Here is a 56,268-nt window from a genome sequence, read left to right on the forward strand (position 1 = left end):
GGAGTGAAGTAATGTTGCGATTTTTGAAGACGTTCATCCACGACACGCGTGGGGCCGTGACCGTCGATTGGGTGTTTCTCAGTGCATGTGTTGTAGGTTTGGCAGTAGCAGCCGTCGTCGCGTTGAATGACGGGACAACCGACGTGGCATCCGACACCGGCGACTATGTCGCTGAAATGTCTCCGACAACCTTCTGAACCACATCCCCATCTGCGGTATAGCGCGTTCATCCGTGATGGATCGACACGCCGACCAATCTCGGCGCGGGGTTTGTCATTGTGGGTCGCGCAGGCCCTCGGGCAAAGTGCCACCACACCCGAAGACCCGGGCACCTGCAAGGGTATCGGCAACACAAATCGTTTCGGATTGATCCCCGCCACGACAACGCGTCCTATGATGTATGACACGGCGCGGCGGCGTCAGGATTTATTGCGTCCTCGCAGCAGCCTGGCCAATCGCAAGTTTTCTGGAAGGGAATGGTGCGGTCGGCGAGACTCGAACTCGCACGAGTGTTACCTCACAGCGACCTCAACGCTGCGCGTCTACCAATTCCGCCACGACCGCACTGTCTTGACTTAGGTGATGGCCCTATAGCGAAGCGCCCCGGCGATGTGAAGAGGGAATCATGGGCCTCGCTGCGATTTCTTTCGCCCCGCTCGGGCCGGTTATTTCAACTCGACCTCGACAAAGCTCATCGCCATGTCGCCCGCGTTGGTCACGTTATGCTCGACACCTTCGTCGCGGGCATAGGATGTCCCGGCTGGAACCACCACCTCACGCACCGCGCCGCCGGGTTCTTCCAGCCGCATGTGACAGTCGGTAATCGCCACGATCACGTAATCCATCCCGTGACGATGCCAGCCGGTTTCGGCCCCCGGGGCAAAATCGAACCGCGTCACCCGGGTTCGATCATCGTCGATCATCTGCGTTGCCTCAGCCTGCGTCATACGCCCTCCCGATCCTCAAAACACACACGCGTGACTGCGCCGCCCTTGCCAGAAACCGCCACACCCCCCACCATAGAAGCCATGAACACCCCTGTCACCGACATACCCGCCCCGCTGCGCATCGACATCGTCTCGGACGTGGTCTGCCCCTGGTGCATCATCGGCTACAGCCAGCTGGCCCGCGCCATCGACCAGACCGACGCATCGGTGCAAATCCTCTGGCACCCGTTCGAACTGAACCCGCAGATGCCACCCCAGGGCCAGAACCTGCGCGAACACCTAGCCGAGAAATACGGCACCACTGTCGAGGACAGCATCAAGGCCCGGGCCCAGCTGACGGAACTGGGGGCATCGCACGGGTTTACTTTCAACTTCTCCGACGACAGCCGCATGGTGAACACCTTCCATGCCCATCAACTGATCGAATTGGCCGAGACGCAGGGGCGGCAGACAGACATGAAACTGGCCCTGTTCAAGGCACATTTCAGCGATGGGCGCGATGTGTCGGATATCGCCACCCTCGCCGCCATAGCAGGCGAGCTCGGCCTCGATGCCTCGGATGCGCAATCAGCGCTGACCGAAAACCGCTTCGCGGGCGAGGTTCGCACGATGCAGAAATTCTGGATCGACAAGGGCGTTCGCGGGGTGCCGGCGATGGTGTTCGACCTGAAACACCTGGTCACCGGCGCACAGGGGGTCGATACCTATGCCCAGCTGCTGAAACGGTTTTCTCCGGCACCGGCCTGACGCCACCGGCCCGAAACCTGGCTTTTCCTCTTGCCAGAAATATCCCCGCCGGAGGCTCCGACGGCGCCGGCATCCATGCCCCTTTCGGCTCTTGCCCGGCATTGCCGCCCGAGCGCGTCGGGGCGGGCGGGGGACGCGTGAGGGTGGCAATTCCCGAAACCTTGCCATCCTCGCCCACAATGTTATCCCCTTCCCATGATCGAATGGAAAATCTCTGACGGGCTTACCGATTACTCCGATGCCCTGCATTTCATGGAGGACCGCGCCAATGCCATCGCGGCGGGCGAGGCCGAGGAATGCATCTGGCTACTAGAGCACCCACCGCTTTACACCGCAGGCACCAGTGCCAAGCGCGAAGACCTGACCGACCCCGACCGCTTCCCGGTCTACGAGGCCCGGCGCGGCGGGCAATACACCTATCATGGCCCCGGACAGCGGGTGGTCTATGTCATGCTCGACGTCGGTAAACGCGGTCATGACGTGCGCCGCTTCGTCGCGCAACTCGAGGAATGGGTCATCGCCACCCTGGCCGAGTTCAACATCCAGGGTGAAATCCGCGAGGGTCGCGTCGGTGTCTGGGTCACGCGGCCCGAAAAGCCCGCTAACCCCGACGGCACCCCGCGCGAAGACAAGGTCGCCGCCATCGGCATCCGCCTGCGCAAATGGGTTAGCTTCCACGGCATCTCGATCAATGTTGAACCAGATCTGTCTCATTTCGACGGTATTGTGCCCTGCGGCATCACCGAACACGGCGTCACCAGCCTGGTCGACCTCGGTCTTCCGGTCGTCATGGGCGATGTCGACATCGCTTTAAAATCTACCTTTGAAGCGGTGTTCACTTCTTCGGCATAAAGCCGCCAAACCCCTGAAACAAAGTATGTCTGCGACAAATCATCCAAACGAATGGCTTGTCACCACACCACCCCCGGCTATATCAATGCGCGAAACCAAACTGCCATTAGGAATCGAGGTTACTATGAAGAACGTTTTGACCACTGCCGCCACTCTGTTGGCTCTCGCCGCCCCGGCGCTTGCAGAAGGCGACGCTGCAAAAGGCGAAAAAACTTTCAAGAAGTGCAAGTCATGCCACAAGATCGAAACCCCTGATGGCGAGATGATCATGAAGGGCGGCAAGACCGGCCCGAACCTCTATGGCATCATCGGTGCCACCGCTGGCGGCGCCGAAGGTTTCAAATATGGCAATGGCCTGAAAGACGCCGCCGAAGCCGGCTTTGTCTGGACCGAAGCCGCCCTGGCCGAATATGTCGTCGACCCCAAGAAATGGCTCGATGCTCAGGGCTTCGCCAAGAAATCGAAAATGTCGTTCAAACTCAAGAAGGGCGGGGAAGACGTAGCGGCTTATCTGGCGACCCATTCGCCCGCGCCTGAAGGCGGTGAAGACGCGGCCGCATCGGATTGATCCGAGCCTTCCGCAATTCGCGGTAATTTTGACAGAATCACCTAACGGGGGCTTCACAGCCTCCGTTTTTGTTGCATCGCAAATACCTGTTAAATTGGGTATTTTTGCCCGTTTTCCACCTAGGTGCGACAAAATAATTTGATCCAGATCAAATTCAGCCGTTGCCCCGTCCCAGCCCGCAATTTAAAACCGGAGCTGGACAGGTGCGCGGATTCCCCGCAATCCGCGCCAATATGAATGCAACAGGAGGCACCGCATGGCAGACGCAGCCATTCACGGGCACGACCATGAAGACAACCGTGGGTTCTTTACCCGCTGGTTCATGTCGACCAACCACAAAGACATCGGGATTCTCTACCTGATCGTATCGGCCGTCGTCGGCCTGATCGCCGTTCTTCTCACCGTATTCATGCGGATCGAACTGATGCAGCCGGGCGTACAACACATGTGCCTCGAAGGGTTCCGCCTGTTCGGCGGTGCCACAGCGGATTGTACCCCGAACGGTCACCTCTGGAACGTGATGATCACCTATCACGGCGTCCTGATGATGTTCTTCGTGGTCATTCCCGCCCTGTTCGGAGGTTTCGGCAACTATTTCATGCCGTTGCAGATCGGTGCACCGGACATGGCCTTCCCGCGGATGAACAACTTGTCGTTCTGGATGTATGTCGCCGGCACCTCGCTCGGTGTCGCCTCGCTGTTCAGTCCCGGTGGCAATGATCAGCTCGGCTCCGGCGTGGGCTGGGTGCTCTACCCGCCGCTCTCCACGCTCGAAGGTGGCATGTCCATGGACCTTGCCATCTTTGCCGTGCACGTCTCGGGCGCATCCTCGATCCTGGGTGCGATCAACATGATCACCACCTTCCTGAACATGCGCGCGCCGGGCATGACGCTGTTCAAGGTGCCGCTGTTCTCGTGGTCGATCTTTGTCACCGCATGGCTGATCCTTCTGTCGCTGCCGGTTCTGGCAGGCGCTATCACCATGCTGCTGACCGACCGGAACTTCGGCACGACCTTCTTTGACCCAAGCGGTGGTGGTGACCCGATCCTGTATCAGCACATCCTGTGGTTCTTCGGTCACCCGGAAGTCTACATCGTGATCCTGCCCGGGTTCGGCCTGATCTCCCACGTGTTTGCCACCTTCTCGCGCAAGCCCGTCTTCGGCTACCTTCCAATGGTCTGGGCGATCATCGCGATCGGTGCCGTGGGCTTCGTCGTCTGGGCGCACCACATGTACACCGTCGGCATGTCGCTCAGCCAGCAGTCCTACTTCATGCTGGCGACCATGGTCATCGCGGTCCCGACAGGGGTGAAGATCTTCTCTTGGATTGCCACCATGTGGGGCGGTTCGGTCGAGTTCAAGACGCCGATGCTGTTTGCCTTCGGCTTCCTGATCCTCTTCACCATGGGTGGTGTGACCGGTATCGTGCTCAGCCAAGCTGGCGTCGACCGGGCCTATCACGACACCTACTATGTCGTGGCGCACTTCCACTACACCATGTCGATGGGCGCAGCCTTCACCATCTTCGCCGGGGTCTACTTCTACATCGGCAAGATGTCGGGCCGCCAATACCCGGAATTCTGGGGCAAGGTGCACTTCTGGATGTTCTTCATCGGCGTGAACCTGACCTTCTTCCCGCAGCACTTCCTGGGTCGTCAGGGCATGCCGCGTCGCTACATCGACTACCCCGAGGCATTTGCATATTGGAACTATGTCTCCAGCTGGGGTGCTCTGCTCAGCTTCGCCTCCTTCGTTCTGTTCTTCGGCATCATTTTCTACACGCTGACCCGTGGCGCACGTGTGACCGAGAACAACTACTGGAACGAATATGCTGACACGCTCGAGTGGACGCTGCCGTCGCCGCCGCCCGAGCACACGTTCGAGATCCTTCCCAAGCGGGAAGACTGGGACAAGCAACACAGCCATTAAGGGGCTCTGAAAAACGCGCGAACGGGGCTCCGGGTAATTCCGGAGCCCTTTTCTTTTCCGACAACAAACATTGCCCGTCATGGTTCAGCGACCACCCAAATCAATATTGATATGCACAACGCCGCGATCTGGCAGCACACTGCTGTGCTCGCTGCTGTTGTCATCGGGCGTCGCGGGAAATCCTGAATCGTGGTTCCGCCACGAAGACAGGGCCGCATATGCGGAGGAATGGAAGGTTGACAGAAACGACTTCCCCGCCTTTCTTGCCGCCGCCATTCGGCAGGGACGGGGCGCAAACCAGACCTTTGCCTGTCGCCTCATGTACGACACACAGCAGGAGTTGCTGAAGGAATTGCAATCTGCATTCGGGCCGCATACCGATCCCGAGCTTTTGGCGCATGCTTTTGGTCAGGCCGACTTTGTCTTTCTTGAGCGCAGCAACAAGGTAGCTCAGGCCATTTCCTACTATCGGGCTGCGTCAGGCGGCCTGTGGCATCGCAATGCCGATGGTTCGATCCTCGAAGCAACGAGCGCTTTGAATTCCGAACCACCTGAATATGACTACGATGCCATCAACACTTATCTCAACATTGTCAAAACCGACGCTAGATTGTGGCGCGACTGGTTCACGCTTCACGACATAGCACCGATCAAGATCAACTACGAAGACCTCTCCCAAAACCCCGAAGGAGCGGCGACTGATCTCTTGACGCGCCTGGAGCGGTCTCCGACTGCACCAATCCGCATTGGCACCGCCCGGCTTGCGGATGAGCTTAATCTCGCCTGGGAAACACGCTTCAAAGACGATCAAAGCCTCAAACAGAATTCCGATGCCTCATAAGTGGTCCAACACCCCCTCCAGACATCAGGCAACCCTCTGGCCCCACCGTTCCCTGCCTCGGCGCGGCTTTGCAGCGATCATTCTTCTGGCTTTCACCCTGATCACCATCCCCCTCTACGGGCTCTTGGGCACGGTATTCCTCTGGGGCCTCCTGCCCTTCCTCATGGCCGCCGTGGCCGGGCTCTGGTGGGCGCTGGAGCATACTTACAAAACGGCGGAGGTGCTCGAGGTGCTGGCCATCACGCCCCAAACCACCACGCTGATCCACCAGCCCCGCAAAGGCGAGATCCTGATCTGGGACTGCAACACCTACTGGGTCCGGGTCGAAATTCACTCTTCCGGCGGCCCGGTACCGCATTACATCACCCTCACCGGCAACAATCGCACGGTCGAAATCGGCTCTTTCCTCTCGGAAGAGGAGCGCTGTCGCCTGATCCTCGAGATCGAGAAATCCCTGGGCGAAATGAAGACACCGTAGGGTGCGTGCTCGCACGCACCTTCCCTCACCACAAGAACCGAAACGCCCGCTTCAACTCGTCCACCCCGCCATTCTCATACCAGCGCCCATGCGCCAGAATGATCCGTTCCGGCCCCCAGCCGATCATTCGTTCAACAGCGTCACGCAACGCCGCACGATCTCGAAACGTCGCCCGCATGTCCCGTGGCATCTGCCCATCCGGGTCGCGAATCCCGCCCAGCCGCGTGGCAATCCTCATCCACCACGACAGGTTCTTGGCCTCAAAGTTTTCGATTAGGTCGGTCAGGATCAATGTCTTCGACGCGCGATGAAAGAACACCGCCTCACGGTGTACCGAAGACCCTTCCACGATAATCTGTTCGATCTCCCCGGCCCAGGTCGCTGCGGCCTCGCCACCAAGATCATGATCGAAACGCAGCTCCCTCCCCGCCTTCGCCGCCCGCTCCGCTACCCCCGGTGCAGCCCAGGCCACGGCCTCGGGAAACGCCGCCTGCCATTCCCCGACATAAGCGTAGTGAATCCAATTCGGCGCAACCAGATGCGCCACCGGCCCCAGCTTCGCCACCTCGTCCCGCAAGCCGTCTGTCAGAAGGGTTGGCGAATGCACCCATAAATCGCCACCCTCCAACCGCACCAACGTGGCACGGGTGGAGAATGGCATCCCGTAAAACCGGATCGCCGGACCATCCACGATCCAGATTCCCGGCCCCGCCGGTTTCAGTGTGTTAAGCGGTTCATAGCCGGTCGCCATACCCCTAGGGTGCGCTTCAGCGCACCGCGGGTCAAACCAAATCGCCCGCCAGCGCCTTGGCGATCAGCGCCCGGGTTTCTTCCACCCCGTAAAGCGCGGCGAACCCGCCGAAACGCGGCCCCTGCGACGCTCCAAGGCAGACCTCGTAGATCGCCTTGAACCAATCACGCAGCGGCTCGAACCCATGCAGCTTGCCGATGGCAAAGACCACCGATTGCAGGAACTCCTCGTCTGCAAAATCCGCCTTGGGCAGCTCGTCCTCGCGCCCCATCGCTGCGTTCTTGCGCGTAATCGCATCCAGCGCCTTGTCTGCATCGCCGAAACACGCCGCCAGCTCTTCCAGCGCCACACGTTCCTGATCGGTCGGCGCGCGATACACCTTCGCTGGCTTCACGAAGTCGTTGAAGTAACGCACAGCAAAGCCCGCCGCCGCATCCATACCGGGATGGCTCTCAGGCGTGGCTTCTGGGGCGTACTTCGCGATGAAGCCCCATAGAACGTCCTTGTCCTCGGCGCTCGACGCGCTAGCCAGGTTCAAGAGCATCGAGAACGGCACCATCATGTCCGAAGCAGGCACATTGTGCCCGTGAATATGGTACACCGGGTTGGCCAGCTTCTGCTTGTCATCCTGCCCCGGATAGGCACGCAACTGCTGGTGATACTCGTCCACCGCCTTGGGGATCACGTCGAAATACAGCCGCTTGGCTGTCTTCGGCTTGAGGAACATAAAGTACTGCAGGCTTTCCGGCGCGGCATAGGTCAACCACTCTTCCATCGACAGACCATTGCCTTTCGACTTCGAAATCTTCTGCCCCTCTTCGTCGTTGAACAACTCGTAGGACAGGCATTCCGGTGGCCGTTGACCCAACGCCCGGCAGATCTTGCTGGCTTGTGTGACAGAGTCGATCAGGTCCTTGCCCGACATCTCGTAATCCACGCCCAGCGCGGCCCAGCGCATTGCCCAGTCAGGTTTCCACTGCATTTTCACATTGCCGCCGGTCACAGGCAACTCGACCCGCTCGCCGTCGGGTTCTTCGTAAACGATCGTGCCCTTCTCGACATTGCGCTCAAGCGTCGGCACCTGCAGCACATGGCCGGTCTTGGGGCTGACGGGCAGGAATGGCGAATAGGTCGCCTGCCGCTCGGCGCCCAACGTCGGCAGCATGATTTCCATGATCTTGTCGAACCGCTCCAGCGCCAGCAGCAGCATTTCGTCGAACCGGCCCGATTTGTAATACTCGGTCGAGCTGGCGAATTCATATTCGAAGCCAAAGCTATCGAGAAATGCGTTCAGACGCGCGTTATTGTGCGCGCCGAAACTATCATGGGTGCCGAACGGGTCGCGCACCACGGTCAGCGGCAGGTTCAGGTCCTCGGCCATCTGTTCCTGGTTCGGCACATTACCCGGCACCTTGCGCAGACCATCCATATCATCCGAAAAGCAGATCAGCTTGGTTGGAATGTCGCTGATCATTTCAAACGCCCGGCGCACCATCGTAGTGCGGGCCACCTCGCCGAACGTCCCGATATGCGGCAAACCCGATGGGCCGTACCCGGTCTGGAACAGCACATACCCCTTTTCCGGCGCGCCCTTGGCATAGCGTTTCAGCACCCGGCGGGCCTCTTCAAAGGGCCAGGCTTTGCTGTTCATCGCCTCATCGCGCATATCCGACATTGGGGTATCTCCGAATCCTGCCATGCGGCCTCTCCGCACGAACCTCGGTTTCCTAAAGCGTTTCGAGATCAAGTTGAAGTCCAACTTGGTCTCGAAACGCACACAGCAAACAAAGCTCGCGCACGTTTCGACATTTTGTTTACATTTTACAAAAAATGACGAAACGCATTATTGTTCCCACGGCCAGAGGTCAATATTTACAAGTGTATGACCCGCGCCAAAGGAGGCCCAACATGTCCGATCCCATCCCGCACCCGCTATCGCCACAGGATTGCCTTGTCACGGTGATGATCGCGGTTTCGGCCTCGGACGAGGATATCCGCACCTCCGAGCTGATGAAAATCCAGTCGGCGGTCAACAACCTGCCGGTCTTCGCAGGTTATGACATCGATCGGATGCGGATCATGGCCCAGACCGTGTTCGACCTGTTCGATCAGGAAGACGGCCTCGATGCTCTCTTCGGTCTGGTGCGTGATAACCTGCCCGACGAACTGTATGAAACCGCCTATGCGCTGGCCTGCGACGTAGCAGCTGCCGACGGGTCCATCGGCGAGGAAGAATTGCGCCTCCTGGAAGAAATCCGTTACGAGCTTGATATCGACAGGCTACACGCCGCTGCCATCGAACGCGGGGCGCGGGCGCGCCACATGACGCTCTGAATGTTCCGGCTGGCTGCATTTCTCCTTGGCCTCCTGGCCCTCCCAACCCTCACCGCAGCAGGTGAGATCGGCGTTCATATCGATCTGTCAGACCAAGAAATGATCATCGCGCTTGATGGTCACGAGTATTATCGCTGGCCGGTTTCGACCGCGCGCCGGGGCAAGTTCACCCCGGTCGGCACCTACCGCGTGCAATCCATGAAGCGGCGGCATTACTCGACGCTCTACAACAACGCGCCAATGCCCTGGTCGATCTTCTTTCACGGCAATTTTGCCATCCATGGAACCAACCAGACCAGCCGCCTGGGAACCCCCGCCTCGGCCGGCTGCGTGCGCCTCCACCCGGATGACGCCGAAACGCTTTTCAAGATGGTGCTCGAACACGGGCGCGCCAATACGTGGATAAAAATCCGCAAATAGCCAAGAGCCCAACTGATATACCGGGGAGAGGGTTCCAGGACTAGGTAGATCATCCCGGCGCTGCCACGCTTGATGCAGGCCATTTTTCAGCATCAGAAAGGCGTTTTTTGTGACACGCCTTTTCACTTTTCTAGCAAGCCCTCCCTGATTGGCACATCCGCAATGGCAAGGGCGCCTACCGCTGGCTGGTCTCGACTGCACGTAAGGGCAAATGGACGCTGCGCGGCACCTTTCACGGCCAGTCACTGTCGCGGTGTCACCGCTCGTCGCTCGACAACAACGCACCGATGCCCTAATCGATCTTCTTCCACGGCGACTATGCCATCCACGGCACCAATCACATCAAGCGGCTTAGCCGGCCCGCCTCTGCCGGTTGCGTCCGGCTGCACCCGGATCACGCCGCTTTTCTGTTCTCACTAATCCGCAAGATCGCGATGAAAAATCTAAAGGTCGTAATCAAGAACTGACCCCGTAGGCTGAGGGTTCACCCCGCCACCGCTCAGGTTCCGTACAGCGTACCCCAGCGTTCGATCAGCTTTTGCTGCAACTTCTTGGCCCGCTTGTTCCAACCGCGCGCGCCCTGTGGTTTCTCGCGATCACCGCGCTTGATTTGCGCCCGTTTGCCGGCGTCGGCTGCAAATATGGTAAAGGCCATTTCGGTCCCATCCGCTGCCACCAGGTACCCGGCAAGGGCACTGACAAAATTCAGCGTCCCGGTCTTGGCAAACACCTTGATCGGGTGGCCCTTGTTGACCTTGCCATTGCTGTGGCGCATCGCGATCTTCTTCAGGATGGGCCGCAGCGCCCCCTGTTTGCGCACCTTGACCAGCGCCACGGTCATGTCCTTGGCCGTCAGGCGCGAGTCACTTCCCAAGCCAGAATGATCGACCAGTTTGGCCTTGCTCATCCCCAGCGAGGCATTGGCCCAGCGGCTCATCTCGCTGGCACTGGCCTTCAGGCTGTTGACTTTGCCCTTGCGTTTGGTCGTGGCCGCCAATCCCACCATCTCGGCGGTCAGGTTGTTGGAGTATTTCAACATACCACGCAGGATCACCGACAACTCCGGGCTGGCATGGCTGACGATCGCCGTGCCCCCGGGCCTCGAGCGCGCAACTTTCGGCGCCCCCAGCTTGATTCCCTGCGCCCTGGCCAGCGCCCGGAACACTTCGCCAGCATAGGTCTCGGGCTGGCGCACCGGCAACCAGCGCGATCCGCCCTTGCCCAACGCCTTGCTGGCCACGGTCCAATGATCCTGACCGTTAGTCTCGGTATAGGTATAAACCGGCAGGCTGCGGTTCACCACGCGCATCCTGGCCATACTCACCGCTGGACGGTACTTGTCCGAGCGCGCATCCATGACTGTGCTCCAGCCGTTCGAACCGCGCTTCCACTCGAAATGCACCCGGTTGTAATTCAGGCTGATTCCCGAAAGCGCCGGGTTGTACCCCACGTGATCGGGTTGGGACTTGTCGATCTGTCGGATGCTCGGAAGGGCCCCGCCCCAGACCTTGAATTGCCCGCTGACCCTCTGCACACCCGCCGCCTTCAGCTTGGCCGCCAGACCCGCCATCACGTTGGTGTCCAGCGTCGGATCGCCCCCGCCCATCAACACCAGATCACCTTTCAGCACCCCGCCTTGCACCGGCCCGTTCGCCATAAGGCGAGTCACAAACCGATGCCCCGGCCCCAACGCATCCAACGCGTAAAGTGCCGTAACCGCCTTGGTCACGCTCGCCGGCGGCTGCGCTTGGTCGCCCTCGCGACTCTCCAGCATCAAACCCGATTTCGCATCGGCCACCGCAAAGGCCACCCGGCCGCCAAGATTGGCCTCCTTGATAAGCGCCGCCGCACTGGCCGCCTTGGGCGTCGCCGCCGCCTTGGTAATCTTGGCCGCCCCGCCGCTTGGCCGCAATACTGGCCGCAGCGATCTCTTGGGCGCATCCGCCCAGGCTGGCAGCCCCAATCCGGCCAGGCCCGCCCCTACAAAAAACCGTCTCGAAATACGTTTGGTCATGCCAGAGACTTAACCCAAAGCTTTCCGAATTCACAACTACGCAATCGCCGCAACTGCGGGTTTCACCCCCACCCGCCGCGGGCTCGGATCGCGGTCGATGATATGTCCAGCATCGGTACATTTACGAAACACCAGCGCGGCGCCTCACCCTGCGCCAGAACCTGCGCCTCACGTCCGCGCAGCCGGGCAAAGCGGTAGATGTCAGCCGCCTTGGCATGACGCGCTGCAATCCTCTGCCCAGGTCTTGCCAACACGCCCACCGGTACATTCTCGATGATCCACTGCCAATCCTGCCACTGGTCGAACTGTTGCAGGTTGTCCGCCCCCATCAGCCAGACAAACCGCACCCCAGGCGCGGCCTGCATCAACGCTTGCAGGGTCTCTGCCGTATAGTGCGTCCCCACTTGCGCCTCGAAATCACTGATCTTCACCCGTGGGTGATCCATCACCGCCCGCGCCCGCGCCATCCGTTGCTCCAAAGGCGCCGGCCCCCGCTCTTTCAGTGGGTTTCCCGGCGAAACAAGCCACCACAACTGATCCAACCCGAACCGCTTCAGCGCCTCACGGCTGATATGCGCATGCCCCTCATGCGCCGGGTCAAACGACCCGCCCAGCAGGCCCACAACCTGACCCGCGCGCACATATGGAAGCCCGTGTTTCATCCGGTGTTTTGTCGCCCTGCGCTACGCCTGCTGTCAACGCGAAATGCGACTGGCCACCCCGCCGCTTCAACTGCATTGTGATCGCCCTCAAACGCCCTTAGGCTATTCAGGATTCAGTGGATATTTTGGGCCTCGGTCATGAGCTTCGAATTGTATGTTATTTCCCGCACCAACGATCTTACCAAGGCCAAGTCTGACTTGATGGCGTTCTTCAAGCGTCGCCGCGGCTACAAAAAATACCGCTTTCAATACGGGTTTTCTGCGGGAAGGCACAACGAGGAATTCCTGATCGGGTTTCCCGACCCGGATTCCGACCAGGAAATCGAAGCGGAAGTCGAAGACCCTGCAAACACAATCGCATGGATTTCCATAAACTTCTTTCGCTCTGCAGCCCACTACCGCGCTGCAGCAAATGAACTGCAAGCACTTTTGGATACTGGAAAGTTCACGCTCTACGATCCTCAAGAAGATGAGCATTTCGCAAGCAGCTTTCCACGCGCTGACTTCGTTGCATGGATGTCCGGAATCGAATTGAACGATCTGGAAAACGCAAATCTGATACCACCTGAACGCTAATCTCTTTCCAAGCCAGTCAGATCGCTTTGAAGGCGGTTTTGCCCCGCATGCGCCCCTGCATCTGACCAGAAATATCCCGGGGGTGCGGGGGCTGGCCCCCACGTCTGCCCTCGCCACAAGCCCGACAATCCCCCAATTGCCACGCCCGCGCCAAACCGCTATCAACGCCGCCAACCCAACTTTCCTCAAGGCGCGAGTTACCCCGATGTCGAACAACAAATTCGTCTACTTCATGCAAGGTGTGTCCAAGACCTACCCGGGCGGCAAGAAATGCTTCGAGAACATCCATCTCAGCTTCCTGCCCGGCGTGAAGATCGGCGTCGTGGGCGTCAACGGCTCGGGTAAATCGACCCTGATGAAGATCATGGCCGGCCTCGATACCGAGTTCCAGGGCGAGGCCTGGGCCGCCCAGGGCGTCAACGTTGGCTACCTGCCGCAAGAACCCGAACTTGATCCCAGCCTCAACGTGCGCGGCAATGTCATGCTGGGCGTGGCCGACAAGAAAGCCATTCTCGACCGCTACAACGATCTGGCGATGAACTACTCGGACGAGACCGCCGAGGAAATGGCCCAGTTGCAAGACGAGATCGATAGCCAGAACCTTTGGGATCTCGACGCCCAGATCGACGTCTCGATGGAGGCCCTGCGCTGCCCCCCCGACGACGCCGAAGTTTCCACCCTTTCCGGCGGTGAGAAACGCCGCGTCGCACTCTGCAAGCTGCTCCTCGAACAGCCCGACATGTTGCTCTTGGACGAACCCACCAACCACCTTGATGCGGAAACCATCGCCTGGCTGCAACAGCACCTGATCGACTACAAGGGCACCTGCCTGATCGTCACCCACGACCGCTATTTCCTCGATGACATCACCGGTTGGATTCTCGAATTGGATCGCGGTCGCGGTATCCCATACGAAGGCAACTACTCGGCCTGGCTCGAACAAAAGTCCAAACGGCTCGAGCAGGAAGCGCGCGAAGACAAGTCCAAGCAAAAGACGCTGGAACGCGAACTGGAATGGATGCGCCAGGGCCAGAAAGCCCGCCAGGCCAAGCAGAAAGCACGGATCAACGCCTATAACGATCTTGCCAACCAATCCGAACGCGAGAAGCTTTCGCGTGCTCAGATCATCATCCCCAACGGCCCCCGCCTTGGCTCCAAGGTGATCGAAGTCAACGGCATCTCGAAGCACATGGGCGACAAGCAGCTGATCGAGAACCTGTCCTTCTCGCTGCCCCCCGGCGGCATTGTCGGTGTGATCGGCCCCAACGGCGCCGGTAAGACAACGCTGTTCCGCATGCTGACCGGGCAGGAACAACCCGACAGCGGCACGGTGGAATATGGTGACACGGTGAAACTTTCCTATGTCGATCAGACCCGCGATGCCTTGCCCGATGACAAGACCGTCTGGGAAGTCATCGGCGACGGGCTCGACATCATCCAGTTGGGCGATGCCGAGGTGAACTCCCGCGCCTATTGCTCGGCCTTTAACTTCAAGGGCGGCGATCAGCAGAAAAAGGTCAACCTGCTCTCGGGCGGTGAACGCAACCGTGTCCACATGGCGAAACTGCTGAAATCCGGCGGCAACGTGCTGCTGCTCGACGAACCGACCAACGATCTCGACGTCGAAACCCTGCGCGCCCTGGAAGACGCCCTGGTCGATTTCGCCGGCTGCGCCGTGGTGATCTCGCACGACCGTTTCTTCCTCGACCGCATCTGCACCCACATGCTCGCCTTCGAAGGCGAAGCCCATGTCGAATGGTTCGAAGGCAACTTCGAGGATTACGAAGAAGACAAGAAACGCCGTCTGGGCGCCGATGCTCTGGAGCCGAAACGGTTGAAGCATAAGAAGTTTACGCGGTGAGTTTTCGGCGCAAACCAGACGAATTGGACAGATGGCGTCGGGCCAATGCCAATCGGCTCGCAGAACTGGGGTTTCCGACTGAGGTGGTCGATGATCACAATCGATTCCTGCTTGCGGTACAGAATGCAGAAGACTGGGAAACCGGCTGGAACAGCGGATGGATCGTTGACAACGATGCTGCGCCTTTGTTGTCGCTATTGACCGAACGGTTCGAACCGGGGGAGGACCTCGTTGACAACCTCCACCGCCGCATCGATCCGGATTGGAGACGGATCCCCAACCCGTAAGGCGGGTTTTCCAACCACCACCATGCATCGCAAGTGTTCTCTACGCCGCCTCCCAGCTCCCCAACTGCCTCTCGCGATGTACCGAAGAATAAAGCCAGTCCTCGGGCCGCTCAACAAACCCGTGTTTCACTGGGTTGAAATGGCAATAGCGCACGCAATCCGCAAACTCCTGAGGCCCGCGGATGTGATGCTCCCAGAACCGGCGTTGCCAGATACCCGCATCGCCTTTGGCCACCTTGCTTGCCGATCTGCGTAGGGTGGGGTTCCACCCCACCGCTTGTCCCATTCGTTTCGCATGGGTGGGGTGAAACCCCACCCTACACCGATCACGCAACGATCTCGTAAACCGCGCTTTGATCGCGCCCCACCGGACCGAGAAATCCGCGTCCCCTTCAGGCATAGTCCACACCGCGTGCAAATGATCCGGCATCACCACCCACGCTCCAATGTCAAACGGACGCTCGGCCCGCGTTTTGCGCACAGCCCGCCGCAACGCCCCAATCTCGCGGATCAACAAATCAGAGCCACGCGCGGCAAGATTAACCGTATAGAACACCGATGCGCCGGGGACATGTGGGCGGATGTAACATGACATGCCCCACCCTGCCGCACACATGGTTAACATGGGCTTAACTCCGCCCATCCAGCACAACACGCGGTTTTCTCTTGCTATTCAAACCAGCACCCCCCATATGCCCCTTGCAGACGTTATTCTATTTCGACCCACTGTCTCCCTTCAAACGGCGTTCAGTCTTTCGATCCAGACCGACCACGCCGGGCTGTCGCACCAACGCGGGCAGCATCAATCATGGAGACTACGGATATGGCCAATGGCACCGTAAAATGGTTCAACACAACTAAAGGCTTCGGCTTCATCGCACCGGAAACCGGTGGCAAGGACGTTTTCGTCCACATCAGCGCCGTCGAGCGTTCGGGCCTTACCGGCCTGGCCGATGATCAGAAGGTGACTTTCGACATCGAACCCGGCCGTGATGGCCGCGAAGCCGCGATCAACATCGCGCTGGCATAATTCGCCGGACCCGATCCTTCGGGAGTAGTTGAAAGGGCGCGTTTCACGACGCGCCCTTTTTCCTGTCTTCGAGCGGCATCGCACGCTCAGTTAATCTTTTCGCGCATCACCCTGGCCGCCTGAAACGCCCGACGGATACCCGACAGATAGCAGACGGAAGCCAGCTCCGAATAAATCGCCCTTCAATCGTTATTAACGATTTCGTGCGCTCCATTGAGGAAAAAGCAATTTTCAGCTATCGATTCCCCAGACACCGTTAGAATTTCCGTAGGGAGCACCCATGTTTTCACGCCGTACATTCCTCACCGCCACCGCCGCATCGCTTGCCGCACCGCATGTGGCTCGTTCCTTCGAACTCAACCCGATCTTCAACCCCCAGCTGGTCAAGGTCGGTCCGACCTATGCCCCGGGCGAGCTCTTGATCCTGCCCCGTGCGCATTTCCTCTACTTCGTCACCGCTCCGCGCCAGGCCATGCGCTATGGCGTCGGCGTTGGTAAGGCAGGGCTTGAATTCACCGGCACCGCCACCATCGACGTCAAGAAAGAATGGCCGACCTGGCGCCCGACAAACGAGATGATCGAGCGGGAACCCAATACCTATGCTAAGTTCAAGGACAACGACTATGTCCAACCCGGTGGCCCCGGTAACCCGCTAGGCGCGCGCGCGCTTTACCTGTTCCAGAACGGCCGCGATACGTATTTCCGCATCCATGGCACAACCTCGCCCGGATCGATCGGGCGCTCGGTGTCAAACGGCTGTATCCGCATGATCAACGACCACGTAATCGATCTTTATCAACGTGTTCCCAAAGGTACCGTCGTCACCGTTCTCTGATCCTGAAAGGCCGCACAAATGTCCTACACGCTCGACCGCCTCATCTCTGACGCCAGCTTCGACGAAGTCGACACCCGCACCCGCAAGGCCCTTATGGACAAAGGCTTTGGTGTGCTGACCGAGATCGACGTCAAGGCGACAATGAAAACGAAAATCGACAAGGACATGGATGATTATCGCATCCTTGGCGCGTGCAACCCGAACATGGCGTGGCAGGCGATCGGGCTGGAAGCCCGGCTCGGTGCCATGCTGCCCTGCAACGTCATCCTGCGCAGCGTCGATGGCGGTGTCGAAGTCTCGGCGATTGATCCGGTGGCTTCGATGGCCGCAATTGAAAACGATGAGTTGCACGCTGTCGCCGGTCAGGTCCGTGACATGTTGCAAGAGGCGGTCGACGCGATCTGATCTTGCGTAGGGTGGGTTTTCAACCCACCTTCTCTATCCCTTCACAGGCCTTGGCCTGCCGTCCGCATCGATGGCAACATAGGTAAACACCCCTTCGGTAACCTTCTCGCGCTCGCCGGTAATCTGACGCAGCGCCCAGGCTTCCAACCCGATCGCGATCGACGTGTTGCCCAAGCGTTCGACCGACGTATAGACGCACAGCACGTCGCCCACCTTGACCGGGCGCACAAAGGTCATCTCGTTGACCGATACGGTGGTCACACGCCCGCTGGCCTCTTCTATAGCGTGAATACCTCCGGCGATGTCCATCTGGCTCAACACCCAGCCGCCGAAAATGTCCCCGTTCACGTTCACATCCGCTGGCATCGCCACGGTGCGCAAGGTCAGAGTGCCATTGGGTGCGTTGTCTTGAGACATGGGCCATCCTCTCTGCGGCTGCCTGATTAACCTTTCTTCAAGGATATGCCCCTAACCTTCGGGACAGGCCAGTAATTTTGTCCCGAACGCGCTCGTTAATCGTTACAACCGCCACTCGAAATCCCCAAGCCTGCCTTATTTCCGGCACATTTGCGGTGGAAAAGGGGTGGCAACGGGGCACAAAACGGATTGGAAAGGGGCAAACATGGCTGTTGTCGCTGTGGGACTATCGACCGTGCTGGGCATGCTCGTATCGCTTGTCGCACTCATCGGCTTCGGGACCAGCCTTTCCTATGCCCTCGGTCTTTATCTTGTCTCCTCCATCGTCCCTGCTGCGCTCGTCATGGCCGGATACTACCTGCATATGCAGCTTACCGGCTCCATGACAGCGCACAAGGAACAGGCGCAGCCGCACCATATCCACTGAGTTTTCGACAGGTACCGCTTAAGGCTCGCGGAAGGCTTCGCGCGACTTGTAAAGTGGTTTGAGCAGGTATTGCAGCACTGTTTTCGACCCCGTGTGCAATTCGACTTCGGCCTGCATGCCCGGGCGCATGGCAATCTGCATCTGCCGCTCGGTCATGTTCTCGCGGTCCACTCGCAGCGTTACCTTGTAATGCGCGCTGGCCTCGGGATCACGGGCGCGCTCGTCCTTGAACGTGTCGGCCGAGATCACGTCGACCATGCCCTTGAGAGACCCATAAATCGTGTAATCATAGGCACTTAACTTGATTGTCGCGTCCTGCCCTCGGCGCACTCCGGCGATGTTTTCCGGTTTCACCCGTGCCTCGACAAACAGTTCTTCATCAAGCGGGATGATCTGCAAAATCTCTTCGCCGGGCCGCACCACTCCGCCAATCGTGGTCACTGCCAACCCGTTGACAATGCCCCGCATCGGACTGCTCAACACTGTCCGGGTCAGTTGGTCCTGGCTCGCCTTGAGGTTCTGTTTCAGCGTCGCCAATTCCCGCAGCGTATCGGAATACTCCTGCGCCCGGTCCAATTCGGTCTGGGTGACAACCTCGTCATAGCGAATGCGCGCATCGGCCTCGGCCTTGCGCGCGCGGGTGACCTCGATCAGCGCCACGATTTTGCGGCTCAGCAGGTCCTCCATCATCGCCTTTTCCTTGGCCGCCTGATCAAGCACCCGCTTGGCACCTTCGCGACGGGACGAGAAATCACTCTGCCGCGCCAACAAGAGCGCCCGTTCCGACGCCACAATTTCGGGGCTGCGATTGGCCAACTGTGCCGGCACAGCAAAACCCCGCTCGCCGGCTAGTTCCGCCTCCAGTCTGGCCCGTTTGATATCCAGCGCCACGATCTGATCCAAGAGGTCATCAACCGAGCTCTGGAACTGTGTCGGGCGCAGCCGTGCCAGCGTGTCGCCCTTGTTCACCACCTGGCCTTCCTTGACCATCAGTTCAGCCAGGATACCACCTTCGAGGTTTTGAATGATCTGCGGCCGGGACGAGGAAATCATCTCGCCCTCGGCCCTCACGATCTCGTCCACCCATGCGAAGGCCGCCCACAGGATGAAGACCCAGACCGTCACCGCACATAGCCAGATCGTCAGGCTCGGGCCCCGCATCCGCTTGTTCAACTGCCCCGCAAGATTGGTCGCCGTCACAGCCATTACGCCGCCCCTCCGGAACTGCGCAGATGCGCCAGCACTTGGTCACGCGGCCCGTCCACGGCCATGCGGCCCTGTTGCAGGATCAGCGTCCGGTCGGTCAGCTGCAGGATCGGCACCCGATGCGTCGCAATCACTGCCGTACGCCCCTCAAGCCAGGTTTGCAGCCGATCAACCAACGTGTTTTCCAGTGTCTGGTCCAACGCCGCCGTCGGCTCATCCAGCAGGCAAATCTTGGGGTCCTGCAACCACAGCCGGGCCCAGCCGATGGATTGGCGCTGCCCGATGCTAAGTCCCCGACCACCATCCATGATTTCCAGATCCAACCCCTTATGGTGGTTCTTTACGAACGGCCCCAACCCGGCAAAATCCAGCGCCTGCATCAGGCGGTTATCATCACGTTCAAGCAGGGTCAGGTTCAGGTTCTCGCGCAATGTACCGGTGAACAGCCGCACATCCTGCCCCAGATACCCGATCGCCCGGCGCAAGTCGCGCGGCTCGATCTGCCCCATGTCGGTTCCGTCCAGCAGAACCCGGCCCTCACTCGGCGCATACAGCCCGCTCAGAACCTTGAGCAGGGTCGACTTACCCGACCCGTTGGCACCCAGAATGGCAATCTTTTGCCCCGGTTGGATCGCCAGCCCGCTGATTTCCAGCGTCGGCGCGCCGTCTTCCTCGTAGCGGAACCGGAAATCGCGAATTTCATACTCGCCGTTCAGATGCTCGCGCCGCAGATAAGTCCGGCACTCTTCGCGATCCTGGCTGGCCGCTGCAATCGCGTCCAACCCATCCAGCGCAGTTTTCACATTACCCCAACGCGCCATGGTTCCCGCCAGCTGTGTCAACGGTCCCAAGGTGCGCCCGGTCAGGATGCCCACCGCGATAATTGCCCCTACCGACATTTCTCCGGCAAACACCAGATAGGTCCCGGTAATCACCGCCGCCACATAGGTTGCCTGCTGCACCCCCTGGCTCCAGAAGGTCAGGACCGAGGCCAGCATCCGCTGATCCCCGGTTTTTGACGCCGACAGCGCGTTCAACTCGGCCCACAAACGCCGCACGCGATCTTCCGAGCGTTGCGATTTCACCGTGTCGAGCTCAAACACCGTCTCATGCAAGAGCCGACTCGCCTTGGCACTGGCCCCTTGGGTTTCCTGGGTCAGGCAGATCATGCGTTTTTGCAGCAGGAACCCCGGCACCACCATCAGGATACCGCCCGCGATCAACACCCAGACCACGTTCCCGGCAATCGATGACACCAACAGCAGGAAAACAAAGATGAACGGAATATCCGCCAGCGCCCCGATGGTCGAGGCGGTAAAGAACTCGCGCACCGAGCCGAATTCGCGCATCGACGAAAACAGCTGCGACGGCGATTTGCCCGCCGTCTCGCTGCGCATCCCCAGAAGGCGGTTCATCAGCAGGGCCTGCACCCCCATCTCGATCTGCCGCCCGGAGCCATCCATAAGGCTCGCCCGCGCCACTTTTAACGCCGCCTCCATCAGCAGCGCCAGCGCGGCACCCGCAGCCAGTACCCACAAAGTAGCCTCGCTCTGATGCGGGATCACGCGGTCATAAACCTGCAAGGAAAACAACGCGACGGAAACGGCCAGCAGGTTGGCCACGAAAGACCCCAAGGCGATCTCGGCAAACTGACGGCGATAGGCGCGAAACTGGCCCCAGAACCAATGCGGCTCGGTCCGTTTCGGGGCATGGGTTTTGCTGAGTTTCTTCAGCGGCGCCTCGGCCCGCACCAGCATGCCGGTGAAATAGGGTTCAAACTCGGCGAGCGGCACATGGGCGCGGTTGTCGGTGCAGGTGGTGTCGTAGAGCACAAGGTCGTCATTCTCGACGCCCAGAACCAAAATGAACTGCCCGCTGGTCATCTGCGCCAGCGCAGGCCATGCGGCCATGGATGTATGACTTACGGTCTCCACGTGGGCAATCAGCCCGACAGATTTTAAACCTTCGGCCAGCGTCCCGGGTTGCACCCCGTCTCTATCTTCAGCCCGCGTCTGGATCACATCAAGGATATCACGCGCGACCACCTGAACTCCTAGCAGTCCGGCATAAGTCGCCGCCAGATCGGCGCGCGACCGGGCGCGCTCATCAACGCTGGGCGGCGGTGCAGGTTTTGGGGCGGGTGTGGCAACGGCCCTCGGCGGCGCGTCCGAATTCGACACCGCCTTCAGCCGGGCCCGCCCACCCGCTGCAATCGTCAGTGCCACGGGCCGCTTGGTCAAATGTCGCTCCCGTCCGCCAGAAGCCCCTGTTCACGAGCGATCTCGATCCGTGCCAGCGCCATTTCGTACTTCAACCCGACACGGGTTTCTTCCTGGCTGACCCAGGTTTCATAGACGCCGACAACATCCATCACCTGGCGCTGTCCGGCCTCGTATTGTTGTTGGAACAGGTCGAGGTTGGACTTGGCTTGGTTCGCCAACGTACTGGCCTCGCCCACCTGACGGCTCAACGCCGCAAGCCGTGCCTCGTGCTTGGCAAGACGGCGGTTGGCTTCTTCCGTGGCTTGGCTCACCCGGCGACCGGCAGCCTCTTCTGCGGCCTTGATTGCTTTCAAATTGGCAGCTGTCCCCAGCCCGATCCCATTCTCGGGAGCCAGTTCCAGCCCGCCGCTGGTACCCGTCTTGGTCACGGTTGCACTAGCTTTCAATCCCGGCAGGAATCCAGCGCGGTCAATCTTGGCCCCGGCCACTGTGCGGGTCTTCTCGGCCTCGGCCAGCATCACGGTCAGCGGCTGCGCGTCATGACGGCCAACACTAAAGTCGGACAGCCCCGTGACCCCACCCAGTTTCTTGATCGACATCGCGTTCAACTCGGCCACGGCAGCGCTGGCCGCCTCGACCGAGGCCGCATGACTGGCCTGTACCTTGGCCAGCTTGTGACGAATTACGCTCAGATCCGAGAGATCCGAGACCCCGCCCTTGACCCGCTCGTTCATCACGTATTCGAAGTGTTTCATGTCCTTGACGGCACGCTCGTAAAGGCCGGCCTTCTCGCGGGCTTCCTGACCCTTGACGTAAAGCCCCAGCGCGGTGTTCACCCGGTCGTTGGTGTCGATGGCCAGGCTCACGGCGGCCACTTCCACATCGGCGCGGGCAAACTCGCGTTCCGCCTTCTTCTTGCCGTTGTCAAAGATCACCGCGTCGATAACCAGGCTGGTCAGAACCTCGCCCAGCGACGACAGGGAAATGCTTGGCCCGATGGTCGGCAGCCAGTTCTTGGACTGCGCCTCGGCCCGCAGACGGGCGACGCGCAGCTCGCTTTCGGCGGCGCGTGAATTGGCCGACAGGACCGGCCCTGACACCAAATCAAAAGAGCTGCCCTGGGGCAGCACGCTCTTGCGCTCCTGAAGGTCGCTGACGATGATGCTTTCGCTGGCCTGCGCCTTGGTATCCTTGGCCGGTTTCTTGTCAAACACCCCCATGCGCATGCGGCTGACCTCGCCGTCACCCACATTCGGGCCCGGCGACATGCACGCGCTCAAGGCCAACACGGCCGCCACAGACAAACTTGTCCTTACCATTTTACTCTGCCCCATACCTTCGCCCCATTTTTTCGGTGCTTATTCTTGGTTTGGGTCCGGGCGGTTGAACCTTGCTCCGCCCGGGCCAATCGTTTTGGGTCGCGATTTAAATCACCACGTTGATGTCGTCGTCGATGATCAGCGTCGCGCTGTCACCCAGCATATAAACCGCGTGGGTCTCGCCATTCACGTCCACTGTCTGGCCGGTGTTCACGGCACCGGTTGCAGTTACGGTATCGTCGACACCGCCATGGATCACCACGGTGTCCGAATTGTCCGACAACGCCACGATCTGCGCTTCGGTGACGGTCAGTTGGCTGTCCTCGGCAAATTGCAGGTCGATCGCCTCAATCTGCAAATCACCCAGGTTCGGGTTGGACAGGTCCACCACGCTGGTCGAGCTTTCATCGAGCACCAGATAGGTCGCGCTCATGTTGCCGGCATCATCCGACGACGTCACCACCAGATGCGAACCATCGGGAATGGTCGGGGTGAAACCATAAGCGGTCTCGCCCAGGACCGGGATATCAACGCCGCTGGCCCCCAGATCAGTGATCGACCCGTCATCATGGACCTGGTTGATCGCGACCGTATTGTCGGTCATCTCGGTCGAGATGGCGCGGATACCGGTTTGATCGCGAGTGTAGGACGCGATCTCGGGTGCGCCTGGCAAGGTGGTGTCAATTTCGATATCGCGAGTGATGCTGTCGGTATTGCCCGCTGCATCTGTCGCGTTGATCACCGCCTGTGCCGTGTATTCTCCCGGCGCGATCGCACTGGCCGGAATATCGACACTCCAGTTGCCCGCGGCGTCCACCGTCGCGGCGTAATTCTGGCCACCAAATTGAACCACCACGGACGAACCCGGTTCCACGGTACCTGTCAGGGTAAACCCGTCCTGCGCTTCGGACGCGTTGACAACATTGTCGCCCTCGACTGCTGTCGCAGCGTTTTGCAGTTCGTTGACAAGTGTATCGACGCGCACCGACTGGCTGATGCTGTCCGTGTTGCCATGCGGATCTGTCACTTCTACCTGGACAATGGCGTCATATTCGCCTTCGGCCACGGCCCCGGCTGGCATGACCGCTGTCCAGTTGCCATTGGCATCCACGGTTGCAGGCACCGTCATGCCGCCCATGGTGACCAACACGATTGATCCGGGTTCTACCGTGCCGGAAATCTCGACCCCGTCGCCACGCTCTGCGGCGTTGACCACACCGTCGGTCTCGATCGGTGTGCCGGCAAAGCCCAGGTTGTCGACCACGGTGTCCACTTCAACCGAACCAGACACGGTGCTGACATTGCCCGCGGGGTCGGTCGCCGTTGCCGTGACCTGCAGGTTGTGATTGCCCGCCGGGATGTCACCCGGGGCAAATGACACAGTCCAGTTGCCATTGGCATCCACTGCCGCCGGTCGCGTCACGCCTCCCAAGTCGACCATCACGGTCGAACCCGGTTCCACTGTTCCGGTCAGGGTTACACCACCTGCCGCCTCGGCTGCGTTTACAACGCCGTCGATGCCACCCGGTGTCCCGGTCGTATCAAAGTCGCGCACGATCGTGTCGATCTCGACATCTCCGGTCGTGGTCGCCACGTTGCCTGCCGCATCTGTCGAGGTGACCGTCACCGGCAGGGTCACTTCACCCTCGGGTAGTTCCGAGGCCGCGAAATCTGCACTCCAGTTGCCGTTGGCATCCGCGGTCACCGTACGGGTCACGCCGTTCATTTCAACGGTCACGGTTGCGCCCGGCTGGGTCGTACCCTCAAGGGTGACGCCGTCACCGCGCTCGGCGGCATTGACCACACCCTCGCCTTCGATGGTGGCATCATTGAAGCCAACCTGGTTGACCGTATCGATATGCACCGAACCGGTGGTCGTGGCGGTGTTGCCCGCCGCATCGGTCGAGGTCACGTGAATCGGCAGGTCCAGTTCGCCCACGGGCAACTCACCCGGTGCGAAATCGACACTCCAGTTGCCGTTGCTGTCGACCGTCGCCGGACGGCTCACGCCATTAACTTCAACCATAACCGTCGAGCCCGGCTGGGTGGTACCGGTTAAGGTCACACCGTCACTGCGTTCGCCCGCGTTGATCGTGCCGTCGCCCTCGATGCTGCCATCGTCCACGGTCACCGAGTTGACCGTATCGATACGCACCGTCCCGCTTGTGGTGGTGACATTGCCCGCCGCGTCGGTGGAGGTGACGTTGACCGGCAAGTCCAGTTCGCCCACGGGCAACTCACCCGGTGCGAAATCAACGCTCCAGTTGCCATTGCCGTCGGCGATCGTCGTGTGGGCCACGCCGTTCACTTCAACAGTCACGGTCGAGCCCGGTTGCGTGGTGCCGGAAAAGGTCACGCCATCGGCGTGCTCCGTAGCCGAGATCACCCCGTCGCCTTCGACGGTGGCGGCGTTGAACCCAACCTCGTTGATCGTGTCGACCTGCAGTGTGCTCTCGGTGGTGGAGACGTTGCCTGCCACGTCGGTTGCCACTGCGCTCACTGTCACTTCGGTCTCACCGGTGGGCAGTTCGCTGGTGGCAAAATCCACGCTCCAGGTGCCATCGGCACCGGTGGTCGTGGTGTGGGTCACGCCGTTCACCGTCACCTCGACGGTCGATCCCGGCTCGGCGGTCCCGGTCAGAGTTACGCCCGTGGCCTGTTCGGACCCGTTGATCAGGTTGTCACCGCCAACCTGGCCACCACCGATCTCGACCCCGATCACCGTATCGATCACACCCGTGTCGGTCACCGTGGTCGAATTGCCATGGCCATCGGTCGACACGACAGTGACTTCGGTCTCGTATTCGCCACCGGGCAGTTCGTTGGGGGTAAAGACCACACCCCAGGTGCCGTCTTCGCCAACCGTCGTGGTGTGGGTCACACCGTTGATCGTGACTTCAATCGTCGCACCGGCCTCGCCGGTTCCACCGATTTCCACACCGTCAGTGTGATCGCCCGAATTGGTCATGTCGCCAACCGACGCGACTCCATCGTCAAAGCCGATATCCGGCGGCGTCAGGTCGATCACCACCTCAGGACCATCCAGATCGGTTACAGTGCCATCGTCTTCGGTCACGGTCACATCAACGTCGAATTCGCCATCACCGGGGAAGTTGTCACCGGTGAAGTCCACTTCCCAGGTGCCCTGATCGGTTGCCGTCGTGGTCACCGTCCGGTCACCGATCGTGACCTCCACTTCGGATCCCGGCTCAGCGGTACCGCTGATGACCACCGTTTCCTCGTCCTCGGCCACATCGTCACCGGCAATTGTGATGACACCTTCCTGATCGACCGTCGGGTCAATACGCGGAGCGGCTCCGCCACCACCACCGCCGCCACCGACCAGTCCAACACCGGCAACCGCCGCGCCAACGCCCAACAGGCCCGCACCGCCGCCCAGGCCGCCGAGCAACCCGGCCCCCAGCATCGAAACATCATCGCCCGCTGGCACCGCGGCCACGACTTCGTTGCTCTCGAGATAGGTCAGATCATCCGAAGGGCTCCATTTGCCCCACTGCTCGGTGACGCCATAAGTGGCGTAGACCTCGCCATTGGCGCCTTCGACAAGGTTGACCTCATTGAGGTACCCGTCCGCCGAGATGAACAGCCGGGCACTGTCACCCGACGCGTTGAAAAAACCTTCGAGCACGATAACGCGCCCGTCCACCAATGCGATCATCAGGTCACTGCCATCCCGATGATAGCCCTGGATATCGCCTTGTCGAAGATTGAGTGAAATTTCCTGCCCGAGACCCGCCGACACCGACGAAACTGCACTATCACCAGACAACTCACTACGCTGAACCGCGCCCGCGCTATCGCGGACGGTAAAACCGATCGGTCTCATTACACCACCTATATGCCTCAACACGCGGTGTCATTTTACGCGCACCGCTTTTCTAATGCTCAGCGATACACAGTTCCGAATCACTTCGCTAGTGTGTTTTTTTAAAACCACCCCAAAATCATGTGGTTGGAGCGACAAGTTGTGGTGGCTTTACAACGGAAACCCGCATTGCGTGCGCGGGTTCCCCATTGACGCGGCAGCGCGAAAAACCCAGCGTGCGTCCAGAAAATCAAACCGATCGGGGTTAAAAACATGCGCATTTCCTCTGTCATCACCGCCGTCGATGCCCATGCTGAGGGTGAGCCAGGCCGTGTCATCACCGCCGGTCTGCCGCATATCCCTGGCGCCTCGGTCTACGAGAAAATGCGCTGGCTGGAAGAGCACCGTGACGACATTCGCCTGGCCATGCTGCGCGAACCACGCGGCTATCCGGCGCTGTGCTGTAACGCCATCGTGCCGCCCTGCGACCCGCAAGCCGATGCCGGGTTCATCATCATGGAACAGACCGAATACCCTCCGATGTCCGGCTCAAACACGATTTGCACGGTAACTGTCCTGCTCGAAACGGGTCTGGTTCCGATGGTGGAACCGGTAACCGAGTTGACCCTCGAAACCCCGGCCGGGCTGATCCGCGTGCGGGCCGAGTGCCGGAATGGTAAGGTCAACCGCGTAAAGTTCCGCAACGTGCCGGGCTTTGCCGTGCGTCTCGATACCCCGCTTGAAGTCCCGGGATACGGCACAGCAAAGGTCGACATCGCCTGGGGCGGAATGTTCTTTGTCATTGCCGAGGCGGCGCAATTCGGGATCGCGATTGAGCCAGATACAGGCGGCGACATGGTGCGCCTATCCGAAGCCCTGCGCCATGCCGCAGTCGAGCAACTGCCGGTCATCCATCCCGAAAACCCCGGTATCACCGGCCCAACCATCGCGCAACTGACCGGCCCGGCCACGCGCACAGATGCCCATGGTAAATCCGCCGTCACCGTGTCGTCGGGCGTGTTCGACCCGGCCAAACCCCACGCCCTGACCGGTGTGCTCGACCGCTCGCCCTGCGGCACCGGTACCTGCGCCAAGATGGCCTGTTTGCACGCGCGCGGCTTGCTTGCACCCGGTGTCGACTATGTCAATGAAGGCCCGATGGGTACCACCTTTACCGGACGTATCGAAGGCACCACCCAGGTCGGCCCCTACCAGGCCATCCTTCCCACGCTTTCAGGACAGGGTTGGATCACCGGCATGGCCAACTACATGATCGACCCCAGCGATCCGTTCGCCCAAGGCTTCACCGTCTCGGACCTTTGGGGATAGGAGGGCTCCCGCTTTTCCTCGTGCCCCGCTGACGCGGGACACGCGTCACATTTGGGCCCGGCCTCGCTTCGCTCGGAAGCCGGATGACGTGGTATCGAACCATGTGTGGGGTCTGCTCTCTGTTGCACAAATACTCAATCCGACGGCGTCCCTCACGCGGTCATCTGCAACAGACCCGCCGGAGGCTGGCTCTATTTTAGGAAAACGTCACTCTTCATGGTATCAGGAATCTCCACCCCCAACCGCGAAAGGATCGTCGGTGCCAGTTGCAGTTGGCTGATCTCGGTATCACGTGCGGGTCCTTGCCCTGATCCGAAATAGTAGAGCGCCGTCAGTTGTTGCATGTCACCCCGCCCGCCATGATGACCGCGCTCATCCTGACCATGGTCAGCCGTCACGATCACCTCGTATCCTGCTGCACGCCATTGCGGGATGAAGGGCGCCAGCATTTCGTCCATCACCGCGCAGGCATAGTCCATCTCGGAACAGTCATGATAAAAGCGGTGCCCCATGCTGTCGAGCGTGCAGGTATGAAGCATGCCATAGTTCAGGCCAAAGCGATGGCACAGGTTCGTTAGGGTCCCAAACAAGTCCACATCTGACGGCGTCATCTGGTTGGAGTGGCCATACCCGGTCATCGAGTGGAACCGGCCATGGTTGATCGTGGTACTGTTGGGTTCATCATATTCGATGTCGCGGACAAAATCGAACGGATGGCGATTGAAGAACTGGGACCAGAAAGAGTGTGCCACCGCCCCGGTAACACCGCCGGCCTTGCGCACTTCGCTGAACACATCGGGCTCTTTCAGGCGGAACACGTTGCCATTGCCGGTACAACCATGCACCTGCGGGCTGACCCCGGTGTGGATCGAGGCATAGCAGCTTGCGGAAATCGAAGGCAGTACCGCGCGATGCACAAAACGCTGTGCCTCGCCGCTGTCGACCCAGCCCTCGAGATTGCCGAACAGGCGGGTGAAGTTTCTGAGTGGCACGCCGTCCAGAATGATCAACAGCAGTTTTCCGTCCATGACGCGTCTCCTTTTTGGCCAATGCCATTGAACCAAGTGAAACGCGTTTTGCAATGATGGATTGGGGGCCAGCGGCGGCTCTTGCGCACCCTTGGTGCGACCAGCCCACGGAATATTTCCAGCGAACAGAAGAGGCGGGCGTTACCCGATCATCGCGTCGATGTGGGCAACCACGCTGCGGGCCAGGGCAGCGGGTTCATAGCCGCCTTCTAGCATCGAAACAATCCGACCATTCGCGTGGGTCTTGGCAAGTTTGACCAGTTCCTCGGTCACCCAGCGATAATCGGGATCTGTCAGCGACAGGTGGGACATATCGTCGGCGACATGGGCGTCGAACCCGGCTGAAATGAACACCATCTCGGGCCGGAACGCATCGATTGCCGGAAACCAATGCTCGGACACGCCTGCACGGAACTCGGCACTTCCCGCACCTGCCGACAAGGGGACATCGACAAGATTTGCCGTGTCGCTTTCGTGGCCTGTAAACGGGTAGAACGGGTGCTGGAAGGTTGAGCAGAAAAGGACACGAGGCTCGGCGGCAAAGATATCCTCGGTGCCGTTGCCGTGGTGCACATCGAAATCAACGATAACAACGCGGTTCAGATCATGGGCTTCAAGCGCGTGGGCCGCCGCCACCGCGATATTGTCAAACAGGCAGAACCCCATCGCCTTGTCCCGCTCGGCGTGGTGCCCCGGTGGGCGGATGGCGCAAAATGCCGAATGGGCCGCCCCCGCCATCACCAGGTCGACCGCCTGGACCCCGGCCCCGGCCGCGCGTTCGGCCGCGCGCAAGGTTCCAGGCGACATCACCGTGTCGCCATCGATGGCAACCGGGCCATCGGACGGGTCGATCGCATAGACCCGGTCAAGGTAGTCGGCATCATGCACCCGCTCCAGCGCTTCGCGGGTGACCAGATCGGCATCGTACTGGCGCAGAACGAATTCAAGGCCGCTCGTGATCAGCTGGTTGTCGATGGCGCTCAGGCGCTCTGCCTGATCGGGGTGCAGCGAACCAGTGTCGTGCAGGTGGCAATCGGCATGGGTGATATAGGCCAGCATGCGCGTTTCCCCTTACAGATCACGTTCGACGATGACGACTTCCCGGTCATCCGGTGAGGTCGAGATCGAAAAGCCCAGTTCTTCCATCAAATGCAGCATCGCATCGTTTTCGCGCAGCACTGTGCCTTCAATCACGGCCAACCCGTGATCGCGGGCAGCCTCCATCAGTGCCTTCATCAGCTTGGTACCGATACCCTGATGCTGCACAGCGTCCGACACCACGATGGCAAATTCGCAACTGCGCCGGTCAGGATTGATCGCATAGCGCGTCACACCGATCTGGGTCTGCTTACCATCCTGTTCGACCATCGCGACCAGCGCCATTTCGGTGCGGTAATCGATTTGGGTAAACCGCGCCAACATCTGCGGCGACAGTTCGGAAATCGTGCCCATGAAGCGGAAGCGCTTGGCCCGAGGCGACAGCTCGCGCACGAAACTCCGTTCCTCCTCGGCATCCTCGGGGCGGATCGGCCGGATGGTCAGGATACGACCGTCGGACATATGGCTTTTGCGAACCAGATGGCGGGGATAGGGGTGGATCGCCATGTGGTCATAGGCCCCGTCCTTGGACGGCGGGCGCTTGATTGCAATCCGCGCATCCACGGCAATCACCCCCTCAGGGCCTGCAAAAATCGGGTTCAGATCAAGCTCTTCAATCTCGGGCAATTCACAGACCATGTCCGACACACGCAACAACACGTCGACCACCGCCTCGCGCTTGACTGCATGGCGGTCGCGAAAGGCCTCCAACAGGCGCGAAACCCGCGTGCGATCAATTAGCCGCGTCGCCAGTACCGCGTTTAACGGCGGCAGGGCAACGGCGCTGTCCTGCAGGATCTCCACCATGGTGCCACCGGCACCAAACATGATCACCGGGCCAAAGACCGGATCGCGGCTGGCCCCAACAACCAACTCGCGCGCATCATTGACCTGCGCCATGCGTTCAACGGTGACTCCGCGAATTTCCGCATCGGGCCTCATTTCGGCGGCCGTTTCCGTGATTTCACGGAAGGCCGACATCACGTCAGCAGGGTTCATCAAGCCCAGTTTCACCCCGTCCACATCCGACTTGTGGGAAATCTGCGGGCTGAGGATTTTCATCGCCACCGGGAACCCCACAGTTTCGGCAGCCACCAGCGCTTCGGCGGCGCTTTCAGCTTCGATAGTCATGTTCGTCGGGATGTGGAATGTCCGTAGGATCGCCTTGCTTTCGATGTCATTGAGCATGCTGCGCCCATCCCGCAGCGCCCCGTCAATGATCATCCGCGCGCCTGTCAGGTCCGGCGGGGAAACATCACCCAACGGCCCCGGCACTTCCAGTGCCAGCCGCTGATGGCGATGGTGCTGTGCAAGATAGGAAAATGCCTCGACTGCGCGTTCCGGTGTACCGAAATCGGGGATGCCCGCCGCGCTAAGTAGCTTGCGCCCCTCGGCAACCGAAGTCTCGCCCATCCAGCAGGCCAGCACCGGCTTCTTGTTGCGCGCCGGCACGACATCAACCACCGCCTGTGCCGCCGCCTTGGCATCGGTCATCGCCTGCGGGGTCAGCATCACCAGCACCCCGTCCAACGACTTATCCGCCAGGCACGCCTTGACCGCCGCGCCATAGGTTTTTGCGCTCGCATCGCCCAGGATGTCCACCGGGTTCGCCCGGCTCCAATACAGCGGCAGGATTGCGTCCAGCGACTTGATCGTCGCCTCAGACGGCTCGGGGATTTGTAGCCCGAAATCTCCGGCCCGGTCTGCGGCCAGAACCCCGGCTCCCCCGCCATTGGTGACGATGCCCAGCCGCTTGCCGGTGGTGCGTTTGTGCGCCGACAGGATTTCCGCGGCGGCAAACAACTGGCCAAAGGTGTTGGCGCGCACAGCACCCGAGCGTGACAGCGCTGCATCGAACACCGAATCCGATCCGATCATCGCCCCCGTGTGGGTATTGGCCGCCTTCGAGCTGGCGACATGGCGCCCGGATTTCAGCACGATCACCGGTTTCGAACGCGCGGCAATTCGCAGCGCACTCAGGAAGCCCGGCGCGTTGCTGATGCCTTCAACGTATAGCAGGATCGCGTCAGTCTTTGGGTCGGTCGCCAGGAAATGCAACGCCTCGCCAAAGTTCACATCACTCGCATTGCCCAGCGACGCGATGGTCGAAAACCCAAGGTGATGCGGTGCGGCATAATCGACAATCGCCGAACACAGCGCGCCCGATTGCGAAACCAGCGCCAAACGCCCCTCGGGGGCCGAGGAATTGAGAAAGGTCGCGTTCATCCCCAGCCAGGGTCGCACCAGCCCGACACAGTTCGGCCCCATGAAGCGTACGCCCGCCTTGCGCGCCGCCTTGGCCAATTTCTTCTCCAGCCGCTGGCCCTCTTCCCCAGCCTCGCGGAACCCCGCCGAAAGCACGATGGCACTGCCAACCCCGACCTCACCCAAATCGTGGATGATGCCCGGAATGGTCCGCGCCGGGGTGGCGATCACCGCAAGGTCGATCTTGTCCGGCACATCGATAACGCTGGCGTAACAGGCCTGACCGCGCACTTTCTTGTGCTTTGGATTGATCGGCACGATCGGCCCCTTGAACCCGCCAGCCAACAGGTTTGCATGGACTTTCGAGCCCACGCTCGTGGTGGATTCGCTGGCACCAAACACGGCAATGCCAGTGGGGTTGAAAAGCGTCTCAAGCGGGCTTTGAAACATGGCGCGGCCTTTCCCGAACAATTCATGCTGCAATGCAACATTATCATGCTGCGCGTGCGAAATACACCAGAAACCGGCGCTGACTTGACGGCAAGCAACCGGGGTTTTCATCAATATTGCAACGGCTTGCCCGCCATGCATCGTCGGAATGGCGGGCATCCGAAATCAAATCATCGATTCTGGCCCTCCGCGGGCATCGCCCGGCGCACCATTTGGAGCAACAAGACGAACAGCACCGCTGCCGTCACAAAGAAGAACAGTGCGGCCGCGATGCCGAGGCTGGCATAGACGGTCCATTCCAACGCCGCCTTGGCGCGTTTCAGGAACGGGATAAAGCGTTCCACCGGCGGGCGCACCTCACTCAGGGTTAGCTTGATAGTGACGAACTCGAACTCGCTGTCGAACTCGCCAACCGACACGCCCAGCGACTGGATCTGGTTTTCCAGATCGAGGATACGACTTTCCAACGCGATGAGATCATCCAGCTCCGCATCCCGAACCTTCAACTCCAGCAAGTTGTCACGCGATTTCCGCAGGCTCTCCTGCTGCGCCAGAAGCGCGCGATACTCGTTGGTCTTGTCGGTCTTGTTGACCTGGAAACTGACCGGCTCACCGATTTCGCGAATCTGGATGATCACGTCATCAAACGCGGCCGGGGGCACACCAAGGGCCAGTTGCAATTGCCGCCGCCCCTTCAGACCAAAGGCCTGCTCGTGCTGGACCAGGGCTTGGGCCGCCTTTGCAACGCTGCGCACCTTGGCCTCATCCTCATCAAAGGCGTCGCTCGACTGGCCCAGGGTCGCAACCTTTTCGTAGCGCTGATCAACCGAGGCCGGACCGGTCCCTCCACCAACGGATTGCTTCTGCCCGGCATAGTTTTTACGGCTGAGTTCGAAATCATAGCCCAAGCTCTGGTCAACAAACCCCCGCTGAATGACCTCGCCATTGGGCTGATCGACATAACCATAGCCCAATCGCAACAGAAACAGCCCGAAAAAACCAAGGCAGAAAATAACCGCGCTCCGCGCAACAATCGCTTTCATGTCCAATCACCCACCACTGTTGAATGGCTCAAATCCTGCGGCTCCTCAGAGGAAAACGCAATCTTACCATGCCCGCACCGGCAGCAATCCGCGCGCAGCAAGCGCCTTCAAAGGCGCTTGCTCCAAGCCTTTTCGAAAAGGCTTGTTCCATCTGCGTCAGTTGCCGGCGCTTTCCATCTTGCGGTTGGCGATGACCTCTTCCAGCCAGCCAAGCCTCATCTCAGGAACGGAACTCAGCAGCAGGTCGGTGTAATCATCAAACGGCGGCGCCAGCACCTCTGATTTGGTGCCATAGCGTACCACCTCGCCCTGATACATCACCGCAATCGAATCCGCGATGGCCTTCACCGTTGCCAGGTCGTGGGTGATGAACAGATAGGCCACATCCTCGATCTTCTGCAGGTCCAACAGCAACTTGAGAATGCCATCCGCCACCAGCGGGTCGAGCGCACTTGTCACCTCATCACAAATGATCATCTTGGGTTTGGCCGCCAGCGATCGGGCAATGCAGACCCGTTGCTTCTGACCACCGGACAGCTCCGCCGGATAGCGATCAATGAACTCAACCCCCATCTCGATCTCGTCCAGCAGCTCCAGCACCCGCTTGCGCTTCTCTGCGCCACGCAGCCCGAAATAAAACTCCAAGGGCCGTCCAATGATCGTGCCCACCGTCTGGCGCGGGTTCATCGCCACATCCGCCATCTGATAGATCATCTGCAATTCGCGCAGGTCTTCCTTCGACCTGCTAGGAAGGTCAGAGGAAAGAGTTCGTCCAGCAAAGTGGATATCGCCCTCGCTCGGCGGTAACAGTCCGGTGATCACCCTCGCAAGCGTCGACTTGCCCGAACCGGATTCGCCCACCACGGCCAGCGTCTGCCCCGGATGCAGCTCAACATTGATGTCCTTCAACACATCGAAATGGGTGCCCTTGTAGCGCGCTGTGATGTTCTCGACCCGCAGCACCGGTTCCGGCGTCGGATCCTTTTCCTTGTGGTCGATCGAACGAACCGAGACCAGCGCCCTCGTATACTCTTCCTTGGGCGTATTGATGATCTGATCGGTGGTGCCATATTCCACCATATCGCCCATTTTGAGCACCATGATATGGTCGCTCACCTGAGCCACCACGGCCAGATCGTGGGTGATATAGAGCGCCGCCACACCGGTGTCGCGAATGGCTTCCTTGATTGCCATCAGCACATCGATCTGGGTGGTCACATCCAGCGCCGTGGTAGGTTCATCAAACACCACCATGTCCGGTTCAGGACACAACGCCAGCGCGGTCATGCAGCGTTGCAGCTGCCCACCCGACACCTGGTGCGGATAACGAGACCCGATGTTTTCCGGGTCCGGCAGACCCAGCTTGCGAAACAGCTCCACCGCCCGTGCCTCGGCCTCACGCTTGGAAAACTTGTTTGCTTCCACCGCTGCTTCGACCACCTGGTCCATGATCTTCTTGGCCGGGTTGAAGCTGGCCGCCGCTGACTGGCTGACATAGGTCACTTCCAGCCCGCGCAGCTTGCGTACATCGCGCACCCCGGTTTTCAGGATATCGCGCCCGTTGACCCAGACCTCGCCGCCGGTGATCTTCACGCCGCCACGACCATAGGCCATGGTCGCCAACCCGATGGTCGACTTGCCCGCGCCAGATTCGCCGATCAGGCCCAGAACCTTGCCCGCCTCCAGATCGAAATCAACGCCATGCACAATCTCGATGTCGTGCGGGCGTTCGCCCGGCGGATAGACCGTCGCACCAATTTTCAAGCCACGGACTTTGACCAGTTTGTCGTCGCTCATCCCCGACCCCCTTTCAGGCTGGTGGTGCGGTTCAGAATCCAGTCTGCCACCAGATTGACGCTGATCGCCAGTGTGGCGATTGCCACCGCCGGCCACAGTGCTGCGCCGATGCCATAGACGATCCCGTCCTTGTTCTCTTTCACGATGCCACCCCAGTCAGCCATCGGCGGTTGCACGCCAAGGCCAAGGAACGACAGCGTCGAAATGAACAGAACCATGAAGATAAAACGAAGCCCCATCTCGGCCACAAGCGGGCTCAGCGCATTGGGCAGGATTTCCCGAAAGATGATCCAGGCCCGCCCCTCGCCACGCAGCTTGGCGGCTTCGACATAGTCCATCACGTTGATATCCACGGCCACGGCCCGGGCCAGCCGGAACACACGGGTGGCATCCAGCAGCCCCATCACCACAATCAGAACCGGCACCGTCACTGGCGTGACCGACAGGATCACCAGCGCCAGGATCAAAGAGGGGATCGACATTACCAGATCAACAAAGCGCGACAGCGCCTGATCGGCCCAGCCCCCAAGCACTGCCGCCAAGAAGCCCAGCACCGACCCGGTGGTGAAACTCAGGATGGTTGCGGCGGTGGCGATGAAGATCGTGGTCTGCCCGCCATAGATCATCCGGGTCAGCAAGTCGCGCCCGATATTGTCGGTGCCCAGCCAGTGCTTGGCGCTTGCAGGCTCCCACACGTCGCCGACCACCTCGGCCATACCATAGGGCGCAATCCAGGACGCGAAGATCGCGACAAAGAAATAAAGCGCGGTGAAAAACAGCCCAACGACTGCCGCGAATGGAATGTTCTTCATCATTTCGGGTGCCTCAATCTCGGGTTCGACAGGATCGAGATAATGTCGGCCATCATGTTCAGCCCGATATACACGGCAGCAAAGATCAGGCCACAGGCCTGCACCACCGGCAGGTCACGCTTGCTCACGTGGTCAACCAGGTATTGGCCCATACCGGGATAGGTGAACACCACCTCCACCACGACAACGCCCACCACCAGGTAAGCCAGGTTCAGCATCACAACGTTGACGATCGGCGCGATCGAATTCGGGAAGGCATGGCGCCAGATGATCTTGAACATCGTGAGGCCCTTCAGCTCGGCCGTCTCGATATAGGCCGATTGCATCACATTCAGGATCGCCGCACGCGTCATCCGCATCATATGCGCGAGCACCACAAGGGTCAGCACCGCAACGGGTAGCGCGATGGCATTGAGCTTTTCACCCAGAGACATCGAGTCATAGATGGTCGAAACGGTGGGCGCCCAGCCCAGCTTCACGCCCACGAAATACATCAGCACGTAACCGATCAGGAATTCCGGGATCGAAATCGTGCTCAGCGTTACCGCTGAAATCAACTTGTCCGGCCAACGCTCGCGATAGCGCACCGCCAGAAGGCCCAGGAAGATCGCCAGCGGGACCGAGATCACCGCCGCCCAGAACGCCAGGAACAGCGTGTTTTTCAACCGTTTTCCCAGGCTCGACGCGATATCCTGACCGTTGGTCAGCGCGGTACCCAAATCACCGGTCATCACCCCGCCCAGCCAGTCGAAATAGCGCGTCAGCGGCGGATCGTTCAGACCCAGCTCTTCGCGCAGGTTGGCCAGTGCCTCGGGGGTTGCGGATTGTCCAAGGATCGATTGCGCGACATCTCCGGGCAAGATCAAGGTGCCCACGAAGATCAGGATCGAAACGAGGAAAAGAAGGATGAGGCCCAGCGCAAGGCGCTGGACCACAAGTTTTAAAGCCGGCCCCATATCAGGCGGCAACCCACATCTTGATCGGGGCGTAGTAGTTCATCAGGCCAAAGCCAGCCGACTCACCCCAGCCGGCGATCCGGTCGGTCGTGGCATCGAGGAAGTCGTTGAACATCGGGCAAATCAACCCGCCCTCGTTGTGCAGGATCATGCCCATGTCGGCATACATCTGCTTGCGTTTGCCTTCGTCCAGCTCGGCACGTGCGGCAACCAGCAATTGGTCGAATTGCTCATTGTTGAAGCGTGTGTCGTTCCAGTCTGCCGTCGACAGATAGGCCGTCGAATACATCTGGTCCTGAACCGGCCGGCCGCTCCAATAGCTGGTGCAGAACGGTTGCTTGTTCCAAACTTCCGACCAGTAGCCATCATTTGGTTCACGCTTGACCTCAAGCGGGATACCTGCAGCCGAAAGCGATTGCTGGAACAGCGCTGCAGCATCCGGCGCATTCGGGAACGAGTTGTCCGAAGTGCGCAGCAGCACGGGGTCGGTGCGGCCCGATTTTTTCCAGTGATGCGCCGCTTTTTCGGGATCGTATTCCCGCTGCGGCATTTCCGTAAACAGCGGATAGGACGCATTGATCGGCGTGTCGTTACCGACTGAGCCGTAACCAAAGAGGATCTTGTCGACCATCTCCTGGCGGTTCATACCCCATTTCAGAGCCAGCATCACGTCGTTGTTGTCGAACGGATCGGTGTTCTTATGCGCGATGAATACATAGTGGCCTGGGCCCGAAGCCTTTTGCACTGTGATGTTCGGCGCGCGATCGACCAGGCCCGCCGTACGCGGCGGCACGCGGTTGATCATGTCGACCTGACCCGACTGAAGCGCAGCAACACGGGCCGTGTCATCGTTGATGACGATAAGCTCAATGGTGCCTGCGTTGCCACCCTCACGCCAGTAGTTGGCGTTCTTCTCGAACACAAAGCGCACACCCGGCTCTGCCGATTTCAGCACATAAGGCCCGGTACCGATGGCCCCCGTCGGATCGTCGTTGCCGCCATTGGGTTGGATCAGCAGGTGATAGTCTGCCATCAGATAAGGCAGGTCGGCATTGGCGGTTTCAAGCTCGATGATGAAGTCCATGCCTTCCGCGCGCATCGCCTTGATGCCGCGCATGATACCCAGCGCGCCCGACTTCGTTTCGTCACCAGAATGACGCTCCATCGTGGCGAGAACGTCTTCCGCCGTCATCGATTTTCCGTTCGAGAACATGACTCCCGAACGAATCTTGAAGGTCCAGACCTTCGCATCGGGTGAGGACGAGTAGCTCTCGGCCAAAACCGGTTCAATTGCGTTGCCAACGGCAAGTTCCACCAACGGCTCGCCCCACATGCGCGTCACAAGGGTCTGGCCCTGGTTTGCCGACAATGCAGGATCAAGGCTGTCTGCCGAGCCGCTCCCGTTCACACCCACTTTGATGGTGCCGCCCTTCTGCGGACCTGCGGCCTGAACCGCGTCAGCCAACAGCGTGTTCGCCATCGCGGCCGTCAAGCCAAGCGCTGCCGCTTTGCCCATGAATTCACGCCGCGTGATATGGCCCAAGGCCGCGCGCACTTTGAGATAGTCCAGCTGGTCTTTCATCTTCAACTCCCTGTTAAATTCATCCCCCGGGGCCCGTGTTGCCGGGCCGGAATTTTTTTTCTTCTCGGCAAGCAAAGCCGATCCGACCCCATGCTTCAAGGTTTTTCTCCAAGAAAATCCGACCCCTGCCCCTAGAGTCCCTTACGCCGTATGCGATCTTTGAACTCTTTATCGAAGACTTTAATGTCATTTTCATATGCCTCGAGACGGGCAGAGAAGTGGAAATGCGTCAAATCCGAGGTCATTTCCGCAAAAGTCTCGGTTCGCAAGCATATGCCGTCACGCTCTACTTCCTCGGTCCAATGGGTTTCGCCCTTCGCGCTCAGCGGATCGTCAGGGTGAATGCTCCACCGCTCCCGCGCCATTCCACCGGACACCAGTCCATGACCCTTGTCATACCGCTTGCCGAAATCATCCTCGATGATCAGGTGGACCTCTCCGCTGCCCATATTGCGCTCGATCTTGCGGCTGTTGTTCGCCGGTCGCAGTTCCTCAATCTGCCAGGGCTCGTCGGTCTCCGGCGGCAGGAATGTCCGCCCGCCCATGCCATCTGCTTGCGTTGGCAGGGTCAGTTGCCCGCCAGTGACGGTCAATGCACCCGCCTCCGGTGCGGGCCAGATCAGTGGCCAATAGGCATTCGACACCGCCACGCGAATGCGATGCCCTTTGGGCACGACATAAGCAATGTGGTCCAACGCGACGCGGATTTCGACCCCTTGGTTCAAGGGCAAGTCCACTGGCGTTTCGTGCCCGCCTCGATGGGTCAGATTCAGCATCCCATAGGTGATCCGCGTGCTGGCCCCGTCCGGATGCACGTGATTGAGCCGGACCGCCACTTGGCCTTGTGCTTTCTCGGACCGCAGCCGCAACGTCATCTCCGGCGCCCCGGCAATCTCAACTGCATGATCAAGCGGCGCACTGTCCCAGCAAGCGGATTTCGCATCGTCCGGGCGCTGATCCCCCGGCATCTCGGGTCCCAGCCAAATCGCGCAGTACTCTCCGCCTTCCATGCCGGTATCGGCCGGGCTGGCCACGGCAACCTCGAATGCCCCCGCCTGCCCCAACACCCCGTCCGGTCCCAGGGGATAGCGCCCGGTCTTGCCCGGCGCATGCGTTACCCAGCGCCCGGGCCGTTCCTCATACCAAGTTTTGGGCCTTACTCCGTCCATCAGGTATAGGCTCAGGTCCGGATCTTCCTCGACCCCGGTCTCGATACCTTTCAGCCACTTGTCCCACCAGCGCAGCGCCTCCTGCAAGAATCCGATCCTCGGCTCGGGCACGGCGAAATGTGGATATTTGTGCACCCATGGACCAACGATCCCCTTTGAGCCCGGCAGGTTGCCGATGATCTGCGGCACCGCGTTCTTGTAGGCGTCGCCCCAACCGCCAATCGCCAGCACCTTTGCCTTCAGTGTTGAATAGTCCTCGCAGATCGACCCGTGTTTCCAATACGCGTCCCGGTGCTGGTGCCGCAGCCAGACTTCAGGCAGAAACGGCTCCGCCTCAAGTCTTTGCATCCAGATCTCGCGCCAATCCTCGCGCAGCGCCGGGTCAGGTGGCCGGCTCGAGTAAGCCCACATGGTGCTACCCCAGCCGAGGTTCTCGTTCAGCAGGCACCCGCCCTTGTAGTGGATGTCATCGGCATAGCGATCCACGGTCGAGCACAGCGTGATCACCGCCTTAAGCGCATCGGGCGCCAGCGCCGCCACCTGCAAACCGTTGAATCCGCCCCAGCTGATCCCCATCATACCGACGTTGCCATTGCACCAGGGTTGCTCTGCCAGCCAGTCGATCACCTCGACCGCGTCGGCCTGCTCCTGCACGGTGTATTCGTCCTCCATCACCCCTTCGCTGTCGCCATTGCCGCGCATGTCGACGCGCACACAGGCATAACCGCGCCGGGCGAAATACGGATGAGTTAGCGCGTCGCGGGCGCATGTCCCGTCGCGTTTGCGATAGGGCAGGTATTCCAACACCACCGGCACCGGGTTGTCCTCCGCATCTACCGGTCGCCACACCCGCGCCGACAGCCGGCAACCATCGGACAGCGTGATGCCAAGGTCCTCAAGCTCTTCGATTTCTCGCAAATTCTTCATGCTGCCCCCGGCCCATCATCGGTCACAGCCTTCCGCCCCGCCCGAGTCGAGTCAAGCGACCGCGCGTTCATTTCTGCCAGACAAGCTCGCAGGCAATCGCGAACAGAACCCGCGCCGCTTAATCCAGATCGACCGAGCTCAGTTCATTGAGCAGATCCAAAAGCTGCTCCATCTTCTCGCGCCCATAGCGCTCTTCCAGCCGGGCAAAGATCGCCGCGCTTTCCGGTGCCGCCTCACGCAAAAGCACTCGGCCTTCCTCGGTGATGTCCACCAAAACCTTGCGCCGATCGGTCGGATGGTCTTTGCGCGCGATCAGTCCCTTCTTGTCCAGAAGCTGCATGATCCGCGTCAGCGATGGGTTGAGCAGCGACGCCCCTTGGGCAAGGTCCTTCGGGTCCATCGTGCCATGCTCATCCAGAACCCGCAGAACCCGCCATTGCTGTTCGGTCACGCCTGCCTTGTTCAACATGTGCCGGATCGGCGCCATCATGGTTTCACGTGCCCGCAGCATCGCAATCGGAAGCGAGCGGGAAGTCGAAGGCAAGCTGGGTCTGTCAGTCATGCCCGATATGTCGCCGATTTCCACCGCCGCGGCAAGGTCTGCATCGCCGCAGCGGTTCTTAAATATTCTTGCTTAGGATGTGCTTCCGCGCACATTCACTAACCCTCAGACACCCCGGCCTCGCCAAAGGTCGCCATACCCGAGTGACAGGCCACGGCCCCTTTCAGCACACCGATCGCCAGCGCCGCGCCCGAACCCTCGCCCAGCCGCATCCCCAGCTGCAACAGCGGTGCCTTGTCGAGCTCCTTCAGCAGCCGCGCATGGGCCGCTTCGGCGCTCTGATGGCCAGCCACCGCATGATCCAGCGCCCCCGGCACCGCCCGTTCAAGACAGGCCGCAGCCGCGGAACAGATGAACCCGTCAAGGATTACCGGAATGCATTCCACCCGTGCCCGCGCAATCGCACCCGCCATCCCGGCCAGCTCGCGTCCGCCAAGGCAGCGCAACACACCCAGCCCATCACTCATTGCGTCACCATTCATCTTGACGCCATCGCGCACCACACGTGCTTTCAGCGCCAACCCGGCATCATCCACGCCAGTGCCACGGCCAACCCAGTCCTCGGCCTCGCCACCGAACAGGGCACAACCAATCGCCGCCGCGCTTGTGGTGTTGCCGATTCCCATCTCGCCAGTGACCAGCAGGTCCGATCCCTCATCCACCGCGTGCCAGCCAGCCAAGAGCGCCTCGACAAACTCATTCTCGCTCATCGCCGGACCTTGGGTGAAATCCGCCGTCGGCCGATTCAGCGACAGAGCATGCACGTCCATCTTGGCCCCAAACGCCTTGGACAGCTGGTTGATCGCTGCGCCGCCATGCTGAAAATTCAACACCATCTGCTCGGTCACTTCCGCCGGAAAAGCCGAAACCCCCTGCGCCGTCACCCCGTGATTCCCCGCGAACACGATAACCTGCGGATTCTCCAGCTTGGGGCGCGCATCACCGCGCCAACCTGCATACCAGATCGCCAGATCCTCCAAGCGGCCCAGCGCGCCGGGTGGCTTGGTCAATTGAACATTGCGGGCCTCGGCCCCTGCTTTCGCCTCTTTGTCTGCGTCGGGCGCCTGTGCCAGACACTCGCGAAACTGCTCCAGACTGCTGAAATCGGCCATTCAAATCCTCGTTGCGTTGACTTGTGCCCGCGTGTTTAACCGAACCGACCCGGTCCACAAGTCTTGAAACGGACAGAACGATGCACAAAACCGGCCCCAGAGGGACATTGCAGCTTGGTGACATCCCCGTCGCCCTGTCGCTGCTGACCCGCCTGCCCATCCGCCTCGAACCCGAGGCCTATGGCCGCGGTGCCCGCACCACTTGGGCCTGGCCGCTGGTTGGTGCGGTTGTAGCAATGCTGGCCGCGATTCTGGCCAAGATCGTCCTGACCCTCGGCCTGCCTGCACCGATTGCCGCACTTCTGGCCCTATCACTGATGGTGATCGTTACCGGCGCCATGCACGAGGACGGTCTGGCAGACGTGGCTGACGGGTTCTGGGGCGGCCCTGACCGGGCGCGCCGTCTTGAAATCATGAAGGACAGCCGCATCGGCGCCTACGGTGTCATTGCCCTGATCCTATCACTCGGCCTGCGTGGCCTGGCACTGGTGTCCCTTGGCGCGGCCCTGATACCGGGCCTTTTCGTCTCGGCACTTCTGTCGCGCGCAGCAATGGCTCATGTGATGCAGGCCCTGCCCAACGCCCGCGACACCGGGCTTTCACACTCCACCGGCCGCCCCGGCACAGCTGCGGTCGCGCTGGCTGCCGGGATCAGTGGCTTCCTTGCCCTGTTGATCTCAGGCTGGGCCGGGGTCTGGGCCATCCTTGCCACCCTTGTCGCCATGCTTGCCTGCGCCGCCATAGCCCGCGCCAAAATTGGCGGTCAGACCGGCGACGTCCTCGGCGCCACCCAACAGATCACCGAGATCGCCGTTCTTCTGGCCCTGCTTGCCACGATGTAAACACACGAAAAACCGCGCCCCAATGGAGCGCGGTTCTTTCATTCGTGTTGTAACCTGGATCAGGCCGCAGCCGCCCGGCTGACCAGCACATCGTCGATCTGTTTGGCTGCGGCAACTTCGTCACCGCCGCCAACAGCCGACACTTCACGGGTCAGACGTTCCAGCGCCGCCTCATACAGCTGACGCTCGGAATAACTTTGCTCACGCTGATCGTCGCTGCGGTGCAGGTCGCGCACCACCTCGGCAATTGCGATCAGGTCGCCCGAGTTGATCTTCTGTTCATATTCCTGGGCCCGGCGCGACCACATCGCACGCTTGACCTTGGCCTTGCCCTTCAGGGTTTTCATCGCCTGACTTACGACATCCGGGCTCGACAACCCACGCATGCCGATCTCAATCGCCTTGTTGGTCGGCACCCGCAGAGTCATCTTGTCCTTCTCAAACGAGATCACGAAAAGCTCGAGTTCGAAACCCGCTACTTCCTGTTTTTCGATTGAGACGACCTGACCCACGCCGTGGGCCGGGTAGACGACGTATTCATTGGGCTTGAAGTCCAATTTTTTCTTGCTCATTAAAGCTCTTTCCTTAGCGTCGGATCCTGAAATCCCACCTGTTTCGGCGACGAAAGCGCACCCGCTGCAGGCTGAACACCCGCCGCTGGACTGGCTTTTTCGCAAATAAAACCATCCACTGAACGGCAGCTCGGATGGATGGTATCAGGTCGGTTTCATCATTTCTGAGAGTAACATAGCACGAATCAGGGCAAAATTAAAGTGCCCCGGCGTCACAGGCGTGAATTTGGCCGTGTTTCAAAAGGTTTGCGCGCGATGGGCTCGGCGAATCGCCGATGGCAGCCTCAGCCCCCTTCGCCGGGGTTTTCCGAGAAGTACTTGTTCAGCTTATCCGTCTCGCCGTCGCGTTCTTCGGCCTCGGGCAACTGATCCTTCTTCGAGATGATCACCGGCCACATTTCCGAATATTTGCGGTTGAATTCAACCCATTTGTCCATGTCCGGCTCGGTATCGGGGCGGATCGCATCGGCCGGGCATTCCGGCTCGCAGACCCCGCAATCGATGCATTCATCTGGGTGAATAACCAACATGTTCTCACCCTCGTAGAAACAGTCCACGGGACAGACCTCGACACAGTCGGTGTATTTGCAGGCAATGCAGTTATCGATCACGATATAAGTCATATCGGGTATCCATATTAAATCGGCGTCGGCAACTGCCTAATTCAAGGGCGCGGATCATTCAAGCGTTGCTCATGTCGCGGCGATCACAATCACGCGTCCGGTTTTTTGAATGCATCCAGTACTCGTCGGTCACGCTTGGTGGGCCGTGCCCCGACACGTGGTGGCGCGGGCGGCGCATCCGGCTCCGGCGGTGGCGTCAGATCTTCATAGAGCGCCCGCGCCTCCGGTGCCGGGCCACGGCGTTTGCCCACATCAAGGATCTTCACCACCCGAATCTGACGCGCCTGGGCGAAGGTTAAAACGTCCCCCGGCGCCACAGAATGGGCCGGTTTTGACACCCTGTCGCCATTGACCCGCACATGCCCGCCTGAGACCTGCTTTGACGCCAGCCCGCGTGTTTTGAAGAACCGCGCATACCACAGCCATTTGTCCAGCCGGATACGTGCAGCGCCCTCAGACAAGGCTCAGTCCTTGTCCTTGAGCCCCATGAGCGCGGCTGCAAACGGGTTGTCGGGGTCGATTGGCTTGTCTTTCTTGGGCGGTTTGGATTCGAACCGGCGCGCACCCTGCGGCTTGCCCCCTTCACGACGCGGCTTGCCGCCTTTGCCCTTGAGCTTGCCCTGGCCCTTACCGCGGGGACGCTCACCGCCTTCGCGACGTTGCTGTCCACCACCCCGGCGCGGACCGCGTTGTCCGCCACCAAAGCCACCCCAGGTGAAGGTATAGAACACCTCCATCTCCGGGCCAGTGTCCTCGGCGGGCTCAGTGGTTTCCGCGGGCGTCTCGGCAGATTGTTCCGCTGACACCTCTTCCGTCACTTGCGCGTCGGCCTCGGCAGGTTCTTCTGCGACTGCTTCGGTCGCGGCTTGGGCAGCCTCTGCCGTCGACGTCTCGGCCACGGCGCGCACCTTCTCACGCTCGCCTTTCTCGGCCTTGTAGCCCAATCCCTGCATCAGCTCGGAAAACTGCTCCAAAGTCATGCCGGTGATCGACAGCATGTCGGGGTTGGCCTCAAAACCCGAGCGACTGTTTTCCGCACGCAATAGGTCGGCCAGACGTTCCAGCATGTCGATCCGGATCGCCCGCTCTCCAGCGGTGCGATAGCCGCTCATGGCATCCACACCCGGCTCGGCATCTTTCGGGGCGGGCACGGTTACCAGACCGGGCGGCGGCGCTTCGGGGAAGACATCCAGCCCTTTGCCCAGCGACCACAGCACCAGACGCAGACGCGTCGGCGCGGGTTTCAGCAAGAGCGGCATGAAGATGGTGAACTGACCGAACCGTACCCCGTGTTTGCGCAATTGTCCGCGGGCGTCCTGATCAAGGTCCTTGACCTCGGCGGCCACCTCGTCACGGCGAATGACGCCAAGGTTTTCGACCAGACGGAAGGCAAAGCCGCGCGGCATCGCCCCCAGCTCCTCGTCCCGGCTCATGTTCAGAAGCGGCTCGAAAAGGGTGGCGACCTTGCGGTCGATGAAATGCTGCAGGCGGCGGGTGACCTTCTGCACCACGTCCTCACCCGCCTCTTCGTCGACAAAGGCCTGCACGGCGGGTTTCAGCGGCTCTGCCCCGGCGACCAGCTTGCCCACGGCATGCTCGCCCCACATCAGACCACCCTGTTCAGTAAAATCGATCTCGGTATCAGGCGCGTTGTAGAACCGATCGGCGCGCAGGTTGAAATGCGGTGCCAGCGCCTGCTGGCTCACCTGTTTCAGCGTCTTGGCTTCCTGGTTGCCGCCGCTCTTATCGGCTGCAAAGCGGAATCCTTCCAGACGGCCCACCACGTGGCCTTCGACCGTCACTTCACCTTTGTCGTTCACTTCGGCCACCAGGGCCTCCTTTTGTTTGAGTCGGCGCAAAAGCACACTTGTGCGCCGATCCACGAATCTTTGCGTCAGCGCACCATGAAGTGCGTCCGACAAGCGATCTTCTACCGCACGGGTTTCGCCGCGCCAATGCTCTGCATCCTGCAACCAGCCCTTTCGCTGTGCGACATAAGTCCACGTGCGAATAAAGGCCAGACGTTTCGACAATGTGTCAATGTCGCCATTGGTTTTGTCGATGCGTTTGACCTTCGCCGCGAACCAATCCTCGGATATATGCCCTTTTTCGTGCAAAAAATGAAACACCTGGCCCAAAAGATCGGCGTGCTCCGCGTGGCTGATTCCGCGAAAATCCGGAATGCGGCAGACATCCCAGAGCAGGCGCACCGATTGCGCATCGCTGGCGCGTGCGCGGGTTTCCGCCTCTTCCGACAGCGCCTTCAACGCCATAAGGTCGTCGGCTTCGCGGGCCTTGGCAAACCATTCGTTCTGCGGTTTCTGCTCCAGCGAATGGATCAAATGATCAAGCCGCCCGAATGTCAGGTCCGTATTCCGCCATTGCAACTTGCGAATGGGGGTAAAGGCATTGTCGACAATCGCTTCGGCCATATCGGGCGGCAGATCCCGCGCTTCGCCAGTGACGCCAAAGGTGCCATCGCTCATCCCACGCCCTGCGCGACCAGCAATCTGGGCCAGCTCGTTCGGGGCCAGCTCGCGCATCCGCCGCCCATCAAATTTGCTGAGGGATGAAAATGCCACGTGGTCGATGTCCAGGTTCAGCCCCATGCCGATGGCATCGGTCGCCACCAGGAAATCAACCTCGCCTGACTGGTACATCTCGACCTGCGCATTGCGCGTGCGCGGGGAAAGCGCTCCCATCACCACCGCCGCCCCACCCCGCTGACGGCGGATCAGCTCGGCAATGGCATAAACCCCATCAACCGAGAACCCGACAATGGCGCTGCGCGGCTTCATCCGGCTGATCTTCTTCGGTCCGGTATAGCTCAGCTGGCTCATCCGTTCGCGGGACAAGAACTCCACCTCCGGCACCAGCGCCAGGATCGGACGCCGCATGGTGGCCGCCCCCATGAACAGGGTTTCATGGGTGCCACGCGCATGCAGCAAGCGGTCGGTGAAGACGTGCCCGCGCTCTGGGTCGGCACAAAGCTGAATCTCGTCGATAGCAACGAAATCCGCACCCATACCCGCAGGCATCGCCTCGACCGTGCAAACCCAATACTGCGCCCGGTCCGGCACGATCCGCTCTTCGCCGGTGATCAACGCCACAACGTTCGGTCCCCGGGCCCGCACGATCCGGTCATAAACCTCGCGCGCCAACAGGCGCAGCGGCAAGCCGATGATGCCGGTGCGATAGCCCAGCATTCGTTCAATCGCGTAATGCGTCTTGCCGGTATTCGTGGGGCCAAGGACCGCCACGGTCCGCCCTTGCGCGCTCATCTCGATTTGTCCTGGGGTTCGTCGCTGTTTCTGCTGCTCTATAGCTCGACGCCATTGACGTCTTTTTCAAGCCGGTTCAATCGTTCCTGCGCGTCTTCATGATGCGGATACAAATCAAGCACAAGCCGATAGGCGTCATAGGCCTGATCCGGGCGGTCTATCTGCTCAAACAATGTACCCAAGCCATAGATTGCATGGAATTGTCGCGGATTAATCGACAACACACGTTTCAAATCCGCTACCGCCGGCCCCATCCGCTCGGTCCGGACATAGGCCTGTGCCCGGCCATGCCAGCCCTCGGCAAACCCCGGCGCATGATCGGACAGCGCGGTGAAATGGTCGATCGCTGCGGCAAAGTCCTCGGCCTCCATTGCCTCGCGCCCACGCTTGAGCAGCAGGTCCATCGCAGGCGAGCCCGACTTGCGCCATTCCATCTCGATCTCACGTTCGATCAGCGCCGCATCTGCCGGTTCGGCGGATTTCAGCCGCGCGAACAGATCATCCATGCCCTCGGACTGCGCCGCAACAGGTGCGGAAAACCACACTGTCAGCGCCGCTGCCGCAACGATAGGTTTGAGATTGATGTGAAACACGCTCATAGTGCGGTCGAGTTTAACGGTTTGCGGGCAAATGTCAGCCCCGCAGCGACCCCAGAAAAGGACAAAGACCCATGAGCGATGCAATTGAAACAGCCGTGGCCGCCCTCAACGAAAAAATGTCGGGCGGTTTTGACGCCGGCATCGCAAAGTTCGTGATCGAAGGCGAAGGCTCGATCATGGTAGACGGCAACGGCGCCCGCGCCGGTGATGAAGAGGCCGATGTAACCATGACCGCCGAGGCCGACACGTTCCAATCGATGATGGAAGGCGACCTGAACCCAACCGCCGCCTTCATGTCAGGCAAACTGAGCGTTGACGGCGATATGGGCTTGGCCATGCAGCTGGGCGCCGTGCTGGGATAAGCGATGGAAACCGCACCGTTTTTTGCTGCTATTGCCGATGGTCCCGAAGATGGGGCCGCTTGGTGGTTGACGGCGGAAGACGGCGTTCAAATTCGTGTCGGCCTGTGGAACCGTGACGCGACCAAGGGTACAGTCCTGCTGTTTCCAGGCCGCACCGAGTATGTCGAAAAATACGGTCGCACCGCGCACGCTCTGGCCGCGCGTGGGTTCGCAACGCTTAGTATCGATTGGCGTGGGCAAGGCATTGCCGACCGGTTGGTTGAGGACCCGGCCACCGGGCATGTACACTGGTTTTCCGATTATCAAAAAGACGTGAAGGCGGTGCTGGACGCCGCCCGAGACCTCGAGCTGCCCGAACCATTCTATCTTCTGGCCCATTCCATGGGCGGTTGTATCGGGTTGCGCGCCCTGAACGAAGGGCTGCCGGTCCGCGCTGCCGCCTTCTCAGCACCGATGTGGGGAATCAGCCTGGCCCCCGCAACCCGACCTGCAGCCTGGGCCATCGCATGGGGCGGCAAGCTCATGGGACTGGGCCACGCCTATGCCCCCGGCACCGGCGCACAGAACTACGTGGTCACAGCCCCCTTCGAAGACAACATGCTGACCACCGATCCGGAAATGTGGGAGTACATGAAGCGCCAGGTCGAGACCCACCCCGAACTTCTGCTCGGAGGCCCTTCATTGCGCTGGCTGCACGAGGCGCTCAGTGAATGCCGTGAACTGGACCGGATGGCGTCGCCACCGCATCCCACGATCACCTTTCTCGGCACCAACGAACGCATCGTCGACGCCACGCGCATCCATTCGCGCATGACCCGCTGGCCAAATGGTCAGTTAGAGATGATCGACCCCGGCGAACACGAAGTCCTGATGGACACGCAGGCCACGCAGGACCGCATTTTCGACACAATGGTTGCGTTCTTCGACAACCCGCCTGCGGAACACGCACCCGCCAATCAAGCCAAGGTCCGAGCTTCCTCTTGAGACCCGCGCTCACGCGGCTTATCTGTGCCCGAACACCTGTTTTCGAAAGGCACGCCCCATGTTCACCCTTCCCTTCCCGCTTCGCGATGCAAACGCCGGTTCCGGGGAGGCAGGCGATTTCGGCGACCTGCCGGAATGGAACCTGACCGACCTGTATGCTTCGGACGACGCGCCCGAACTAACCCGCGACCTCGAATGGTTTGAAGGCGAGGCCACCGCTTTTGCCGCCGACTACCAGGGCAAGCTGGCCGATCTCTCTGCCGATGATCTGCTGACCACCATCCAGCGCTCCGAGAAAATGGACAACATCGCCGGCCGCATCATGTCTTACGCCGGCCTGCGTTACTACCAACTGACCACCGATGCTGACCGGGCCAAGTTCATGTCCGATTGTCAGGAGCGCATCATCAACGCTTCCTCTGCGCTGGTTTTCTACTCGCTCGAATTCAACCAGATCCCGGATGAGGTCTACAAGGCCGCACTCGCTGCCAACGCCGACCTGGCCCGCTACAAACCAGTGCTCGACCGCCGCCGTGCCATGCGTCCCTATCAGCTCTCGGACGAGCTCGAAACTTTCCTGCACGACCTCGGTGCCGTTGGTGACGCCTGGGAGAAACTCTTTGATGAAACCATCGCCGGACTTGAATTCGAAGTCGAGGGCGAGACCTTCAACCTCGAGGGCACCACCAACTTCATGACCGACCCCGACCGCGGCAAACGCAAGGCGGCCGCATATGAGCTGGCCCGCGTGTTCGGCGACAACATCAAGACCTTCGCCCGTGTTCACAACACGCTGGCCAAGGAAAAGGAAATCATCGACCGTTGGCGTAAAATGCCCAGCGCGCAGACTTCGCGCCACCTCAGCAACGATGTCGAACCCGAGGTCGTCGAGGCCCTGCGCGACGCCGTGGTCGCCGCCTACCCGAAACTCAGCCACCGTTACTATGACCTCAAACGCAAATGGCTGGGCCTCGACGTAATGCAGGTCTGGGACCGCAATGCGCCCTTACCTATCGAAGACCCCCGCACCGTTTCGTGGGATGACGCGCAGGAAACCGTCATGAACGCCTATGCCGGGTTCGATCCGCGCATGGCCGACATTGCCGCGCCCTTCTTCTCGGATGGCTGGATCGACGCCGCCGTGAAACCCGGCAAGGCTCCCGGCGCCTTCGCCCACCCCACCGTCACCAATGTGCACCCCTACGTGATGCTCAACTACCTCGGCAAACCGCGCGATGTGATGACCCTGGCGCACGAGTTGGGCCATGGTGTGCACCAAGTCCTGGCCGCCGATCAGGGCGAAATGCTGTCCTCCACACCGCTGACCCTTGCCGAAACCGCGTCGGTCTTCGGCGAAATGCTCACCTTCCGCGCCATGCTGGACAAGGCCGAAACGCCCGAGCAGCGCAAAGTGCTGCTGGCGGGCAAGGTCGAGGACATGATCAACACGGTCGTGCGCCAGATCGCGTTTTATGATTTCGAATGCAAACTCCACGCCGCCCGTCGCGAGGGTGAGTTGACCCCGGACGACATCAACGCCATCTGGATGAGCGTGCAGGCCGAATCCCTCGGCCCGGCGTTTGAGTACATGGACGGTTACGAGACCTTCTGGTCCTACATCCCGCACTTCATCCATTCGCCCTTCTATGTCTACGCCTATGCCTTCGGCGACGGGTTGGTGAACGCGCTTTATGCGGTCTACGAGGAAAACCCAGACGGCTTCCAGGGCAAGTATTTTGACATGCTCAAGGCAGGCGGCTCGAAACACCACTCCGACCTTCTGGCCCCCTTCGGGCTCGACGCCTCAGACCCCAAATTCTGGGACAAGGGCCTCAGCATGATCTCGGGCTTCATCGATGAATTGGAGGCGATGGAGGGGTGACCATGCAAAACTGTTCATCTTGTGGTGAACAGACGATTTCAATTCAAATGCGGCTGAAAATCGTCTCGGGAAACGGCACTGAATGCGTCAGCTGTGGCAAAGTGATGGAGTTTCCTGCGTGGGCAGATTTCCTCATTGGTATGTATCAAGGTGTGATGCCAACCATGATCGCCGGACTGTTCTTGGTCCTGCTCTTGATTGGGAAATACTTCGGTGCACTTTTGGTTGTCCTGGTTCCTACTCTTGTATTTGTAATTCTTGTCTCCTCGTTGCCAATACGGCAAGATCATCCACACGATCAATGACCTTAAAGCTCGGCAGATTGCCAAATTTGACTTCGGTTTTGTGACGAATAGCAAGGTATCAGGTTTCTTTGACGCGTTGGCGGCGACGGATACGTAAGTTAGATGCCAACCCACCCACCGCCTCCGCATTGAAATCACGCCCTACGCGAGGCGCGTACATAAGGGCGTGATGAGCACCTATTCTTCCAGCCTACCGAGCGACCTCGCACAAACGGTTCCCATTCCCCCGTGAGGCTGCGATAAAAGCACTGGAATTCAATATCTCCGGTCGCCATGAATCCTCGCCTGCTGATCGCCCTCTACCTGTTCGTCATTCTGCTGCCGCTGGGCCTGAGCGCCCTGGGCACCCGCCCGCCCCGCGCCCTGTCGGACGAACTCGCCTCGGGTGCGGGCATGCTGGCCTATGCCATCCTGCTGGCCGAGTTCCTGCTGTCGGGAAGGTTTCGCGCGATTTCAGGCCGCATCGGCATCGACATCACCATGCGGTTTCACCAGCTTCTCGCACGCACGGCCATCGTTTTGGCACTGGTCCACCCCCTGGCCTATACCAACCCCTCGATGGGTATCGACCTGTCGGCCATTGGCGCCGGGGCCGCCGCGTGGGGCTTGCTGTTCATGCTGTTCCTCGCGGCCCTGTCACGCGACCGGCCGGGAACGGCGCATGAAACCTGGCGCCTCTTTCACGGGCTGGGTGCAGCCCTGATCGCGGCGCTCCTGCTCTACCACACGCTCTATGCCGGGCGTTACGCGCAGGATCCGGTGCTTGCTGCCGTCTGGATCGGTCTCTTTGCCGTCGCCCTGGCGTCGCTGCTCTTTGTCTACCTCCTCAAACCCCTGCACAAAATGCGCCACCCCTGGACCGCCGAAAGCATCCGCAAAATCGCCACCCGCACCTGGGAGGTCACCCTGACCCCTCAGCGCCATGACGGCATGCGCTACAAGGCGGGTCAATTCGCCTGGATCAGCATCGGCCGCTCGGCCATCTCCCTGAACGAGAACCCGTTTTCGATCGCCTCGGCCCCGGCTTCGGGCAACAAGCTGCAATTCGTGATCAAGGAACTGGGTGATTTCACCCGCACCCTTGGCCGTATTCAACCCGGTACGCGCGCCTATGTTGACGGGCCGCATGGCAACATGATGATCGATAACCACGGCGTGGCGACTGGCATCGCGATGGTCGCCGGTGGCGTCGGTATCGCTCCGATCCTCGGCATTCTGCGCCAGCTTCACCTTGAAAATGACCCGCGTCCGACCACTCTTCTCTATGGCAACCGCCGTGAAGATCAGATCGTCTATCGTGACGAGCTGGACAATCTTGCCCGGGATCACGGCACCAGGGTCGTTCATGCGCTTTATGAACCGCCCGAAGGCTGGGACGGCCATCACGGCATGTGCGATGCCGCCCTGATCCGGCAGGAATTTGACCAGCCCGAGATGCGACACTGGCTCTACGTGCTCTGCGGCCCGCCGGTCATGATGGACATTGCCGAGGAAACCCTGATCGAGATGGGTGTGCCCGCGGGCAACATCATCTCCGAGAGGTTCAAATATGATTAAGCGCCTCGCCAACCTTCCGGCGCCAAAGCGCCAGCGAGTGATCTACCGGGCCATCAATCTGGTTCTGGCCCTGGGACTGCTTGCCTTTATGCTGCGCGCTTGCACATGAGATGCCAGCTTTACTTCAACTGGCTGTCCTTCGACCCGCGCCGGTTGATCCCGCCGCGCGACTTGTAGGCGCTGTCGCGCTCTTGCATGCAGTCGATGCACAGTTTTACCCCCGGGATCGCCTTGCGCCGTGCCTCGGGGATCGGTTCCTCGCATTCTGCGCAATGGGTCAGGCTCTCACCCGCTGGTGCCTTGCGCGTCTGTAACCGGGCGAGCTCGTCGCTGATCGAAGCCTCGATCTGCTCGCTCACCGCGCCATCCTTTGCCCATCCGCCAGCCATGTCATCCTCCTTCGTAGGATGGGGTTTTACCCCACCATTGACCCAGATTGATTACAACTGCACGCCTTGCAGCTTTTCCTTTCCCAACAGGAAGAAATCATGTGCATCGCCACCGCCCTGGCGAATTTGCGCCTCGACCCCGCGCAAAAGCTTGATCAAAGCGCCCGAAGTCGCCGCCACGTTGTGGCTGTCCGTACTGTCACCGGTAAAGTCGGTCACATCCAACACGGTCACGCCCAATCCCGCCACCTCGGATTCGTCCTTGATCCGGCCCAGCCGCTGCTTGCGACCGGTCAGGAACTCGGCCAGACCCAGAACCTTGTCCTTCTGCGAGGTCAGAATCAGGAACGGCCTGGGCAACCGACCGATTGTCACCGCCTGCTGGCGAAACACGTCCGGGTCAATATCCGGTGACATCAGTGCCACGGTACTGATGGCGTCCATCAAATACCGATCCCCCTTGAGCGCCATCTGCCGCAACGCCTCCATGGTCAAGTAGGCACCCATCGAATGGGCCACGATCACGATCTCGCGCTGCCCGCGCGCCCGCAGGTCGCGGATCAGCTGCTCAAACCCGTCGCGGGCAAACAGCACACTGTCACGATCATAAATATACCCGCGCGGGTCCCCCGCCGAAGGCCAGGAAAACAGGATTGCCGGCTCGGTAATCTCGAAATCATGCCGGATCTGCGCCAGCCGGTATGCCGCGTCTTCCATCGTGTTGTTGTAGCCATGGACATAGACCAGGACGCTGCCATTTCCTGCCCCGTTCGCCACCTGTTCACTTCGGATCCGGTCGGTGAACTGTCCCACCCGGTGAAACGGCTCGACCCCCAGCGGGGCGAAATGTTTCTCAGGATTGGCAATTCCCGAGGTGCGCTCGATCCTGCCGGGTTTGTGTCCCGGCGGGATCGAGATGCTGATCCGCCCGTAATGCATGTTCGAACTGCGGTGTTCGCCGAATATCTGCCCAACCTGCCCGGCGGTACGTTGCGTTGCTACGAATAGCCGCTGCACCTCCAGCCCCGCCACCGGATCGGAAAACCCTGTCACCGCGTGACGGGTGCAGCCCGCAACCAGCGTCAGGCTCAGAAAGACGATCAGAACTCTCATATGCAACATGGTGGGCAATTCAGCACAATTTCAGGCTGCAACCTAGCCCTTATTGACGACAGCCCATCACCGGATCGAAACTCTTGGGACCATCATAGGCCCGCAGATCGCGCGATCTGGCCCGGCCATCCGCGAATGTCGTCGCCACGATCCGGCGCCAACTTGCATCGGCGGTGATTATCTCGGGTCCCTGGCCGCAATCGCGAATGCCCCCGACGATGAAGTCCCAGCCGATCTTGTGATTGGTCAGACCTTCGACGTCTCGCACATGGCGCAGCTTGCCCGCCTTAAACCGCCAGATGCGCAACCGCTTGGCCAAATGCGGCCGGTCGACATAGGCGATCTCGACGCGGCCATCCCCGTCCAGATCCGCCGCCCCCACCGGTGCCAGCCAGCGGTTCGCCTGTCCGATATAGGGTGTAGCTGCAATCAGCTTCAGCCCTTGCCGGTTGTCGCGATAGATCGCCAGTTGCGCCCCTTTGTCCATATGGCTGCGAATCGCAATGATTTCCGGATGTCCATTTCGGTCAAGATTGACAATGCGGGGGGCGATATCTTCGAAAACATGCCCCGCACCAGCCTCAATGGAATTGCCACAGTGTGCCGATGTTCTTTCCGTCCACACATGCAAACGCGTTGGTTCAAGCGCATCCCCCAAAACGCCATGCGCATAGGCACCCGTCAGGTTGGAATACCAACTGATAACCGGGATCGGTCTCTTAGTTTCGACAACC

At 60.3% G+C, this 56,268-nt stretch carries 54 protein-coding genes and 1 tRNA gene (1 of these 55 cut by a window edge); 24 read left to right on the forward strand and 31 right to left on the reverse strand.

Features of this window, described 5'->3' with window-relative positions; all coding sequences use genetic code 11:
• Nucleotides 1–11 precede the first annotated feature (11 nt).
• Nucleotides 12–197, forward strand: coding sequence for a hypothetical protein (locus RXV86_RS08695; protein WP_316299111.1), 186 nt, complete (start codon nt 12–14; stop codon nt 195–197).
• A 280-nt stretch (nt 198–477) separates the two neighbouring features.
• On the opposite strand, the gene RXV86_RS08700 is transcribed toward RXV86_RS08695, so the two are convergent.
• Nucleotides 478–564, reverse strand: a tRNA-Leu gene (locus RXV86_RS08700).
• A 101-nt stretch (nt 565–665) separates the two neighbouring features.
• On the reverse strand, nt 666–947 hold the full coding sequence (locus RXV86_RS08705) for a cupin domain-containing protein (protein ID WP_316299112.1): 282 nt from the start codon (nt 945–947) through the stop codon (nt 666–668).
• A gap of 81 nt (nt 948–1,028) precedes the next feature.
• Between RXV86_RS08705 and RXV86_RS08710 the strand changes: the two genes are divergently transcribed.
• From RXV86_RS08710 to RXV86_RS08735, 6 genes are all read left to right on the forward strand, one after another.
• Nucleotides 1,029–1,694 carry a DsbA family oxidoreductase gene (locus RXV86_RS08710; RefSeq protein ID WP_316299113.1) on the forward strand — a complete coding sequence of 222 codons (666 nt, stop codon included), beginning with the start codon at nt 1,029–1,031 and terminating at the stop codon, nt 1,692–1,694.
• 195 nt (nt 1,695–1,889) lie between these two features.
• Complete coding sequence (gene lipB, locus RXV86_RS08715; protein WP_316299114.1) at nt 1,890–2,546, forward strand: lipoyl(octanoyl) transferase LipB; 657 nt, start codon at nt 1,890–1,892, stop codon at nt 2,544–2,546.
• 124 nt (nt 2,547–2,670) lie between these two features.
• Nucleotides 2,671–3,114 carry a cytochrome C gene (locus tag RXV86_RS08720; RefSeq protein ID WP_316300209.1) on the forward strand — a complete coding sequence of 148 codons (444 nt, stop codon included), beginning with the start codon at nt 2,671–2,673 and terminating at the stop codon, nt 3,112–3,114.
• 256 nt (nt 3,115–3,370) lie between these two features.
• Complete coding sequence (locus RXV86_RS08725) at nt 3,371–5,044, forward strand: cytochrome c oxidase subunit 1 (RefSeq protein ID WP_316299115.1); 1,674 nt, start codon at nt 3,371–3,373, stop codon at nt 5,042–5,044.
• A 79-nt stretch (nt 5,045–5,123) separates the two neighbouring features.
• On the forward strand, nt 5,124–5,885 hold the full coding sequence (locus tag RXV86_RS08730) for a Stf0 family sulfotransferase (protein ID WP_316299116.1): 762 nt from the start codon (nt 5,124–5,126) through the stop codon (nt 5,883–5,885).
• Nucleotides 5,875–6,363, forward strand: coding sequence for a DUF2244 domain-containing protein (locus tag RXV86_RS08735; protein ID WP_316299117.1), 489 nt, complete (start codon nt 5,875–5,877; stop codon nt 6,361–6,363). Before RXV86_RS08730 ends, RXV86_RS08735 begins: the two co-directional genes overlap by 11 nt.
• 25 nt (nt 6,364–6,388) lie before the next feature.
• Here RXV86_RS08735 and RXV86_RS08740 read toward each other — a convergent pair whose 3' ends face one another.
• Complete coding sequence (locus RXV86_RS08740) at nt 6,389–7,114, reverse strand: DUF4336 domain-containing protein (protein ID WP_316299118.1); 726 nt, start codon at nt 7,112–7,114, stop codon at nt 6,389–6,391.
• 31 nt (nt 7,115–7,145) lie between these two features.
• A complete protein-coding gene (locus RXV86_RS08745) occupies nt 7,146–8,789 on the reverse strand; it encodes a lysine--tRNA ligase (protein ID WP_316300211.1) in 1,644 nt (547 codons plus the stop codon).
• A gap of 233 nt (nt 8,790–9,022) precedes the next feature.
• On the opposite strand from RXV86_RS08745, the gene RXV86_RS08750 reads away from it, so the two are divergent.
• From RXV86_RS08750 to RXV86_RS08760, 3 genes are all read left to right on the forward strand, one after another.
• Entirely contained in the window at nt 9,023–9,448 is a 426-nt protein-coding gene (locus RXV86_RS08750; RefSeq protein WP_316299119.1) for a tellurite resistance TerB family protein, read from the forward strand.
• The gene (locus RXV86_RS08755) at nt 9,449–9,868 is read left to right on the forward strand and encodes a L,D-transpeptidase (RefSeq protein WP_316299120.1); all 420 of its coding nucleotides are present in this window, start codon (nt 9,449–9,451) and stop codon (nt 9,866–9,868) included. It abuts the gene before it with no gap.
• Nucleotides 9,869–10,167: 299 nt separating this feature from the next.
• Nucleotides 10,168–10,335, forward strand: a complete 168-nt coding sequence (locus RXV86_RS08760) for a L,D-transpeptidase (RefSeq protein ID WP_316300213.1) — start codon at nt 10,168–10,170, stop codon at nt 10,333–10,335.
• A 32-nt stretch (nt 10,336–10,367) separates the two neighbouring features.
• Here the strand turns inward: RXV86_RS08760 and dacB are convergent, their stop codons facing one another.
• Nucleotides 10,368–11,882: a D-alanyl-D-alanine carboxypeptidase/D-alanyl-D-alanine-endopeptidase gene (gene dacB / locus RXV86_RS08765; protein ID WP_316299121.1), complete on the reverse strand. Its 1,515-nt coding sequence runs from the start codon at nt 11,880–11,882 to the stop codon at nt 10,368–10,370.
• 62 nt (nt 11,883–11,944) lie between these two features.
• Nucleotides 11,945–12,544, reverse strand: a complete 600-nt coding sequence (locus tag RXV86_RS08770; protein ID WP_316299122.1) for a nicotinate-nucleotide adenylyltransferase — start codon at nt 12,542–12,544, stop codon at nt 11,945–11,947.
• Between the two features lie 138 nt (nt 12,545–12,682).
• Between RXV86_RS08770 and RXV86_RS08775 the strand changes: the two genes are divergently transcribed.
• The 3 genes from RXV86_RS08775 to RXV86_RS08785 all read left to right on the forward strand — a co-directional run bounded on the left by RXV86_RS08775 (nt 12,683) and on the right by RXV86_RS08785 (nt 15,268).
• A complete protein-coding gene (locus RXV86_RS08775; RefSeq protein WP_316299123.1) occupies nt 12,683–13,120 on the forward strand; it encodes a hypothetical protein in 438 nt (145 codons plus the stop codon).
• 205 nt (nt 13,121–13,325) lie between these two features.
• Complete coding sequence (gene ettA, locus RXV86_RS08780) at nt 13,326–14,981, forward strand: energy-dependent translational throttle protein EttA (RefSeq protein ID WP_316299124.1); 1,656 nt, start codon at nt 13,326–13,328, stop codon at nt 14,979–14,981.
• Nucleotides 14,982–15,004: 23 nt separating this feature from the next.
• Complete coding sequence (locus tag RXV86_RS08785; RefSeq protein ID WP_316299125.1) at nt 15,005–15,268, forward strand: hypothetical protein; 264 nt, start codon at nt 15,005–15,007, stop codon at nt 15,266–15,268.
• Nucleotides 15,269–15,308: 40 nt separating this feature from the next.
• On the opposite strand, the gene RXV86_RS08790 is transcribed toward RXV86_RS08785, so the two are convergent.
• On the reverse strand, nt 15,309–15,863 hold the full coding sequence (locus tag RXV86_RS08790; RefSeq protein ID WP_316299126.1) for a transposase: 555 nt from the start codon (nt 15,861–15,863) through the stop codon (nt 15,309–15,311).
• 228 nt (nt 15,864–16,091) lie between these two features.
• On the opposite strand from RXV86_RS08790, the gene RXV86_RS08795 reads away from it, so the two are divergent.
• From RXV86_RS08795 to RXV86_RS08805, 3 genes are all read left to right on the forward strand, one after another.
• A complete protein-coding gene (locus RXV86_RS08795) occupies nt 16,092–16,298 on the forward strand; it encodes a cold-shock protein (RefSeq protein WP_316300215.1) in 207 nt (68 codons plus the stop codon).
• Between the two features lie 280 nt (nt 16,299–16,578).
• On the forward strand, nt 16,579–17,133 hold the full coding sequence (locus RXV86_RS08800) for a L,D-transpeptidase (protein ID WP_316299127.1): 555 nt from the start codon (nt 16,579–16,581) through the stop codon (nt 17,131–17,133).
• Between the two features lie 18 nt (nt 17,134–17,151).
• A complete protein-coding gene (locus RXV86_RS08805; RefSeq protein ID WP_316299128.1) occupies nt 17,152–17,538 on the forward strand; it encodes a DUF302 domain-containing protein in 387 nt (128 codons plus the stop codon).
• Between the two features lie 33 nt (nt 17,539–17,571).
• On the opposite strand, the gene RXV86_RS08810 is transcribed toward RXV86_RS08805, so the two are convergent.
• Complete coding sequence (locus tag RXV86_RS08810; RefSeq protein ID WP_316299129.1) at nt 17,572–17,955, reverse strand: acyl-CoA thioesterase; 384 nt, start codon at nt 17,953–17,955, stop codon at nt 17,572–17,574.
• 205 nt (nt 17,956–18,160) lie between these two features.
• On the opposite strand from RXV86_RS08810, the gene RXV86_RS08815 reads away from it, so the two are divergent.
• Nucleotides 18,161–18,382 (forward strand): hypothetical protein, encoded by a 222-nt coding sequence (locus RXV86_RS08815; RefSeq protein WP_316299130.1) that lies wholly within the window; start codon nt 18,161–18,163, stop codon nt 18,380–18,382.
• An 18-nt stretch (nt 18,383–18,400) separates the two neighbouring features.
• Here the strand turns inward: RXV86_RS08815 and RXV86_RS08820 are convergent, their stop codons facing one another.
• The 4 genes from RXV86_RS08820 to RXV86_RS08835 all read right to left on the reverse strand — a co-directional run bounded on the left by RXV86_RS08820 (nt 18,401) and on the right by RXV86_RS08835 (nt 26,976).
• A complete protein-coding gene (locus RXV86_RS08820) occupies nt 18,401–19,588 on the reverse strand; it encodes an HlyD family efflux transporter periplasmic adaptor subunit (RefSeq protein ID WP_316299131.1) in 1,188 nt (395 codons plus the stop codon).
• Entirely contained in the window at nt 19,588–21,828 is a 2,241-nt protein-coding gene (locus RXV86_RS08825) for an ATP-binding cassette domain-containing protein (protein ID WP_316299132.1), read from the reverse strand. Before RXV86_RS08825 ends, RXV86_RS08820 begins: the two co-directional genes overlap by 1 nt.
• Nucleotides 21,825–23,078, reverse strand: coding sequence for a TolC family protein (locus tag RXV86_RS08830; RefSeq protein WP_316299133.1), 1,254 nt, complete (start codon nt 23,076–23,078; stop codon nt 21,825–21,827). Before RXV86_RS08830 ends, RXV86_RS08825 begins: the two co-directional genes overlap by 4 nt.
• A gap of 157 nt (nt 23,079–23,235) precedes the next feature.
• On the reverse strand, nt 23,236–26,976 hold the full coding sequence (locus RXV86_RS08835) for an Ig-like domain-containing protein (protein WP_316299134.1): 3,741 nt from the start codon (nt 26,974–26,976) through the stop codon (nt 23,236–23,238).
• 252 nt (nt 26,977–27,228) lie between these two features.
• On the opposite strand from RXV86_RS08835, the gene RXV86_RS08840 reads away from it, so the two are divergent.
• Nucleotides 27,229–28,284 (forward strand): proline racemase family protein, encoded by a 1,056-nt coding sequence (locus tag RXV86_RS08840; RefSeq protein WP_316299135.1) that lies wholly within the window; start codon nt 27,229–27,231, stop codon nt 28,282–28,284.
• A 191-nt stretch (nt 28,285–28,475) separates the two neighbouring features.
• Here RXV86_RS08840 and RXV86_RS08845 read toward each other — a convergent pair whose 3' ends face one another.
• The 11 genes from RXV86_RS08845 to cobT all read right to left on the reverse strand — a co-directional run bounded on the left by RXV86_RS08845 (nt 28,476) and on the right by cobT (nt 43,025).
• On the reverse strand, nt 28,476–29,312 hold the full coding sequence (locus RXV86_RS08845; protein WP_316299136.1) for an alkaline phosphatase family protein: 837 nt from the start codon (nt 29,310–29,312) through the stop codon (nt 28,476–28,478).
• A 141-nt stretch (nt 29,313–29,453) separates the two neighbouring features.
• On the reverse strand, nt 29,454–30,371 hold the full coding sequence (locus tag RXV86_RS08850; RefSeq protein WP_316299137.1) for a histone deacetylase family protein: 918 nt from the start codon (nt 30,369–30,371) through the stop codon (nt 29,454–29,456).
• A gap of 12 nt (nt 30,372–30,383) precedes the next feature.
• Nucleotides 30,384–33,065 carry a bifunctional acetate--CoA ligase family protein/GNAT family N-acetyltransferase gene (locus RXV86_RS08855; protein ID WP_316299138.1) on the reverse strand — a complete coding sequence of 894 codons (2,682 nt, stop codon included), beginning with the start codon at nt 33,063–33,065 and terminating at the stop codon, nt 30,384–30,386.
• A 170-nt stretch (nt 33,066–33,235) separates the two neighbouring features.
• Nucleotides 33,236–34,108 (reverse strand): DUF4349 domain-containing protein, encoded by an 873-nt coding sequence (locus tag RXV86_RS08860; RefSeq protein ID WP_316299139.1) that lies wholly within the window; start codon nt 34,106–34,108, stop codon nt 33,236–33,238.
• A 156-nt stretch (nt 34,109–34,264) separates the two neighbouring features.
• A complete protein-coding gene (locus RXV86_RS08865; protein WP_316299140.1) occupies nt 34,265–35,905 on the reverse strand; it encodes an ABC transporter ATP-binding protein in 1,641 nt (546 codons plus the stop codon).
• On the reverse strand, nt 35,902–36,717 hold the full coding sequence (locus RXV86_RS08870) for an ABC transporter permease (RefSeq protein WP_316299141.1): 816 nt from the start codon (nt 36,715–36,717) through the stop codon (nt 35,902–35,904). The genes RXV86_RS08865 and RXV86_RS08870 overlap by 4 nt, the downstream gene beginning before the upstream one ends.
• Entirely contained in the window at nt 36,717–37,673 is a 957-nt protein-coding gene (locus RXV86_RS08875; protein WP_316299142.1) for an ABC transporter permease, read from the reverse strand. Before RXV86_RS08875 ends, RXV86_RS08870 begins: the two co-directional genes overlap by 1 nt.
• Nucleotide 37,674: 1 nt before the next feature.
• Nucleotides 37,675–39,255: an ABC transporter substrate-binding protein gene (locus RXV86_RS08880; protein WP_316299143.1), complete on the reverse strand. Its 1,581-nt coding sequence runs from the start codon at nt 39,253–39,255 to the stop codon at nt 37,675–37,677.
• Between the two features lie 131 nt (nt 39,256–39,386).
• Nucleotides 39,387–41,351: a CocE/NonD family hydrolase gene (locus tag RXV86_RS08885; RefSeq protein ID WP_316299144.1), complete on the reverse strand. Its 1,965-nt coding sequence runs from the start codon at nt 41,349–41,351 to the stop codon at nt 39,387–39,389.
• Between the two features lie 118 nt (nt 41,352–41,469).
• On the reverse strand, nt 41,470–41,913 hold the full coding sequence (hpaR, locus tag RXV86_RS08890; RefSeq protein ID WP_316299145.1) for a homoprotocatechuate degradation operon regulator HpaR: 444 nt from the start codon (nt 41,911–41,913) through the stop codon (nt 41,470–41,472).
• A gap of 98 nt (nt 41,914–42,011) precedes the next feature.
• The gene (gene cobT, locus RXV86_RS08895; RefSeq protein ID WP_316299146.1) at nt 42,012–43,025 is read right to left on the reverse strand and encodes a nicotinate-nucleotide--dimethylbenzimidazole phosphoribosyltransferase; all 1,014 of its coding nucleotides are present in this window, start codon (nt 43,023–43,025) and stop codon (nt 42,012–42,014) included.
• Nucleotides 43,026–43,105: 80 nt separating this feature from the next.
• Between cobT and cobS the strand changes: the two genes are divergently transcribed.
• Nucleotides 43,106–43,867 carry an adenosylcobinamide-GDP ribazoletransferase gene (gene cobS / locus RXV86_RS08900; protein WP_316299147.1) on the forward strand — a complete coding sequence of 254 codons (762 nt, stop codon included), beginning with the start codon at nt 43,106–43,108 and terminating at the stop codon, nt 43,865–43,867.
• 59 nt (nt 43,868–43,926) lie between these two features.
• On the opposite strand, the gene RXV86_RS08905 is transcribed toward cobS, so the two are convergent.
• From RXV86_RS08905 to RXV86_RS08925, 5 genes are all read right to left on the reverse strand, one after another.
• Nucleotides 43,927–44,439, reverse strand: a complete 513-nt coding sequence (locus tag RXV86_RS08905; RefSeq protein ID WP_316299148.1) for a CarD family transcriptional regulator — start codon at nt 44,437–44,439, stop codon at nt 43,927–43,929.
• A gap of 284 nt (nt 44,440–44,723) precedes the next feature.
• Entirely contained in the window at nt 44,724–45,062 is a 339-nt protein-coding gene (gene fdxA, locus RXV86_RS08910) for a ferredoxin FdxA (RefSeq protein WP_316299149.1), read from the reverse strand.
• A gap of 89 nt (nt 45,063–45,151) precedes the next feature.
• On the reverse strand, nt 45,152–45,523 hold the full coding sequence (locus RXV86_RS08915; RefSeq protein ID WP_316299150.1) for an RNA-binding S4 domain-containing protein: 372 nt from the start codon (nt 45,521–45,523) through the stop codon (nt 45,152–45,154).
• Between the two features lie 3 nt (nt 45,524–45,526).
• Entirely contained in the window at nt 45,527–48,343 is a 2,817-nt protein-coding gene (locus RXV86_RS08920) for a helicase-related protein (RefSeq protein ID WP_316299151.1), read from the reverse strand.
• A 38-nt stretch (nt 48,344–48,381) separates the two neighbouring features.
• On the reverse strand, nt 48,382–48,942 hold the full coding sequence (locus RXV86_RS08925; RefSeq protein ID WP_316299152.1) for a tetratricopeptide repeat protein: 561 nt from the start codon (nt 48,940–48,942) through the stop codon (nt 48,382–48,384).
• A gap of 71 nt (nt 48,943–49,013) precedes the next feature.
• On the opposite strand from RXV86_RS08925, the gene RXV86_RS08930 reads away from it, so the two are divergent.
• The 5 genes from RXV86_RS08930 to RXV86_RS08950 all read left to right on the forward strand — a co-directional run bounded on the left by RXV86_RS08930 (nt 49,014) and on the right by RXV86_RS08950 (nt 54,032).
• Nucleotides 49,014–49,304, forward strand: a complete 291-nt coding sequence (locus tag RXV86_RS08930; RefSeq protein WP_316299153.1) for an SCP2 sterol-binding domain-containing protein — start codon at nt 49,014–49,016, stop codon at nt 49,302–49,304.
• Between the two features lie 3 nt (nt 49,305–49,307).
• On the forward strand, nt 49,308–50,288 hold the full coding sequence (locus RXV86_RS08935; protein ID WP_316299154.1) for an alpha/beta hydrolase: 981 nt from the start codon (nt 49,308–49,310) through the stop codon (nt 50,286–50,288).
• A gap of 58 nt (nt 50,289–50,346) precedes the next feature.
• Entirely contained in the window at nt 50,347–52,170 is a 1,824-nt protein-coding gene (locus tag RXV86_RS08940; protein WP_316299155.1) for a M3 family oligoendopeptidase, read from the forward strand.
• 2 nt (nt 52,171–52,172) lie between these two features.
• On the forward strand, nt 52,173–52,475 hold the full coding sequence (locus tag RXV86_RS08945; protein ID WP_316299156.1) for a hypothetical protein: 303 nt from the start codon (nt 52,173–52,175) through the stop codon (nt 52,473–52,475).
• A 273-nt stretch (nt 52,476–52,748) separates the two neighbouring features.
• Nucleotides 52,749–54,032, forward strand: coding sequence for a ferredoxin reductase family protein (locus RXV86_RS08950; RefSeq protein WP_316299157.1), 1,284 nt, complete (start codon nt 52,749–52,751; stop codon nt 54,030–54,032).
• A gap of 119 nt (nt 54,033–54,151) precedes the next feature.
• Here RXV86_RS08950 and RXV86_RS08955 read toward each other — a convergent pair whose 3' ends face one another.
• The 3 genes in view from RXV86_RS08955 to RXV86_RS22060 are tightly spaced (at most 51 nt apart) and all read right to left on the reverse strand, a layout consistent with a single transcriptional unit that may run on beyond the window.
• A complete protein-coding gene (locus RXV86_RS08955; protein WP_316299158.1) occupies nt 54,152–54,421 on the reverse strand; it encodes a DksA/TraR family C4-type zinc finger protein in 270 nt (89 codons plus the stop codon).
• Between the two features lie 51 nt (nt 54,422–54,472).
• A complete protein-coding gene (locus tag RXV86_RS08960) occupies nt 54,473–55,534 on the reverse strand; it encodes an alpha/beta fold hydrolase (RefSeq protein WP_316299159.1) in 1,062 nt (353 codons plus the stop codon).
• Between the two features lie 49 nt (nt 55,535–55,583).
• Nucleotides 55,584–56,268 carry the 3' portion of an FG-GAP repeat domain-containing protein gene (locus RXV86_RS22060; RefSeq protein ID WP_367575557.1) on the reverse strand. 149 nt of this gene lie beyond the right edge of the window, so the window shows 685 of its 834 coding nt (coding positions 150–834); its start codon lies beyond the right edge, outside the window; the stop codon is at nt 55,584–55,586.

Source organism: Aliisedimentitalea sp. MJ-SS2 (assembly GCF_032586155.1).
Classification (GTDB): Bacteria; Pseudomonadota; Alphaproteobacteria; order Rhodobacterales; family Rhodobacteraceae; genus JAWHTC01.

Excerpts from the sequence above, each read along its gene's own strand:
- RXV86_RS08810 (WP_316299129.1), bottom strand. The coding sequence starts at position 17,955 with ATGTCTCAAGACAACGCACCCAATGGCACTCTGACCTTGCGCACCGTG.
- RXV86_RS08835 (WP_316299134.1), bottom strand. The coding sequence starts at position 26,976 with ATGAGACCGATCGGTTTTACCGTCCGCGATAGCGCGGGCGCGGTTCAG.
- RXV86_RS08955 (WP_316299158.1), bottom strand. The coding sequence starts at position 54,421 with ATGGCTGGCGGATGGGCAAAGGATGGCGCGGTGAGCGAGCAGATCGAG.
- RXV86_RS08815 (WP_316299130.1), top strand. The coding sequence starts at position 18,161 with ATGGCTGTTGTCGCTGTGGGACTATCGACCGTGCTGGGCATGCTCGTA.
- RXV86_RS08730 (WP_316299116.1), top strand. The coding sequence starts at position 5,124 with ATGGTTCAGCGACCACCCAAATCAATATTGATATGCACAACGCCGCGA.
- RXV86_RS08805 (WP_316299128.1), top strand. The coding sequence starts at position 17,152 with ATGTCCTACACGCTCGACCGCCTCATCTCTGACGCCAGCTTCGACGAA.
- lipB (WP_316299114.1), top strand. The coding sequence starts at position 1,890 with ATGATCGAATGGAAAATCTCTGACGGGCTTACCGATTACTCCGATGCC.
- RXV86_RS08695 (WP_316299111.1), top strand. The coding sequence starts at position 12 with ATGTTGCGATTTTTGAAGACGTTCATCCACGACACGCGTGGGGCCGTG.
- RXV86_RS08710 (WP_316299113.1), top strand. The coding sequence starts at position 1,029 with ATGAACACCCCTGTCACCGACATACCCGCCCCGCTGCGCATCGACATC.
- ettA (WP_316299124.1), top strand. The coding sequence starts at position 13,326 with ATGTCGAACAACAAATTCGTCTACTTCATGCAAGGTGTGTCCAAGACC.
- RXV86_RS08820 (WP_316299131.1), bottom strand. The coding sequence starts at position 19,588 with ATGGCTGTGACGGCGACCAATCTTGCGGGGCAGTTGAACAAGCGGATG.
- RXV86_RS08720 (WP_316300209.1), top strand. The coding sequence starts at position 2,671 with ATGAAGAACGTTTTGACCACTGCCGCCACTCTGTTGGCTCTCGCCGCC.
- RXV86_RS08940 (WP_316299155.1), top strand. The coding sequence starts at position 50,347 with ATGTTCACCCTTCCCTTCCCGCTTCGCGATGCAAACGCCGGTTCCGGG.
- RXV86_RS08860 (WP_316299139.1), bottom strand. The coding sequence starts at position 34,108 with ATGAAAGCGATTGTTGCGCGGAGCGCGGTTATTTTCTGCCTTGGTTTT.
- RXV86_RS08755 (WP_316299120.1), top strand. The coding sequence starts at position 9,449 with ATGTTCCGGCTGGCTGCATTTCTCCTTGGCCTCCTGGCCCTCCCAACC.
- cobS (WP_316299147.1), top strand. The coding sequence starts at position 43,106 with ATGCACAAAACCGGCCCCAGAGGGACATTGCAGCTTGGTGACATCCCC.
- fdxA (WP_316299149.1), bottom strand. The coding sequence starts at position 45,062 with ATGACTTATATCGTGATCGATAACTGCATTGCCTGCAAATACACCGAC.
- RXV86_RS08875 (WP_316299142.1), bottom strand. The coding sequence starts at position 37,673 with ATGGGGCCGGCTTTAAAACTTGTGGTCCAGCGCCTTGCGCTGGGCCTC.
- RXV86_RS08930 (WP_316299153.1), top strand. The coding sequence starts at position 49,014 with ATGAGCGATGCAATTGAAACAGCCGTGGCCGCCCTCAACGAAAAAATG.
- RXV86_RS08750 (WP_316299119.1), top strand. The coding sequence starts at position 9,023 with ATGTCCGATCCCATCCCGCACCCGCTATCGCCACAGGATTGCCTTGTC.
- RXV86_RS08850 (WP_316299137.1), bottom strand. The coding sequence starts at position 30,371 with ATGCTGGCCTATATCACCCATGCCGATTGCCACCTGCACGACACTGGT.
- RXV86_RS08770 (WP_316299122.1), bottom strand. The coding sequence starts at position 12,544 with ATGAAACACGGGCTTCCATATGTGCGCGCGGGTCAGGTTGTGGGCCTG.
- RXV86_RS08925 (WP_316299152.1), bottom strand. The coding sequence starts at position 48,942 with ATGAGCGTGTTTCACATCAATCTCAAACCTATCGTTGCGGCAGCGGCG.
- RXV86_RS08840 (WP_316299135.1), top strand. The coding sequence starts at position 27,229 with ATGCGCATTTCCTCTGTCATCACCGCCGTCGATGCCCATGCTGAGGGT.
- RXV86_RS08740 (WP_316299118.1), bottom strand. The coding sequence starts at position 7,114 with ATGGCGACCGGCTATGAACCGCTTAACACACTGAAACCGGCGGGGCCG.
- RXV86_RS08795 (WP_316300215.1), top strand. The coding sequence starts at position 16,092 with ATGGCCAATGGCACCGTAAAATGGTTCAACACAACTAAAGGCTTCGGC.
- RXV86_RS08960 (WP_316299159.1), bottom strand. The coding sequence starts at position 55,534 with ATGAGAGTTCTGATCGTCTTTCTGAGCCTGACGCTGGTTGCGGGCTGC.
- RXV86_RS08705 (WP_316299112.1), bottom strand. The coding sequence starts at position 947 with ATGACGCAGGCTGAGGCAACGCAGATGATCGACGATGATCGAACCCGG.
- RXV86_RS08830 (WP_316299133.1), bottom strand. The coding sequence starts at position 23,078 with ATGTCGCCGGGCCCGAATGTGGGTGACGGCGAGGTCAGCCGCATGCGC.
- RXV86_RS08905 (WP_316299148.1), bottom strand. The coding sequence starts at position 44,439 with ATGAGCAAGAAAAAATTGGACTTCAAGCCCAATGAATACGTCGTCTAC.
- RXV86_RS08800 (WP_316299127.1), top strand. The coding sequence starts at position 16,579 with ATGTTTTCACGCCGTACATTCCTCACCGCCACCGCCGCATCGCTTGCC.
- RXV86_RS08855 (WP_316299138.1), bottom strand. The coding sequence starts at position 33,065 with ATGTTTCAAAGCCCGCTTGAGACGCTTTTCAACCCCACTGGCATTGCC.
- RXV86_RS08920 (WP_316299151.1), bottom strand. The coding sequence starts at position 48,343 with ATGAGCGCGCAAGGGCGGACCGTGGCGGTCCTTGGCCCCACGAATACC.
- RXV86_RS08945 (WP_316299156.1), top strand. The coding sequence starts at position 52,173 with ATGCAAAACTGTTCATCTTGTGGTGAACAGACGATTTCAATTCAAATG.
- RXV86_RS08950 (WP_316299157.1), top strand. The coding sequence starts at position 52,749 with ATGAATCCTCGCCTGCTGATCGCCCTCTACCTGTTCGTCATTCTGCTG.
- cobT (WP_316299146.1), bottom strand. The coding sequence starts at position 43,025 with ATGGCCGATTTCAGCAGTCTGGAGCAGTTTCGCGAGTGTCTGGCACAG.
- RXV86_RS08870 (WP_316299141.1), bottom strand. The coding sequence starts at position 36,717 with ATGAAGAACATTCCATTCGCGGCAGTCGTTGGGCTGTTTTTCACCGCG.
- RXV86_RS08775 (WP_316299123.1), top strand. The coding sequence starts at position 12,683 with ATGAGCTTCGAATTGTATGTTATTTCCCGCACCAACGATCTTACCAAG.
- RXV86_RS08885 (WP_316299144.1), bottom strand. The coding sequence starts at position 41,351 with ATGAAGAATTTGCGAGAAATCGAAGAGCTTGAGGACCTTGGCATCACG.
- dacB (WP_316299121.1), bottom strand. The coding sequence starts at position 11,882 with ATGACCAAACGTATTTCGAGACGGTTTTTTGTAGGGGCGGGCCTGGCC.
- RXV86_RS08865 (WP_316299140.1), bottom strand. The coding sequence starts at position 35,905 with ATGAGCGACGACAAACTGGTCAAAGTCCGTGGCTTGAAAATTGGTGCG.
- RXV86_RS08745 (WP_316300211.1), bottom strand. The coding sequence starts at position 8,789 with ATGTCGGATATGCGCGATGAGGCGATGAACAGCAAAGCCTGGCCCTTT.
- hpaR (WP_316299145.1), bottom strand. The coding sequence starts at position 41,913 with ATGACTGACAGACCCAGCTTGCCTTCGACTTCCCGCTCGCTTCCGATT.
- RXV86_RS08790 (WP_316299126.1), bottom strand. The coding sequence starts at position 15,863 with ATGTCATGTTACATCCGCCCACATGTCCCCGGCGCATCGGTGTTCTAT.
- RXV86_RS08725 (WP_316299115.1), top strand. The coding sequence starts at position 3,371 with ATGGCAGACGCAGCCATTCACGGGCACGACCATGAAGACAACCGTGGG.
- RXV86_RS08735 (WP_316299117.1), top strand. The coding sequence starts at position 5,875 with ATGCCTCATAAGTGGTCCAACACCCCCTCCAGACATCAGGCAACCCTC.
- RXV86_RS08935 (WP_316299154.1), top strand. The coding sequence starts at position 49,308 with ATGGAAACCGCACCGTTTTTTGCTGCTATTGCCGATGGTCCCGAAGAT.
- RXV86_RS08845 (WP_316299136.1), bottom strand. The coding sequence starts at position 29,312 with ATGGACGGAAAACTGCTGTTGATCATTCTGGACGGCGTGCCACTCAGA.
- RXV86_RS08880 (WP_316299143.1), bottom strand. The coding sequence starts at position 39,255 with ATGAAAGACCAGCTGGACTATCTCAAAGTGCGCGCGGCCTTGGGCCAT.